Genomic DNA, 49,149 nt, shown 5'->3' with positions numbered 1-49,149 from the left:
TCTACCACTTTGGCATCCTGACCAGCGCCATGCATATGGCCTGGGTGCGGCAAGTGTGCGGCCGACTCAAGAGTGATTATCGCTACTCAAACCAAATCGTGTACAACAACTACCCCTGGCCCGCGCAGCCTGGCACCAAACAGCAGCAGGCGGTAGAGGCGGCGGCCCAGGCGGTGCTGGATGCCCGGGCGGCCTACCCGGGGGCCAGCCTGGCCGACCTGTACGACCCCCTGTGCATGCCCAAGCCGCTGCTGGATGCCCACCGCCGGCTGGACAAGGCGGTAGATGCCTGCTACCGCCCCCAGCCCTTTGCCACCGAGCTGGCCCGCCTGCAGTTTCTCTTCGAGCTGTACCGCCAGTATACCGAGCCCCTGCTGAAAGACCTGAAACCCCCAAAGCCCACCCGGGGCAGGAAAAGGAAAACCTAAGCACACACACCCGGTGCGCCGGGGCAGGAATCAGCCAGCCTACGCCTGCAGGGCCAGCAGGGCCTCTACATAGTCGCGCTGGTTGCTCAGGCGGGGCACCTTGTTCTGGCCCCCCAGCTTGCCGCGCTGCTTCATCCAGGCGTGGAAGGTGCCGGGGGGCACCACATGCACCAGGGGTAGCTGCAGGGCTATGTCTCTGTAGCGCTTGGCGGCGTAGTCGCTGTTCAGCTGCTGTAGCTCGGCATCCAGGGCGCTAACAAAGGCACCGAGGTTGCCGGGTGCCTGGGCAAACTCGATGACCCACTCGTGGCCGCCTTTGCCCGCATCGTTCTGGTAGATGGGGGCGGCGGTATACTCGGCCACCTCGGCATGGGTAAGGTGGCAGGCGCGGGCCAGGGCCTGGTCTGTATTGCCCACCACCACCTCCTCGCCAAAGGCGTTGATAAAGTGCTGGGTGCGCCCGCTGATGACCAGCTTGTAGGGGGCGGCGGCCTGGGTAAAGCGCACCGTGTCTCCTATCTCGTAGCGCCACAGGCCGCCCAGGGTGCTGATGAGCAGGGCGTAGTCTACGCCCGCTTGCACCTGCCACAGGGGCACCACCGCATCGGTGCCGGTGCGCCGAAACTCGTAGAAGATGCCACGGTGGGGTAGCAGGGCCAGGTCGTACACGTGGGGCTCGGTCTGTAGGGCAAAGAAGCCCTCGCTGGCGTTGTAGGTCTCCAGGTAGCGCATCTGTGGGTGGGGGATGAGCTGCCTGAACTGGCTGCGGTAGGGGGCGAAGCTTACGGCACCGTGGAAGAAGACCTCCAGGCCAGGCCAGATGGCGTGCAGGTCCCGCGTACCGGCCAGGGCCATTACCTTGTTCAGCAGTACCAGGGTCCAGGTGGGCACGCCTGCTATGCCGGTTATGTGCTGGCGCAGGGTCTCGTGGGCCATGGCCTCCAGCTTGGCTTCCCATTCGTGCATCAGGGCGGTGCGCTTGCTGGGGGCTCGCCCGCGCTCATACAGCCTGGGCATGTTCTCTATCAGTACGGCGCTCAGGTCTCCGTAGCGGGCGTGGGCGTTGTAGCGGCTTAGCTCGCTGCTGCCGCCTATACTCAGTATCTTGCCGGTGCTGATGCGGCTGGGGTGGGTGCCGGTATAGTTGTGCAGATAGACGGCCAGCATGTCCTTTCCGGCGGCGTAGTGGTTTTCGTGCAGGCTGCGGGGCGGTATGGGGATAAACTTGCTGATGGCATTGGTAGTGCCGCTGCTTTTGGCAAACCACCTTACCCGGCCGGGCCACAGCACATCGGGCTCACCCTTCAGCACCCGCTCGATGTAGGGATAAAAGGCCTCGTAGGTGTGAATGGGCACCTGGCGGGCAAAGTCGTCATAGCCGCTCAGGCGGCTATAGCCATGGGCCTGGCCCCACTTTGTCTTTCGGCCTTGGCGTATCAGGTCGGCCAGTATGCGCGCCTGGTGCTGGCGGGGGTGGTGCAGGGCATGCTGCAGGCCAGCATAGCGCCGCGTCAGATAAGCCTGTATGAAACGGTACATCATTTCGCGAAGATACTTTTTCTTACGGGACCCCCCCCGCTCTCTCTCCGGGTATCCCCCCCCCTGTAGCTGCTAGCTGGAGCGCAGCAGGCGGTGTGGCCCCCTGCATAGCGGGCTTACCTGCCCAGCTGGAAGTTCTCGCCCAGGTATACGCGGCGCACCTGCTCGTCATTGGCCAGGTCTTCGGCGGTGCCAGCCTTTAGCAGCTTACCCTCAAACTGTAGGTAGGCGCGGTCTACTATGTTCAGGGTTTCGTGCACGTTGTGGTCTGTTATCAGCACGCCTATGTTACGCTGTTTCAGCTCGGCCACTACGGTTTGTATTTCCTCTACGGCAATGGGGTCTACGCCGGCAAAGGGTTCGTCCAGCAGCATAAACTGGGGGTTAACAGCCAGGGCACGAGCTATCTCGGTGCGGCGGCGTTCGCCTCCGCTTAGCAGGCCACCCTTGTTTTTCCGCACGTGGGTCAGGCTCAGCTCCTCCAGTATCTGGTCTGTACGCTGCTGCACCTGCTGGCGGGTAAAGTCGCGCCGCATCTCCAGTATGGCTTTTACATTATCTTCCACACTTAGTTTTCTGAACACGCTGGCCTCTTGTGGCAGGTAGCCTATGCCCAGCTGTGCGCGCTTGTACATGGGCAGGTCGGTTATATCGCGCTCATCCAGGTAGATGTGTCCGGAGTTTGGGCGCACCAGCCCCACCACCATATAGAAGGTAGTGGTTTTGCCCGCCCCATTGGGCCCCAGCAGGCCCACGCAGCTGCCCTGCTCTACCTGTATGGATACTTCGTTGACCACGATGCGCTGGCCATACTTCTTTACCAGTTTCTCTGTACGTAGGATCATGGGTGCGGCGGGCGGCTAGTGTTTCAGGATGGTGAGGGTAGCCAGGCCCTGGCTGGTCTGCAGCTTGCACAGGTAAGGCCCTGCCGGCATGGGCTGCAGGGGCCAGCGCAGGCTCTGCACGCCGGCAGCCAGGGTGTAGGTTTGCTGCTGCACGGGCCGGCCCTGCATATCGTACAGGCCTACCTGCAGCGTGCCCGCCTGGGGCATCTGTAGCTGCAGGCTCAGGTAGTCGTCGCGCAGGGGGTTTGGGTAGGCCAGTGCCTGCAGCTGGGTGCGCTGGGTGGCAGCTGTGCGGCCCACGGGGGGGTCTGGCGGGGCGGGAAAGAAGGTACCCTCAATGAGGGAAACGCCCCCCTGTACGAGGTCCTGGTCTCGCGCCAGGATGTACACATAGCTGCTATCCAGCATAGCGGTGGCAAACTGCTTGCCCATGCGGGCAGCGGCTGCAGGCAGGCCCAGTAGTACCCACTCGGCGGTGCCAGCCTTCCGGCGCACCAGCTGCAGGTAGTCTTCGGTTCCACTGTTGTTGTACAGCAGCCAAGGGGTACCGTTGCTGTCCTCCCAGTAGGCCAGTGGCTCGCCCACGGTGCTGCCTGTTGCTTGTACAATGGTCTCGTCGGCCCAGCTCTGTGGGCCTGTGCGTTTGGAGAGGCGGATGCTGTTGTCAGAAAAATTCTGGTGTGCAATCGTGGGGCTGTTGCTCTGGCTGGCCACTATATCTGCATAGCGGCCCACTACCTGGGTTGCTGATTCATCGGCCACCTCGGGTGTCCAGGTGTTGGTGTCCTCCCTGCGTGCCCAGCGCAGGCGTCCATTGGTCCGGTCCCAGTAGGCTACCTGGGGTTTGCCCGTATTATCGATGGTGATGCTGGCAAATTCTCCGATCTGGTCTTGCTGGCTATTGGCAGTTCCATTCTGCACCACCTCCAGGGGCGATAGGCCAAAGCTGTTTCGGGCGCGGTACAGCAGGCGCTTGCCGGACACGTCGTTGAAGGCGAGGTAAACCGTATTGGCAGCGGCATCTGCCACCATGTCTGCCGCATCCGTGTCGGTGGTGTTGTATACCGTCTGGCTGGTCCAGGCCAGTCCGTCTGTACTACGCTGCAGGACAAGGCTGTAGTCCGCAAGGCGGATGTAGGACAGATAGAGTGCGCCGTCATTGACGCGGGCCAGGCGCAGGTGCGATACGCCCGTGCCACTCTCTATCTGCACGGGCGCCTGCCATACGCCCTCCACGCGGGTTCGGTAGAAGATGCGGCGCTGGTACCTATCCTCGTAGGCTATGTGCAGGATGGTATCCGTCTGGCTGGGCTGTGCCACCAGGGCTAGCTGCAGCCCATACTGGCGGCTCTCATTCAGGGTAGTCCAGGTCCAGCCCGCAGTCAGGTCTTGCGGGCGGCGGCCCAGCAGCAGGCGGGCATTGGCGGGGTCGGGCACCACGATCAGCAGGCTGTCTCCGGCCACCCGCAGGGGTGCACGCATATTGGCACCCGTAATATCGATCACATTTTCCTGGGTAAACGTGGTGCCGCCGTTGGTAGAGTAGCGCATTTCGTAGCGCCCTCGGCTTCGGTTTGCGTATACAAAGAAGAGCCGATCATTGCCCACAGAGGCAAAGGTGGTGTGGCTGCGGTAGTCGGTATCTACATTCCCGGCCTGCAGGGTAGTCTGGGTCATTGCCCCGGCAGGAGTACGGCGGGTGTAGATAATGGGATTAAAAACAAGGGGTGTAAATCCGAACAGGCCTGAGTTCCAGCCGTTCAGCTGGCTGGTGTGGGCCATAATGTGCAGGTTATTGTCGGGGGTGTAACCTACGCCAAAGCCCTCCCAGGTTACTTCGTTGATGGTCTGGCCACTATTTAGCGTGGGGGGGGGGCCGCCCAGGCCCACCCGATAACAACTGTCCAGCTTGATGATGTCCCATTCATCGGCCAGGTTTGTGCTGGTTTGTTGCCACATCCACATCTCCCCGTCGCAGGTAGCGGGGGTGATGGCAATGAAGCGGCCCGGCAGGTTCGGGTTGGCACGCAGCTCTACCCATTCGCCATGCCGTATCCCGGCATTGCACCAGCAGTTAAACAGCGGGATCTGGTTGTGGTAACGGGAGCGTACGAGCCGGAAAGGACGGTTTTGCCATACGCCCCCCACCTTGTAGGCGCGAAACAGCTTCATCACGGGGCTTGGGTTTCCGGCGTTGAAGAACTGGTTGCAATCCAGCAGAACCGGCGCACAAAAGTATCCGATCAGCGGCTCGCCCGTGGCGGATAGTACCAGGTCCAGGCTAGGCATCAGGTACCACTGGGTGAAACCCACAAGGGGGTTATAGGCTCCGCAGTTGCTGCTTTGTACGGGCTCATACTGCCAGGCACCCAGGGCATCCAGGTAGGTATAGCCCACATTGATCTCGTCCTGTGGGCTACGCACCAGGTAGGCTATGTGCGGGCGGCCCGCAGCATCCAGCGCTATGGCCGACCGTAGCCCCCCTGCTACATTCGAGTTCACCATCTGCCAGCTCACGGTGGCGGCACCCGGGGCCCGCACGCCGTACATCAGCCGGTCTCGCAGCCGGTCCCAATAGCAGATATGCAGGTTGCCCACGCCGTCCACCACGGCATCGGGGTGGTCTGCCCCCCGATAGTCGTCTTGCACAATCCGGCTGTGCTGCCACTGAATAAACTGCGCCTGAAGCGCAGAGGTACCGAGCAAGCAGAAGAAAATGAAAATACGAAGCATGTAGCGTAGTACTGAAACCATAACGCACAACTGCGGGCTGGTGGTGCCCCACGGGTAATTACACCCTGAAGATACAAAAAAGATGCACCCGGGCAGGGTACTTATGGAGCCGAATCAGGCCTCGGCTAGGCACTGGCCACACACAGCTATACATGTTCGGTCACGTAGGCCTTTAGCACCTCGGCCATCTCCACGCACAGATCCATGGCTGCGATGATATACTGCGGATGCTTGAGCCGATTGCCAAACTTTTCCCAGGCAAGTGGGCTATCCAGCCGCAGCCGTATGGTATCGCCCTCGGCCCGCAGGTCTACAAAGTGCCAGTTCTTTAGCTGATGGCGCAGCTCGGCACTTTCCAGCAGCAGGCGTGCCGCCTTTACATCCGCGCCATACAGGCTCACCCGGGGGTGTAGCGGGGTGGTATCCAGGGCCATCTTGGGCTGGGCGGGCATGCGCTGCCTGCGTTCCTCGGGCAGCAGCACACCGGTGGGCAGCCAGCTCAGGTCGTCCCAGATGGCTATGGCCGGATAGTTTGCGTTCGGCGACTTCAGCTCTACCACCAGCTTGGGGTTGAAGCTGCTCCAGCGCTTCTGGCTTTTGTCTACCGCCTGTCGGGCCTCGTCCTCCTGTCGGGTAGAGCCTATCCACAGGCGGCTGGTGGTCTCTATCAAATACCCCTTATACTTGCCCCGCACTCCGTCATCACCAGGCTTGGGCATGGTGTGGGTGCGCACCGCTATTCGCTCCAGCAGCTTTTCCTGCGCACCATAGTGCCTGCGCCGCTGCCTAAACACCACAAAGGAGATAATCAACAGCCCTATCAGGACAAGAAGCAAAAGCACGACAGTAGAATTTATCATAGTCTTTATCAGTTTTTGAGTTAGATAGCGAACAAAAATAGCAAATCCTATGATCTTGGAGCCTTTTAGTGGCGGATGGCCCTAGAAGCGGATCACCACCTTGCCCATAGTGTGGCCTGTATCCAGGTATTGAAAGGCCGCTCTGGCCTCGGCAAACGGAAAAACCTGATCGACAACGGGCTGTATGCGGTGCTGCTGCACAAAGTGGAGCATGCTCTGAAATTCATCGTCGCTGGCCATGGTGGAGCCCAGGATATTCAGCTGCTTCCAGAAGATTTTATGAAGATCCAGCCTGGTAGGCACGCCATTGGTAGCGCCATAAAACACGTAGCGGCCCCCGGGATTCAGCAGATTCAGCAGGGTGTTGATCTGGTCTCCGCCGGCAGAGTCTATGGCGAGGTGGAAGCCGTCGGCCTGCTCCCTCAGCTTCTGGTCCCAGGCGGGTTCCTTATAGCTGGCGCCTCCCTCGGCACCCAGTTCCAGGGCACGGATAATATTCTCGGGTTTGCCACTGGTAACCCACGCGCGTGCGCCTGCCGCTACCGCAAACTGTAGGGCAAACTGTGCTACGCCGCCCCCCACCCCGCTGATCAGCACATGCTGTCCGTCCTTCAGTGCCCCACGGCTAAACAGGGCGCGATAGGCTGTCATACCCCCCAGTGGCAGGGCGGCTGCCTGCTCAGGCCTCAGGTGGGCAGGGCGGCTGCTCAGGCGGTCTACAGGCACCACCAGGTACTCGGCCAGGGTGCCATCAGTGGGCATACCCAGTATGCGGTACTGCTTCATATCCTGGTGTCGTCCGCTGGGGCCCCAGTTTATGTTGGGGTTGATGATCACCTCCGCATCCAGCCAGTTCTTGTCTTCCTGGCTGCCCACGGCAGCCACGGTGCCGCAGCCATCCGAACCCAGGGCGCAGCCTGGCTGTATGGCCGCGTACTTACCCTGGGTAATGTATACGTCGCGGTGGTTGAGGGCGGCGGCCTGCATCCGTACGAGGGCATAGCCCTCCGGGGGGTCCTGCAGGCTGCGGTGCTCAAAGGCTAGTGAATAGTCGGGCTGCAAAACCAGGGCCTGGTAGGTAGTTGCCATGCTAAATTTTAAATGCGGGACGATGTGCGAGAATAGATGAAAGGATGTTTTCCTATTTACCAAGAACCTCGACCGAGCCAGGCACGGGCACACCCTGCTGATCTTTCACCACGCCCATCACCACGCGGCTCTGGATACGGCCCAGGTGGGGTACTTTGCTTATCTTCTCGTTCACCAGGCGCTGGTACTCGCTCATGTCGCGCACAAAAACCTTCAGCAGAAAGTCTGCATCGCCTGTTACGTGGTAACACTCCACAATCTCGGGGATCTTGCGTATCTCGGCCATAAATGCCTCAATATTGGCATCCTGATGAATATTCAGGCTGATCTCAACAATAATCATCACGTTCAGATTCAGCAGCTCCGGGTTTATCCTAGCGTGGTAGCTCTGTATGTAGCCGGCCTGCTCCAGCTTTTTCACGCGCTCCAGGGTGGGGGCAGGAGAAAGGCCAATCTCAGAGGAAAGAAGCACATTGGTAATGCGTCCCTGCTGCTGCAGGATACGCAGAATCTTGAGATCTATATTGTCCAGTTTCATGGATTCAACGATTTATATACATACAACCACAAACTTACGGGTTTTACAGAATAACATTTCTGTATTTCGACGAAAAAAATAAGATCCTTTCGAACCACCGGGGCGTTTGGTTTGACTTACATTCGTGTTCGGAGAAAATTAGGCATGACTAAAAAACGCTACTTTTGTAGCCTTGAAGTCTTTCCTTGCGTCCATACTGTTTCTATCGGGGCTGGCGCAGGCCCAGCACAGGGTGGTGGCCACCACCACCTTTCTAGCCGACATGGCCCGGCAGATAGCCGGCCCGCACCAGCCTGTGGGTAGCCTGCTGCCTGCCGGCACAGACCCCCACATCTATGAGCCTGTACCAGCCACCAGCCGACAGATAGTGGCTGCTGAGCTGATCCTGGTGAATGGCCTGACCCTGGAGGGCTGGCTACAAAAGCTGATAGACCAGAGTGGCACACAGGCACGTGTAGTAATCGTGAGCGAGGGCGTGGCCGCCATCCGTAGTGCAGATTATGCGGGCGCCAGCGACCCCCACGCCTGGATGGATCCGCGCAACGCAATACGGTATTGCCAAAACATACGCGATGCACTCAGCAGCTGGGATCCTGCGCATGCTGCAGCCTACGCGCGCAATTACGAGGCCTATGCCCAGCAGCTGCGCGAGCTGGACCAATGGATAGAAACCCAGATTGGACAGATACCGCGCCACCGCAGGGTGCTCATCACCAGCCACGATGCCTTCCGCTACTACGCCCGGCGCTATGGGCTGGCGGTATACCCGCTCATGGGCACCACCACCGAGGCCGAGGTGCAGGCTGCTGACATGCGTGCCCTGAGCCGGCTGATAGCCGAACGAGACGTAACGGCCGTATTCCCGGAGAGTACCATTAACCCCAAGCTGCTGGAGCAGCTGGCCCGCGAGCGACACATCCAGGTAGGCGATAAGCTGTATGGCGATAGCCTGAGCGAACCGGGTGGCCCAGCCGATAGCTACCTGAGCATGCTGCGCCACAATACTACAGCCGTCGTAAACGGCCTGACAGCACGGGATAGCGGCAAACAGACACCAGCCGCCGGGGTAGATGCCCCCATTACACCCTGGCTGCCCGCTGTGGCGGGCAGTATGCTGGCCATGGGCCTGCTGCTAGCCTGGCGCCTGCGGCTAGGCAAACAGCTGCTGCTACCCAGTACGTACGAGCTGAGCATACAGGGGCTGACAGTAAGCTACGTGGGCAAAACTGCCATCCGCAATGTACACCTGCAGCTGGCACCTGGCAAGGTGTATGGCCTGGTGGGGGCCAATGGTAGCGGCAAGAGCACCCTGATAAAGGCCATGCTCGGCCTGATAAAGCCAGATGCGGGCCAGGTACGACTAGCCGGGCAACCCATATCTTCCTTCCAGCGCCAGATTGCCTACATCCCGCAGAAAGAAGACATAGACTGGCAATACCCCGCCAACGTGCAAGACGTGGTGCGCATGGGCCGCTACCCCCACCTGAACCCACTACAGCGCATGAGGGGGGCAGACCATAGCCGGGTGCAGGCGGCCCTGGCGCAGGTGGAGCTGGGCGCACTGGCCCACCGGCAGATCAATGAAATAAGCGGCGGGCAGCAGCAGCGCACCTTCATTGCCCGTGCCCTGTGCCAGGATGCAGCGGTATATCTGCTAGACGAGCCCTTTGTGGGGGTGGATGCCGCCACCGAGCAGAAAATGCTGGAGCTCCTGCGGCAGCTAGCCCGGCAGGGCAAGCTCATCCTGATTGTGCACCACGACCTGGCCAAGGCGGCCACGTACTTCGACGAACTGGTGCTCTTCAACCAGCGTGTGGTGGCACAGGGCACCGCAGCCGACATGCTGACAACTGAAAACCTGCTGCACACCTTCGGGGGCAGCGGCATTTCCGCCCCAATAATCCAGGAAGAATAAACCATGAACCCGGACTGGAACCTGCTAACCGAGGGCTATGAGCAGCGGGCCCTACTAGCCAGCCTGCTGGTAGGCATCAGCTGTGGACTGCTGGGCTGCCTGATTGTGCTGCAAAACATGAGCCTGATAGGCGATGCGCTGAGCCATAGCATCCTGCCGGGGGTGGTGGCAGGCTATGTGGTGGTGGGGCACAGCCTATTTGCCCTCTTTGCCGGCTCGGTGGTGGCCGGTATGGTCAGCGCCATACTCATCACCCTGCTACAGCGCCACGCAGCAGCACGCAATGATGCCAGCATTGGCATCGTCTTCAGCTTCATGTTTGCCCTCGGCATCATCGGCATCTCCTGGCTCACCCAGCAGCAGGGGGTTCACATCGATATGAAGGACTTTCTCTTTGGCAATGTGCTGGGGGTAAGCAGGCAAGATCTCTGGCTCACGGGCCTCATAGCGGTCTACGTAGCTCTTAGCCTGCTGGTCTTCTACCGCTACTTCTTTGCCGTTACCTTTAGCCGGGTGGTGGCGCGCACCCAGGGCATCCGCACAGGCTGGGTGCACTACTATATGATGCTGCTGCTCAGCTTCAGTGTAGTGGCGGCCCTGCAGAGTGTGGGGGTTATCCTGGTAGTAGCCATGCTCGTTATACCTGCCAGCACGGCCCTACTGCTTAGCCGCCGCCTACCCCACATGCTGGCCTGGAGTGCCCTATTCGGTGCCCTAAGCGCTTGCATTGGCCTGATCGGGGCTATCCGGCTAAACTGGCCGCCAGGCCCTACCATGACGGTGTGTGCAGGCCTACTCTACCTGGCTGTATTGCTATTGGCCCCGCGCAGGAGGCGCATCTGGAGCCGGCTGGGCCACAGGCGTAGACGGACAAGCGACAAAAGCGACAAGGCCATCCATGACACGCATCCATGACGAACCTGACCCAACCCCCCCCTCGGCGTCTTGATTCACAATTTCTAACTTTGCCCTCCTTAATATAATCCTACACAAAACTCTAACACCCTCCATGACAAAAGGAATCATTCTGGCAGGCGGCAGTGGCACGCGCCTGCACCCCCTTACGCTGGTAATGAGCAAGCAGCTGATGCCCGTGTACGACAAGCCCATGATCTACTACCCGCTGAGCACCCTGATGCTGGCAGGGATCAGGGAGGTGCTAATCATCAGTACCCCACAGGATTTGCCCAGTTTTGAAAAATTGCTGGGGGATGGCAGCCACCTGGGAATGCGGCTCAGCTATGCAGCACAGCCCGAACCCAAGGGGCTGGCCCAGGCCTTTACCATTGGGGCCAATTTTATTGGTGACTCAGATGTGTGTTTGATTCTGGGCGACAACATCTTCTACGGCCAGGGCATGCACAGCCTGCTGGAAAGCTGCCGGCAGCCAAGGGGCGGAATTGTGTTTGCCTACCACGTACACGACCCCGAACGCTACGGCGTAGTGGAGTTTGATGCGGCGGGTACCGCCATCAGCATAGAGGAAAAGCCCCTGCAGCCCAAGAGCAACTATGCTGTGCCGGGGCTGTATTTCTACGACAACCGCGTGAAGGACTATGCCGCAAACCTGAAGCCGAGTGCGCGCGGCGAACTGGAGATAACCGACATCAACCGCATCTACCTGGAGCAGGGCGAGCTAGCCGTGCGCAAAATGCACCGGGGTACCGCCTGGCTAGATACCGGCACCCATGCCAGCCTGATGCAGGCAGGCCAGTTTGTGCAGATCATCGAAGAGCGGCAAGACCTGAAGATCGGTTGCATAGAAGAGGTAGCCTATCGGATGGGCTTTATAAGCGCCGATAAGCTGGAAGAACTGGCCAAACCCCTGATGAAGAGTGGCTATGGCCAATACCTGATGCAGGTGCTGCGGCTGCCCAACTAGCGGGCGTAAATTTTTCAGCGCCCTTAGCCCCCTCTATTGCCTGCTGGGGGGCTGAAGCCGTAGCGACAGGCCCAAATAGTAGTTTCGGGGGGCAGAGGGGAGGATGCCTGGCCCGGGGTACGAGCTGGCCCGACGGGTAAAATAGCGGGCATCCAGTGTGTTTTGCACCCCGGCCTCCAGGGTCAGGAACCGGAATGTATACCGGGCCGACACGTCGGCAACCTGGTAAGACGGAATTTCGCCTACAACTGCCGAAGCGGTAGAGACCGTATTGGTAGCATCCGTAAACTGCCTGCCCACCTGGCTATACTGAACAGCCAGGCTAAAGCCCGCATACGTGAGCGACAAACCAGTACGCACAGTTGTGCGGGGGGCAAACTCGATCTGGCGACCCTCCACACCCGGCAGATCCGAACGCAGGTAGGTGCCATCCAGCAGGGTGAGGCCCACATACCAGCTGAGCTGAAACCTGGACTTGGGCAGCAGGAAGTGTAGCAGCTCGGCCTCGGCAAAGCCCTCCAGCCCATGCGAAGCCGATGCGCCTACATTGGTGCGGTACTGCAGGGGCAGAAACAAGGGGGGTTGGTCGGCCCGCAGCACCTCGCCTATTCGGTTGGCGTAGTAGAGGTAGAAGAGGCTCACATCATAGATCAGCCATTCCCCTGCCTGGCCGCGCAGCCCCAGGTCTGCATTATAGCCCCGCTCGTCCTTCAGGTTCGGATCTATCTGCTGGTTTGGGTTCACAAGGCGGATGTCCGAAAAATTAATAGGCCGATAATTCTGCGTGAAGTTGGCATACAGCTCATGCCGGGGCCACAGCTGGTAGGCAGCACCCAGCCCTGCCAGCAGGATGGTGCGTTCGGTTTGGCGCCGGTCGTCTATACGCTGGGCGCTAATCAGGTTTCCGGCAAAGTCTTCCACACGCTGGATGTAGTAGCCATCCGAGCGCGTATTCAGGTACTCCAGGCGCAGGCCGGGGGTGAGGCTGAGGCGGCTGCCCACAAAGAAAACGGTCTCGGCAAAGAGCGAAAGGTTGTCGCTGGGATTCCGGTAATTGCTGTGCTCGTTTTCAGGCACATCCAGCAGGGCGAAATCCGCGTCCGAGTTGGCGGTGGCCAGGCCCTGTAGCTGGTGTGTGCGCCCACGATACAGCCGCGCACCCAGCAGGACGTGTGCCGTTACACTGTCTGTCAGCTGCAGCCGATGCAGCACGCGGGCTTCGCCCCCCACATTCCGATAGGTGTCGGAGATCAGGCTGCGGAGCCCGCCCAGGTCCAGCCTGTTTATCCGATCCAGGTTACCCAGGGCATCCCGTCCGGCTATTAGTCCAAAAGTCCGGACGTTTATGCGGGTACGATCCGACAGTTTGTAGTCATAGGTAGCAGCCAGCAGGTTCCAGTACACAGCGAACCAGTTCCTGCTCCGCAAGCTCTGGCCCGGGTCCGTGTCGAACTGCCGGTCGGTAAGGCCCCCAGGCTGCTGGGCTAGGTACTGCATATGGGTATAGTCCAGCTTCAGGCTACTGCGCTGCCCCAGGCGGGCGTGCAGCTGCAGGTAGGCCGTGTGCTGGGCAAAGTGGCTGTTGGGCCGCCAGTCGTCTCCGGTCTTCCGGTGCACATAGCTGTACAGGCTCAGCCGGGGGGCTAGCCGGGCCCCCATGCTCGCAAAGGTGTTCTGCAGATTCCAGCTGCCGGTTGTGTGGCTCAGCTGCACCCGGTAGGGCAGCTCAGTGGGTGCCTCCTTCAGCACAAAGTTGATCATCCCCCCAAACTGGGGGCCATACTGCAGCGAGGCGGCACCCCGCAGCACCTCTATCCGCTCCACCGCCTGCAGGGGGGGGGTATAGTAGCTCTCGGGGTAGCCCAGTGCATCGGCGCTAATGTCGTAGCCATTCTGCCGCAGATTGAAGGAAGCCAGGCGGTTGGGGTTCAGCCCGCGGGCACCTATGGCCAGCTGCACGCCGCCGCCATCGCTCTCCCATATATTCAGGCCTGGCACGCGGGCAAACACCTGGCGCGCATTGTTGGCAGCCAGGTTAGCCGTCAGGTTTTCGGGCAGGATCAGCTCGCTCTTTTTGCCCGCGTAGATGCCTACCCCCTCTATGGCTGGTAGCCGCTGGGTGCTGAAGGGCGACGGCTGCTGTGCTCGCACCTGCACAGCCCCTATGTACACCCCCTCGCTGGGCAGGATAAACTGGATGCTGGTGTCGGCCTGTAGCTCAAAGTCGGGGATACTCAGGGCCGGCCGGCCCTGGGCACTTAGCTCCAGCTGATACTGGCCAGCAGGCAGCAGGTGGCAGCTATCAGCCGCCAGCACGCGCTGTAGCTGGGGCAGGTATATACGCACCTGCTGCAGCGAGGCACCCAGCTCATCGGTAACCTGGAAGCATAGCCGAACTGTATTCGCACCCTGGGTCGGATTTTGCGCCTGGGCAGTGCCTAGCCAGGCACACAGGCCCAGCAGGAGCACCAGGCCCCCCTTGTGTGCAGCGGTTCTGGCGTTACCGTTCCGCATGGGGCAAAATCCAGTGTGTTTGTTCATCACTTACCTGGGCCAGGTCTACCGCCGGGTCTACCAGCAGTTGGCTGGGTTGGCCGTTCAGGGTAACGTACACCTCGGCCCGTACCTGCGGGCGCTGCATGCCCTGCTGCTGGTAGTGGGCGGCCAGCCAGTGGGCGTATTGCAGGATCATATCGGGCTGAAAGCTCATCTGCTTGACCTGGTGGTCATTCAGGAAATCTTCGTTTCGAACGGCCCCACGCCTGCCCTGGGGTCCATCCTGTACATAGAAGGTGGCAGTACCGGCCTTTTCCATCAGCATCACCCGCCAGCCAAAGCGGTAGCCCCGTTCGTGCCAGAAGCGATTGCCACCATACAGCAGGTAGCGCCAGGGGTACAGCAGCTGGAAGCCCACATATAGGCCCAGTACCAGCAGGGTGGCAGGGCGCAGCCAGCCCAGAGACGGGGCAGGGGGCGCGGGCGCAGCCCCAGGGTGCGGGGCACTACCCAGCAGCCGGGCCAGGCCTGCCTGCACGCGTGCGTGCCAGGCCGGAGAGAAGAACACCAGCACCAGGGCCGACATGACCAGCGGGAAAACCCCGATCTGGAACCAGTAGCCGGTGAGGGCATGAAAACCCAGTACGGCCAGGTAGGCCCAGGGGCGGGTACGCCGCAGGCACAGCCACAGGATGATGGTACAGTCGAACAGCATGCCTGCCCAGCTAAACACATAGGCTACCCAATCCTGGTGCAGCAGGGGGCCGATGAGGGGCGTATGATCTTGCGCGGGCAGCCACAGCCGCAGGGGCATGGCCTCCAGCAGCCAGTGGGGGGTTATCTTGGCCAGGCCGGCATAGGTATACACCACCGCCAGCTGAAACTGGAAGAGCAGAACACTCCAGCGAGGCACTGTAGCCCCACGCAGGCGCGGCCACCACCCGGCATCCAGCGAATGGCTGCGATGGGCGGGCACCCAGATCATCCAGAAGGCTACCAGGCTGACGAAGTAATAGTGATTCAGGTAATAGGTCTTGTCTATCAGCTCCACATAGCTGAAGGCCAGGAAGAAGACGACCGCGCTCAGCCGGTATAAGGCCCCCAGGATGATGCCGAGCGAAGCCAGGATCATCAAGCCATACAGCAGGTACAGGCCCGTCTGGCCGGTGTACTCCACCCACTCGAAGCCGCTGTAGCTAAACTTGAGCGCCGAGCTGCCATACTGGGCTTCCACCCAGCCCAGGGCCAGGAAGCGCAGGCTGCTGAAGAGGGTAAGCAGGCCAAAAAGCACCCGAAAGCTGACCAGCGGCGCGGCCGAAACAGGCCCAAAGAGCCAGGCCGACACATAGGCAGGGCTAAGCCTGCGCGCGGCCTCTGACCCCGCCTGGGGGCGTGCCGTAGACAGGGTGGGCATAAGGAATGAAGCCATGCGGGGTAAAAGGAAGGGCCAAAGAAGCTAGTCGCCGTCGCCGCTGGCAAAGGTGATACTGATGCCCAATAGCGAAGACAGATCACTCTTCAGGTAGCGCGTCAGCCTTTGCAGCTCTTCATAGGCCTGGTCTAGCTGGGGATTTTGGTCAATGATTTGCTGTGCAAGTGGGAGGTCGGCCGGTATGGGGTCCAGCTCCTGCTGCACAGCAGCCAGCTGCGCCAGGGTGGCGGCGGCCAGCTGGCCGCCGCCGTCTGTGGCCAGCACATATTCCTCAAAGCCGGGCCCTTCTGCACCGGTGGCACTGCGGCCGCGCCACAGCCGGTCTATCGCCGCAAAGTGGGCTTTGGCCAGCTCTAGCCCCTTGCCGCTGAAAAAGGCCTCCACACGGGTAGGCTCTTCGCTGGTCTGGCTCGCGCGTAGGCCCAGGGGTAGGCCCAGTTTGAAGTTCTTGAGCTGCTCAAAGTGGAAGACCATCTGATTGAACAACAGGGAGATAGAACTACCGGCATCGGTGCCGGTATTGGTCACAAAGGTATTGCGGTAGCTTGTGCTCCACTGCTGCCGCACCTCGGTAGCCAGGCTCTTCAGCTGGCCCGCCACGGCACTCAGGTACTGGCCACGCGCACTGCCAGGGCTATAGGCTGCCGCATCGTAGCGATAGAGCAGGTACTCAATGGCATACAGGCCACGGGTGTCGCGGTCAAAGTTGTTCAGGCTAAAATCTTGCGCACTGATGTAGGCCTCTACCTGCAGGGTGTCTACGGGAAAAGTGGCTATGCGCTCGCTCAGGGTACCGGTGGTGGTATTGGCGGGGCCAAAGTCGAAGGCACCCAGGGGCTGCCAGGCCAGGGCGGTTACCTCCCACTGCAGGCGGATGCGGGTCAGCCGGGCCTGGGTAGGGGCTGCCAGAAAGGCCGTTATGCTATCCTGTAGTGCAGTGGCCTGGCTCTCCAGCGCCTGGTAGCCCGGCAGGATAAACTGGTCGGCCACGTGGGTCAGCAGGGCCCCCCGGTCAAAGGGGCTATCAGCTGGCTTCTTATCGCTGTCGGAACTACAGCCTGCCAGCAGCAGGCCCGCTGTAAGGCATAGGGTAGCCGCACAGCGAGCCATGCGGCGGCGGTAAAAGGGCATCCTAGCGGCCATTGGCAGTTACGTCGTTGATTTTGAAGAGAGTGGGATCGGCAAAGCCGTAGGCAGTGGCAATAATCTGGATAGCAGCCTCCAGGTCAGCCAGCTCGCTGGGGCTATTCAGGCTGGTAGGGGTGTAGGGGTAGCTGGCGTTCATTTTGGTCATAATGTCGTCCAGCTGGGCATTGGTCAGCCTGCGCTGTGCAGCCGGCAGGGCCCGCAGGCCATACAGGAAGCCCACCCCCTCGGACCAGCTGTGCCAGGCGGCGGCCCGCTGCGGGTCTGTAGTGGCGGCGGCCAGGCCGCTGGCAGTACCATACAAATAGTTGATGACCGTAGCGGCCAGGGTAGCTTCCCAGTCGGTCTTGATGGCGGTGATGGCCGCTTGCAGGGCAGTGGCATTTCCGCTCGCGGCTGCAGCCCGGGCGTTCAGGAAGCTGGCCTTCAGGCGGGTATAAAAGCCGACATTGTCCCTGCGGGCTGCATAGCGGGCGGTAAAGTTATCGCTTCCGTTGTTGGGGAAGCTGGGATCGGCCCCATAGTATACAAAGGCCTTGTCTATGTCCGCTGCGCTTACCTCACCTACAAACAGCTGGGTAAGCACCCGGTAGTAGAGGGCAGCGCCAAAAGCACCTTTCTCTATCAGCTGCTCCGGCTCTACCCCGTATCTATCAAACAGATAGCCGCCTAGTGCGCCGCCAGTCCCGCTGGGGGCAGTGGCGGGGTTGTAGGTATTGCCTGCCGAAAGGGCCATACGGGCTATCCAGCTGCTCACACTGTCGGCAAAGGCCGGCTCGCTCAGGCTCTCCAGGCTGCTGGCTCCGGAGCCGGAGTAGAGCTGTACCAGCAGGGCCGAGTCCACCTCGGTGCCGCTCGTCCGGCCCTTCTGCATCTCGGTAACCAGCTGCTTGAGGTTGGCCGCCTGCTGGCGTTCGGTCTGGGTATTCGTCTCAAAGTCGGAAAAGGTGTAGGTGGACACCGGGGCAGGGGCTGCCGGCTTGTCGTCGTCATCGTCCCTGTTGCAGGCCGATAGAGCCAGCAGGGCCGACAAGGCCAGGAAGAGCGTTTTGTACTTCATCGATTTATGAGATTGGTGGAAAACAAACAGGTAATTTTATTTAGATTAAATCTAAACAGTATGCAAAATTGAAAGAAATCTGACAGGCACAAAATGACATTGCTCAGATTTTTGAGTGAATTCTTTCGTGCAGCACCCGGGCGGCCCTGGCAGCAGGCGGTGCCGCTAGGCACCGGCACGTGCTGCGGGGCGCCGCCACAGCCAGAAGCCCAGGGCGAGCGTAGCCAGCCACACGCCCAGCTCGATCCAGCTGGGGTCGGAGTTATAGCCCAGAAAAGTTTTGAGAAACGAGCCGATGCTGCCCTTATCGTGCAGGGCATGCACACAGGTTCCCCCCTTGCAGGTGTACCAGGAGCTGGCAGCCAGCTCGGGTGTCTCGGGCTGCTTGCTGGCTAGCACAAAAGCACGCGCGGGTTCCTCTATGCCCATGCCTTCCTCCATAAATTCCTCCAGCTCGTGCGTGCCATAGGCCATCATGCCGGCTGCCAGTATAATAAGGCTGAAGTTGGAGATGGTAAAAATGCGCTGCAGGGGCAGCCGCTTGGCTACGCCAAACAGCAGCCAGCCCAGGCCAAAAGCTAGCCCAAAACCCAGCAGGATGCCCAACCAGGAAAGGCCCTGCCCCTCGGAGCCTGCCGACAGGAAGAGCACGGCCTCCAGGCCCTCGCGTAGCACCGCTACAAAGGCGATACCAAACAGTACCCGCCAACCCAGGCTAGCCGCCAGCTGCTGGCGTATCTGCTGGGCGGGGTTGGCCAGGCGGCCCAGCCACACCACCACATAGAGCAGGATGCCCGCTGATGCGAAAAGGATGACTGCCTCCAGCAGGGGGGCAAAGCCCGTTTCCTCGAGGCTATCCTGGGCCTGTGCCAGGGCATAGCCCCCCAGCAGGCTGGCCACTGCAGCGGCCAGCGCGCCCAGCAGCACGTAGCGGTATCTGTGTAGGGCCTGCTCTCGGTACAGCACGGTGTACACAATGCCCAGGATGAGCACCACCTCAAAGGCCTCGCGGAATACAATCAGAAACTCCTTCATCGAATGATTTTTTAGCGTGACGAATCAGTCTGCCATTGTTCTTATTTAGACTGATCCTAAACAAGCGGCAAAGTTGCGGAATAGTTTTTACAAAAAACAGGAGATTAATCCTTGTTTTCCTCGGCAGGGCTAGTGGGCTGCTGGCCCCCGGCGGGTTGGGTCAGGCGCACGGGCTTCAGGTAGTTGGGGCTATAGCTGTGCAGGGGCACAAACTGCCGGGCCTGCCAGTGCTGCCAGGCCAGCTGGGCCATGCCGGCTGCACTGCTGAGCTGCTGCGGAAAGTACAGATCGCCGGGTCGCTGTAGCAGGTGCTGGCACTTGGCCAGGCCGTCGCCACAGTATAGGCGCGGGCCTGGGGGTAGCGTGTGGGGTACGGCCTCGTCTACCACCACGGCCGCCGGGGGGTATAGCACGCTCAGGTCTGCAGCATAGGCGGCCATATACACCTCCATACGGCGGGCATCCAGCATGGGCAGCAGGCAGGCACCCAGCTGCAGGGCCAGGGGCTGCAGGGGGGCAGCTACACTTAGCAGGCTATCCACCGCGATCAGGGGGATACCTAGTGCCAGGCAATAGCCCTTGGCGGCGCTCACGCCTATGCGCAGGCCCGTATAGCTGCCGGGGCCAGCACAGCAGGCCACGGCCTGTAGCTGCTGCAGGGGCAGTTGCAGGTCTGCCGTCAGCTGGCCCACCAGCTGGGTGAGCAGGCTGGCATGGCGCTGGGGCTGGTGTATGCGCAGCTCGCCCAGCAGTTGTGGGCCATCACTCAGGGCTACGGCGCACACCTCTGTGGCGGTCTCCAGGCTCAGGATCAGGGCCATACGGGTAGGATTGAGAAGCGGTGCAGGTGCGAAACAGGGCGCATGGGAAGAGGGGGCACGTTAGGCAGGCAAGGCCGACTGGGCTGTGTGCACACGGCGGCCCTTTACGGCATTAAGCGTCTGCTGATAGCGGAAGACAAAAGCCATAAGCAGGGTGCAAGCCAGGGCCCCAAAGCCGTGCCACAGGAAGTGGGTGCCCATGGGTAGCAGCTGGGCCAGGTCGTTGTCCAGTGCCCGGCTAAGCAGGGCAAGCAGAAAAGCACCCAGGGCCAGGCCCACCCAGCGCGCATGCCGCCAGCCGGTGCGGTAGAGCACCAGCAGGATGGGAACAAGCATGTACAGACCCATAAAGGTATAGCCCAGGGTGATGCCGTAGGCCTGGGGCAGCCCGGTCATATCTCTGGTAACCAGGTAGATAAGCCCCCGAATGGTGACAAACGCTACAAGGGTGATGAGGCCCACCAGCCAGGGCCGGTGGGTAAGCTGCAGCCAGAAGTAAACCGCCGCACCCAGGGTAAGGATGGCAATGGGCACCCAGTCCATTAGCAGCCAGAGGTCGTGGCTACGAAAGCCATGGTACACGGTGCCCCCTACGCCCCCTATGGCCAGGATGGGCAGGCTGCGCCACAGCAGGGCCTGCTGCTGGCGTACTGGTCTAAGCCGACGGTACCAATAGAGCACAACGAGCAAAAACACGGCTGCACTGGCCATATTGAAGGGCTCAAGAATGAAACGGTCCGGATTGGTTTCGGCATAGATAGGGCCGGAGTCGTTTATGCGTGCGCGTATCTCAGCCTCGGTATAGCGCAGCGTGGATAGGAGTGCGGGCAGCATGGTTCCAGAATCCTGATAAAAGGTGCGTGTGCTGCGAAGGTAAGCACCGCAGGGGTGCCACGCACAGCAAAACCCTGGATCGAGCCAAAATTTGGCGCATCTTTACAGCCCCCCGCTCAATAAGAAACCGGATGACCACGCCCTCGCTCAGCCTCAGCCGCCGCAGTATCTGGAAGCTTAGCTACCCGGTAATGGTGGCAGGCCTGAGCCAGAGCCTGCTGATGCTGACGGATACGGCCTTTCTGGGCAGGCTGGGCCAGGTGGAGCTAGCAGCCGGGGGTATGGCCAACCTGTGGTATTTTCTGCTGGTTATTGTCAGCCTGGGCCTGGGTAGCGGCCTACAGGTAATGGTGGGCCGGCGCCTGGGCGAGGGCAACCTGCAGGCCGTAGGCAGCGTGGTAAACCATGGCCTGCTGCTTAGCCTGTTTTTTTCGCTGCTCACTTTTGTCATCCTCTACTGGCTCATGCCCATCTTCCTGCAAGACTACCTGCAGAGCCGGGCCATCTATCTAAACACGGTAGCCTACCTGGATATCCGGGTGTGGGATCTGCCTATTGTGTTCTTCACTATCCTGATGCGCGGGTTCTATACGGGTGTGGGCCACAATCAGATTATCGTGTGGAGTACACTACTTACCGCTGTGTCCAACTTTGTGTTGAACTGGTTCCTGGTACTGGGCCTGGCAGGCTTCCCGGCCATGGGGGTGGCGGGTTCGGCACTAAGTACGGTGATTGCCCAGGCGCTGGGGGGGCTGCTGGTGCTGGTGCATGTGTACAGGGCGGGTTACGTGCAGCGCTATGGCCTCTTTCGGCGCGAGGCGTTGGACTCGGGGCTGCTGCGCCGCCTAATGGCCCTGAGTGGCCCCACTATGCTACAGTACCTGCTTAGCATGGGCGGCTTTCTGTACCTGGCCTACGAGATTGAAAAGCTGGGCGAAACCGCCCTGGCAGCCAGTGAGCTAGTAAAGACCGCCTACCTAACCCTCATGATCCCCAGCTGGGGTTTCCAGGCGGCGGCCAGCACGCTGGTAAGCTATGTAATAGGGGCAGGCCACCCGGCTGCCGTGGGCAGGCTGGCGTGGCGCATAGCCCTGCAGAGCCTGTGGGCGGCCCTAGGGCTAAGCCTCTTTCTCTTTGCCTTCCCCCGGCTTACCTTCCAGCTCTATACCAGCGACCCGGCCCTCATCCAGCAGGCCATTGGGCCCGGTTACATGGTGGGAATAGGGCTACTCTTGTTTTCAATAGGGGGTATTTACCTGAATGCCGTGATCGGCACCGGGGCTACACGCTTTGCCCTGGCTGCCGAGCTGGGTACCATTACGGCCTACTGCCTTACTATTTACCTGCTTAGGGTGTACAGCCCAGGGCTAATGGCCTACTGGAGTGCAGAACTGGCGTATATGGGTGGTATGGTGCTGACTACCTGGCTGTACCTGCGCAGCAAGCGCTGGATGCGGCTTCGGGCGGCCGTTTAGCTATCCATATACCACCACCGTTCACGTCTATCGGGCTGCACCCGGCACCACAGGCACGTGAATATCCACCCGTATCAGGTCGTCCACTTTGCCCCCGGGTGTACCTATGCCAAAGTCGTTCCGATTGACAACCATGTAACCCTTGAAAGCAGGAGAACCCTGGCTATCAGCCTGAAAATCAAAGACAATAGGAATCTCTCTTTTAACCCCATGCAGGTCTAGCGTGCCGTTCAGCACATAGCCCTCCTTGTGTTTTTCCACCTGGCTGCCCCGGTAGGTAATGGTGGGGTAGGCCTCGGCGTTCAGCCAGTTTTGGCCTGTCGCATGCTTGTTCATCAGCCCGTTGTACAAGTCTACGGAGTCCGCCCGCAGTTCCACCTCAAACTGCGCATCGGCCAGAATGCCTGGCGCAAAGCGGATGCGGCCCTGTAGGCCCCGCAGTTCCCCCTCCTTGGGAAACTTGCTCTGCGCATCGGCCCCGCGAAAGCTAATGCGCACAGCTGCTGTCTGTATCTCATAGGTCTGGCTAGCCAGATAGTGAAAACCGGCAAAAACAAGCAGCCCCCCCAGCAGGAGGCAGGCGGTGAGTGTACGAGCGAGGGGGCGCAAGAGATGCTTCATTTTACGCGTAATTACGGTGGAGCAAGTTCAAGCACGCAAAGCGCAAAAGAGTTCCCACAGAATGCTGGAGCTACGACCATGGGGAGATCTGCACTGGCTCCCAACCGGCAAGCCGGGCATGCCTGCCCGAATTATTCCTATATTTGCACGCTTTTGGCAAAAAGGCCGAGAAGCGCTCGATCAAGCGAAGACGTACGTTTTTTTACAATTTTCATACAATGGCGGTAGTAGACCTGGTAATGCCCAAAATGGGCGAGAGCATTATGGAGGCCACCATCATCAGCTGGAGCAAGGGCATAGGTGACAAGGTGGAGGAAGAGGAAACGGTGCTGGAGATAGCCACGGACAAGGTGGACAGCGAGGTGCCGAGCCCCGTAGAGGGCCGGCTGGTAGAAACGCTGTATAAGGACGGAGATGTGGTGGCCGTGGGCACCGTAATAGCCCGTATAGAGACAGAGGCTGCAGCGAGTAAGCCCGCCCCGGCTACACCCACCGCCGGAGTGGCCAGCCAGGAAAACGCAAGTAGCCGAGCTGCGGTAACGCAACTGGTGGCACACACCACCGCCAGCCCTGTAGCACAGGTAGCCCTGGCCAGCACCCAGGAGGGACGGTTCTACAGCCCGCTGGTGATGAGCATAGCCCGAGAGGAAGGCATAGACCAGGCAGAGCTGAGCCGCGTACCCGGCACCGGCCGCGAAAACCGTGTTACCAAGAAAGACATACTAGCCTGGGTGGCCCAGCGCGGTAGCCAGCCTGCGGCCCAGGCTGTGGCTACACCGCCTACACGCACCAACGGACAGGCACCCGCAGCCACCGGCGGCGGCTACAGCATACAGCAGAAGCCCGTGAGCATAAACGGGGAGTACGAGATCATAGAGATGGACCGCATGCGCAAGATGATTGCGGAAAACATGGTGTACTCCAAGCACATCAGCCCCCACGTTACCAGCTTTGTGGAGGCAGATGTAACGAACCTGGTAAACTGGCGCGAGCGGAACAAGGGGGCTTTCGAGAAGAAGTATGGTACCAAAATTACCTACACACCCATCTTTCTGGAAGCCGTAGCGAAGGCGCTGCGCGACTACCCGATGGTAAACATTGCCGTAGATGGTGATAAGATCCTGGTGCGCAAGGACATCAACCTGGGTATGGCAGCAGCCCTGCCCAGTGGCAACCTGATCGTGCCCGTAATCCGGAACGCAGACCGGCTGAACCTGCAGGGCCTGTCGGCAGCGGTGAATGACCTGACCACCCGGGCCCGGAGCAACAAGCTGAAGCCGGATGAACTGGCTGATGGCACGTATTCCGTGTCCAACGTGGGCACTTTCGGAAATGTAATGGGCACCCCCATTATCCCCCAGCCCCAGTGTGCCATCTTGGCTGTGGGGGCCATACGCAAGAAGCCGGCAGTACTGGAAACAGAGGCCGGAGATGTAATCGCCATAAGGCATATGATGTTCCTGAGCCACAGCTATGACCACCGGGTGATAGATGGCTCGCTGGGCGGTGCCTTTGTACGCCGGGTGGCCGACTATCTGGAGGCATTTGACCCCAAGCGGGAAGTGTAACGGAGCAGCAGAAAACAAGATACCAAAAGGGGGCCCTTGTGCAGGGCCCCCTTTTTTGTGCGCCTGCCAGTAAAAGCGGGGTATGCGCGGGCACGAAAACTGTAGGCATATCGCCAGATTAAGGCACGCGTACCACAAGAGGTATCGCCACAAAAAAGCCCTGTAGCGGTGCTACAGGGCCTACTTTCTCCTTTAGGCCGGGTAGAGATCCCGGGTTCGGATCAGCGGCTTAGTACTTACCTTTCAGGCGTACGGCCTCTGCCACCCGATTTACGGCTACCAGATAGGCGGCCAGGCGCATACCCACCTTCTTGCTACGGCTCATCTCGAACACGCTGTCGAAGGCATCCTTGATGATCTTGTCGGCACGGTCGTTCACCTCATCCTCGGTATAGTAGTGTCCGCGGCGGTTCTGTACCCACTCGAAGTAGGAAACCGTTACCCCACCTGCATTGGCCACAATGTCTGGCACGATCATGATGTTCTTTTCCTGCAGAACAGCATCCGCATCGGCGCTCACCGGGCCGTTAGCACCTTCCACGATCAGCTTGGCCTTAATGCTGGCGGCATTGGTGGTGGTAATTACGTTCTCGATGGCGCAGGGTGCCAGCACGTCTACGTCCAGCTCCAGCAGCTCCTCGTTGCTGATGCGCTCTACGTCCTTGCCATACTCACCTATCCAGCTGTCTATGGTGGTGGCGGTCAGGTCGTGCTTGGCAAAGATCTGGTTCAGGTCGAATCCTTTCTTGTTGTAGTAGGCACCCTTATGGTCGGATATAGCCACTACTTTCAGTCCCTTCTCATGCAGCAGCAGGGCTGCATAGCTCCCCACGTTGCCAAATCCCTGTACGGCTACAGTGGATTTTTTGGGGTCCATCTTCAGTTTCTCCAGGGCCTGCATGCAGGTGGTCATCACACTACGGCCCGTGGCAGCTGTGCGCCCCTTGCTACCGCCCAGGCTCAGGGGCTTGCCGGTTACTACAGCGGGGATGTAGTTGTTGTTGTTCATGCGGGCATACTCGTCCACAATCCAGGCCATCACATTGGGGTCTGTACCCATGTCCGGTGCCGGGATGTCCAGGTCGGGGCCAAATACCTCGCTCATGGCAGCTGTGTAGGCACGCGTCAGGCGCTCCTTCTCGTCCACACTCATGCTACGGCTATCACACTTTATGCCACCCTTACCGCCACCGTAGGGGATGTTTACCACGGCACACTTCCAGCTCATCCAGGCAGCCAGGGCTTTCACCTCATCCTGGTGCACCTCCATGGCATAGCGAATGCCACCCTTGCTGGGGCCCATGGCTGTGGAATGGATAACCCGATAGCCCTCAAACACCTTGGTAGTGCCATCGTCCATCACAACAGGCAGGCTCACCTGTACAATTTTCTCGGGCGAAGCCAGAATGGCACGCTCCCGATCGCTCAACTTAAGGATGTCTGCCGCTGCATTGAAGCGAGCCAGCATGGACTCATAGGGATTGCTAAAGTCAATCTTCCCTACCTTGGGCGCTGATTTCTCCAGGGTTTTAGTACCCTCCTCCTTCTTTTTCGCACTCATATTTCAAATACGCGTAATGGTTTCACTCTAAAAACACCACTGGCCAGGAATGCAGGCCAATAAGCACGCAATTTATTAAAATGTAATGGTTCTAGCGTGCGGGCAACAAAAAATCCGTGATTTACTACTGCGCCCACCCGCGACCCTGCACACCCTGCACGAATACGTTATTGCGAGTAAGGCCTGCTTCCTATCTTTGGCTTGATATTCTGTTTGCCTATTTCTACCATGATTATCGACAGCCGCTACATACGCACCCTTTCCATCGTGATCCCTGCCTACAATGAGGGGCCCACCATCCACCTGATTCTGGACCGCATCAAGGCCGTGGAACTAGGCTGGGGCCTGCAGAAAGAGGTGATCCTGGTGAACGACTGTAGCCGCGACAACACAGAAGAGGCGGTGCGTGCCTACCAGGCACAAAACCCCGATCTACCCATTAGCTACTACAAGCATGCGGTAAACCAGGGGAAAGGGGCAGCGCTACACACGGGCATCCGCCAGGCGCAGGGCCAGCTGGTGCTGATACAGGATGCCGACCTGGAGTATGACCCCAGGGAGTATAACAAGCTGTTAAAACCCATCATGGAGGGGAGCGCGGATGTGGTATACGGCAGCCGCTTTATGGGCGGAAACCCACACCGGATCCTGTTCTTTTGGCACAGCATCGGCAACCGGATGCTCACTTTTGCCTCGAACATGTTTACCAACCTGAACCTGACCGACATGGAAACCTGCTACAAGCTATTCCGTGCCGAGGTGATACAGGCACTGCCGCTCAGGGAGAAGCGCTTCGGCTTTGAGCCCGAGGTAACTGCCCGGGTGGCACGGGTGCAGGGCATCCGTATCTACGAGGTAGGCATTAGCTACTATGGCCGCACCTATGAGGAGGGGAAGAAAATAGGGATGAAAGATGCCTTCCGGGCGCTATACTGCATCATCCGGTACAACCTCTTTGCCCGCCATGTGCGCCACGTGCCCGCCTTTCAGGCTCGGCTTCGGCCAGAAGCGGTACCGCCGGTGGCGTAGGCATCGGCCCAGCTGTGGTTAGCGGGGTATCTGGGCACACAGGTAGTTAATTGGCTTGCCCTCGGCCCGCCAGCGCTCCTCAAAAGGCGTGGGGATACCCGTCAGCTCGTCCAGTAGATCAGAGCGGTAGAGGTCGCGCGTGCTGGCCTGTAGCCTGTAGCCCGCGTCTGCCAGGGTCTGTAGCGAGTAGTCGAAAAGCGGCGCGTCGTCGGTCTTGAAGTGCAAGTGGGCACCCGGCCGCGCCACCTGCCGGTATAGGGCGAGAAAGTAGGGCGAGGTAAGCCGGCGCGGTGCATGCCGCTCCTTGGGGAAGGGGTCGGGGAAAGTGATCCAGATACCAGCCACGGACTGCGGCGGCAGGATGCGGTCCAGGATGTAGATGTCTGTCCACACAAAAGCCAGGTTGCGCAGGCCCGAATCCAGGGCCCGCTGCGCCCCCATGTACAGGCGTTCCCGCTTGGTGTCCAGCGCCAGCACATTGCGCTCCGGGCGTAGCCGGGCCAGCTCTACCGAAAAATACGCCTTGCCCGCAGCTAGCTCCAGCCACAGGGGCTGCTCCGCCTGAGCAAAGTACGATCCCCAGTCCTGGTTCAGTGGCTCGGCAATGCAGTTGGGCAACCGGGCAAAATCTTCAAATCGGACTCGCTTCTTGCGCATGGGATCGGGGCGCAAAACAAACCATTTTTTGCCTATCTGCTGTAAAATACAGAGATTTGCGCAACCTTACCTATGCCCCTATACCCCTAAAAAGAAAAAAACACATGTCTTATCTTTTCACCTCCGAATCTGTATCCGAGGGACACCCGGATAAAGTGGCCGACCAAATCTCCGATGCCATCCTGGATGCCATGCTTACCCAGGATGCCCACAGCCGTGTGGCCTGCGAAACTTTTGTAACCACAGGCCTGGTGGTAGTAGGCGGAGAAATCTCCACCCGCGCGAATGTGGACATACAGAAGATCGTGCGAAAAACGATCGAAGAGATAGGCTATACCAAGGGCGAGTACATGTTCGACTCGCATAGCTGCGGCGTACTGAATGCCATACACGAGCAGAGCCCCGACATAGCCCGAGGCGTAAATGAGGCCGAAAACCTGAACAAGGACCAGGGAGCGGGCGACCAGGGCATGATGTTTGGCTACGCCACCAACGAAACCCCCGAGTATATGCCCATGGCTCTGGCCTTCAGCCACCGCCTGGTGCACGAGCTGGCCAAGATCCGCAAGGAAGGCAAGCTGATGCCCTACCTGCGCCCCGATGCCAAAAGCCAGGTGAGCATCCAGTACTCGGATGAAGGGAAGCCCGAGCGCGTAGAGGCCATTGTGATCAGTACCCAGCACGATGAGTTTGCCGCCGATGCAGAAATGCACAAGAAGATAACTGAAGACGTACGCAACATCCTCATCCCACGCGTAATACCCGCCGAGCTGATAGATAGCAACACCAAGTTTCACATCAACCCGACCGGCAAATTTGTAATCGGCGGCCCACACGGCGATGCCGGGCTGACCGGGCGCAAGATCATTGTAGACACCTACGGCGGCAAGGGTGCCCACGGCGGCGGTGCCTTCAGCGGAAAAGACCCCAGCAAGGTAGACCGCAGCGCCGCCTATGCCACCCGCCATATTGCTAAAAACCTGGTGGCAGCAGGTGTGGCCGACGAGATCCTGGTGCAGGTGGCCTACGCCATTGGCGTAGCCCAGCCGGTGTCCATCAACGTAAACACCTACGGCACCGGTAAGGTGAGCCTGACCGACGGACAAATAGCCGAAAAAGTGCGCGAACTCTTCGACATGCGCCCAAAAGCCATCGTAGAGCGCCTGCAGCTGCTGAACCCCATCTACCGCAACTCTGCGGCCTACGGCCACATGGGCCGCATGTGCCAAGAGGTGGAAGTGGAGATGAATACGGTAGAGATACAGGAGCAGGGCGGAAAGCGCAGCGAAACCTTCACCAAAGCACGCAAGAAAGTGAAGCTCTTCCCCTGGGAAGAGCTGGACTATGTGGAGAAAATCCGCGTAGCCTTTGGGCTGCTGGAGAAAGCCCTGTAGCACGCGGGCAATCCAGTCTTGATATAACAAGGGCCTCCTCATACGGGAGGCCCTTTGCGTTCCAGGAACAGGGGTGGGTGGTGATTGCCCGACTTTTTTCGGATTTTAGCACAAAACTTAGGTTCCGCATGAATTTCTCCAGGCACTTTGTACCCCTGATAGCTACAGTAGCCCTGCTGCTGGCCCTGTGGGCAGCTATCCAGCTATGGCAGCTGCGGCACCACCTGGACCAGCAGACCGAAGCCCTGCTGGAGCCGGAGGTGGAGCTGGCTGTATACATGCAGCAGCTGCACCACTATGCACAGAAACTGCACTGGAGCGGAACGGCGGGCAATCAGCAGCTGGCATCCTTCTACCTGCACGAGCTGGAGGAAACCGAGGAGAAGGTGCTGGAAGCCGAGCTGATGGAAGACGGGCAAAACATCAGCCAGCTGATGCGCCAGCACCTGAGCCCCACCCTAAAGCAAATGCGGCTTGTGGTAGCGCAGAAGGACCTGCCCGACTTTGCCCGCCACTACCAGGCCCTGCTCACCGGCTGCAACAGCTGCCACCGCGCAGCCAAACACGATTTTATCCAGGTGCAGGTGCCCACGCGCGAGGCCTTCAGTGGCCAGGTGTTTGAGTAGGACGCGAAGGGGCAGAGGTGTGTGTGCCAGCGGCACCCGGCCAACGCACGTATACCTGCAGATCACCCGTTTGATACACCAGCCGGAAGACAGGGGGAATTAGCGCCAGCGGCTCATCCCGAGAGACGATAAGCGTGCGGGCCTGGGTGTAGGCCACCTGGGGCCAGCTGCGCTGGGGCAGCAGGCCTGGCAGCTCCTCCAGTTTCAGCAGGTGGTAGTACGCGTCTGAGCTGAAATAGGGGGCCGGATACTGCGCATGGCGCTGGAGGAATAGCTGTGCCTCGTAGGGCTCCGGGTAACTGCGCCGAAACAGCTGCGGAAAGCGATAAAGCTGCCAGGAGGCCCAAAGCAGCGCCAGGAGCAAGACTAGGTGGGCAAAAACCGGCGGGCCAAGCCGCCCGAGCCGGTGTAGCACAAAGGCCCCAATGAGGGCCGAGAACCACAGCTGATAAAGCAAGATGCGCTCAAAGGGCAGCAGGCCCAGGAGGGCAAAGAGCGGAAACCAAAGCTGCAGCTGCAGCGCGGCCAGCAGCATAATGGGGTGCCCGGCGTAGCGTAGCCCCAGGCCTGCCAGCAGTAGGCCCAGCAGATAGCTGTAGGGGCCCAGCTCCACAAACTGCTGCCACACCGCCGGCACCTGGCCTGCCAGCGCGAGCAGCGAGAAAGCCGCCTGCTGATCTACCAGCGTGCCGGTGCCCAGCAGGCCGCCCAGGCCATTGAACGCAAAGAGCGGAAGATAGTACGCGCAGCCCAGCAGGGCCAGGGCCCCCATGCTGCGCAGCCACGGCGCAGGCGCGGCCACAGCCCGGGCCACCAGCACGCCCCAGGCTACATAGAAGCCCGCCAGCGGAAAGACCGCCGTGGGCAGGGTCACCAGGGCCACCGTGCACCAGCCCAAAAAAGCCCCGTGCTGCCGCACCACATGCCCTGCTGGTAGGCCACGGGCTACAAGCTGCTGCCAGTGGCCTGTGGCCAGCACCAGGGCCAGCAGCTGTAGGCCGTAGCCCCGGGCCAGGATGCCGTAAAAGGTGAGCAGTGGGGCAGCAGCCAGCACCAGTAGGGCCAGCAGGGCAGCGGGTGTGCCCCACCAGCGGCGTAGCTGCCGCACACCCACCCACAGCAGGGCCAGGCCCAGCAGCGTGGGCAGCAGCCGTAGGCCCAGGCCTGCGGTCAGGCTATTCAGGGCATTGAAGAGGGGGTGATTATTGGTGCCTGCGTAGTAGAAAAGAGCCACATGGGGGCCATGGGCACTGAAGTTCAAATAGCTGTATGCTTCGTCGTAGGTGATAGGCAGGGTGTAGGCCCAGTAGATCCGCAGGGCCGAAACCCCCACAAAGCCCAGGGTAACTACATCCAGCGGGGGCCAGACCAGGCGGAGGCTTGCCCAGCCAGGGCGGTAGCGGCCGTAGAGCCAGGCCAGGGCGGCCCAAGCCAGAGCCGCACCCAGCAGAAGGAGCCGGATCTCGACCATACGAGCCGGAGCCCAGTAGTGTGCCAGCAGCTGCTGCACAGTGGGGCCAGGGTGCAGGGCATAGGCCAGGGCGGGCACCACCCAGGCTGGCAGCAGGGCCAAGGCCAGCCAAAACAGCGAGCCCCCCCAGAGCCCCCAGCCGCAGGCGCGCCCCATAGAGAAGTAGCTAGCCCGTGGCACCCGCTACCGCCTGCTTCAGGATTGGACTCAGGGCACTGCTGATCTTACCGGCCGTTATGCCCTCTTCGCCCAGGCTTTGGGCCAGGGCATCGCCCGCCCGGGCGTGCAGGTATACGGCCATGGTGGCGGCCTTCAGGGCATTGTAGCCCTGGCTCATCAGCCCGGCTATGGCACCGGCCAGCACGTCGCCCGCGCCGGCTGTGGCCATACCGGCATTACCGGCCGTGCATAGGTAGGTGGTCCCATTGGGGGCGGCCACCAGGGTATGGCTGCCCTTTAGCACCACAATTACCTTTCGCAGCTGGGCCAGCTTGATGGCGTGCTCAAAGCGGCGGGCCTGTACTTCCTCGGTAGAAACACCCAGCAGGCGTGCCATCTCGCCCGGGTGGGGGGTAAGGACGAAGAACGCCTTATCGCCCTGCAGGTCGGCAATTATCTTCCACAGGTCGGGCTCCCCGCCCAGGATGTTCAGCGCATCGGCATCCAGCACGGTAGGCAGCCGGAGGTGCGGAAGCGCCTCGCGCATAAAGTCTACCGTGTCCGTATTGTGCCCCAGGCCAGGGCCCAGCAGCAGGGCCGATTTATCCTCCAGGTAGCTGGCAAACACCTCTCCGGCGGTTCCATTCAGGTGATGCACCTGGTCGGTACCGTAGGGGATGGACATGTGCTCCATACCCGCACGGTGAAAGGCGGTGGTGATGCTGCCGGGCAAGAAGGCGGTTACCAGTCCGGCCCCTATCTCCAGGGCCGCCTGTGCACTCAGGCCTATAGCCCCTGCCTTCCCCTTGCTACCCCCTGCCAGCAGCACATGCCCATAAGTGCCCTTGTGGGTGTTTTCGCTGCGGGGCCTATACCACTCCTGGATAAGCCCGTCGTTCATCAGGCGGCACTTGATACCCAGCCGATCCAGCACAGAGGGGTAGATCTCCAGGTCTAGCACGTGTATCTGCCCGCAGTAGTTGGCCGCAGGCATTACGTAGTGGCATATCTTGGGCAGGGCCAGGGCATAGGTGTGGGCGCAGCGCAGGGGTTCATTTAGCAGCGCGCCCGTATCGCCCAGCAGGCCCGAGGGTACGTCCAGGGCCACCACCGGGTGGTGTTCATTTTCGGTGCGAAGGAAGTCGATTAGCCCGGATATAGGCTCCGTTAGTGCCTGGCGTATGCCCGTGCCCAGCAGGGCATCCACCACCACAGCGGGGACTTCGTCCTTCAGCCAGGCTTCCAGCTCAGGCTTCAGGTCGTCTGTGTAGTAGGTGTGGCCGATGCCTGCCCGCTCCAGGATGCGGAACTGCGTGGCGGCATCGCCCTCGTACTGGGTGCCTGTGCGTGTGTACACCACCCACACTTCCCGCTGCGCATGATGCAGGTGGCGTGCCGTTACAAAGCCATCGCCCCCATTATTGCCTGGCCCGCATAGCAGCAGGAAGCGCTGTGCTGCCGGGTAGTCTGCCAGCAGGTGCTCGGCGGCCTTTCGGCCCGCTGTTTCCATCAGCAGCAGGCCCGGATAGGCGTACTCCTCCATCATGATCCGGTCTATTTCCCGGATCTGTGCGTTGTTGGTTACCAGCATAATCAGGGCTGGAAGTTACACAATTCCCGCCATCTGGCCGGTGTAGGGGGGGCTACGGCCCGTTCCTAGCGGCCTTGCTGTCGTGCTTCCAGCTTGCCTATGCGCAGGCCTTCCATGGTCAGTACGCGGAAGCGCCAGTCGGCTAGCTGAAAGGTGTCGCCCGGGTTGGGTATGTCTCTCAGTTGCTCCAGGGCATAGCCGTTTATGGTGTCGGCGTAGGTGTCTTCAAACTCAATGTCCAGGGCCCGCTCCAGGTCTACCAGGCTTACCAGGCCGTCTATTACATAGCCATGCTCTGTCTGCTGGATGGCTGCCGTTTCGCTGTCAAATTCATCCTGTATTTCGCCCACCAGTTCTTCCAGGATGTCTTCCATGGTAACAATGCCGCTGGTGCCACCATACTCATCCACCACAATGGCCATGTGGTTTCGGTTTTCGCGCAGCTCGAAGAGCACGCGCTGGGCCAGCATATTTTCTGGCACAAACACGGGGCTACGCATCATCTCTGTCAGCTGCTGTGGGGCCTGTGTCTTTACAATCGCCAGGGCAACATCCTTTACATGCACCACGCCCAGTATCTTGTCCAGGCTACCTGCTATCAGGGGGGCACGGCTGCGGCCTGCCTCCATAAAGAGGTCGAAAACCTCGCGGAGGTCCGGGGTCTTCTCGGGGTCGATATAGAACACGCGGTTGTGTGGCACCATCACCTCGCGCACCGTCAGCTCGGGGAAGATGAATACGTTGCTCAGCATCTCGCCCTGGCTCTCGGTAAGCACGCCCTGGCGGGTAGACTCGGCGGTTATTTCCTCCAGCTCCTCGGCAGAGATGGTGAGGGTATGCCCGCCACCCACGTTTTTAACGCCCATGGTACGCAGCAGCAGGTTGCTGGCCCCATTCAGCAGGACCAGGAAGGGGTAAAACACAAAGTAGCACAGCCGCATGGGGATGGCCACAAAGAGGCTGGTGGCCACCGGGCGGGCCAGGGCCAGGCTCTTGGGCGCAATCTCGCCGATGACAATGTGCAAGAAACTGATGAGGATAAAGCCCACAATGAGGGCCGAATTATGCAACACCACGGGGTCGTGCACGTTCATCCACTGGAAGAAGGGTATTAGCAGCTGGGCAATGGCGGGCTCGCCCACCCAGCCCAGGCCCAGGCTAGCCAGGGTGATGCCCAGCTGGGTAGCACTCAGGTAGGGGTCTATGTGGCGGATAATGTGCCCGGCCACACCGGCATTTCGGTTCCCCTCCTTGATGAGGCCCGCCAGCTGGGTGGCGCGCACCTTCACCAGGGCAAACTCTGCGGCTACAAAGAAGGCGTTGAGCAGCAGCAGCAGCAGGGCTACCAACATCATCATGGCCTGCCTGTATCAGGGTTCGGGGGCGTACAACTATAGGGGTCGCTCATAGGCGGTCCTTCAGGGGTTTCAGCAGCTGCCAGGCCAGTTTCTTTTGGTCTATCTGGGCCAGCATCTGCTGTAGGCCGGGCAGGGCAATGCATTGCTTGTGGGGCACAGGGGGTGCAGTTGGGTGGCCGAAAATAAGGACTATTTCTGTAGGCGCGGCGGCCAGGCTCATTTCCGTAGGGAGATCTTGCTTTAGTACAGCCTGCCTGGGGGCTAGGCCCAGGGCGGCTAGCAGGTCTATCAGCAGCTGGCGCTCGGCGGGGGCCAGGGGCTGGGTGGGCAGTACCAGGCTAATGCGGGTATCTGCGGGCTGCGCCCAGGCAGCCGGGGCTGGGGGGCTCTCAGCCGGGGGCAGGGCAGAAGGCTCTGGTGCATACTCGGCAGCTGGCGGGGTGGGTGTAGTGGCCTCTGGCGCTGCCGTGGCTGCCACCTGCCCGGGCAATGCGTGTAGCCGCCACAGACGGGGGCCGTACAGCAGCTGTATGTCTCGGTGGCCTAGTTCCATAGTTCGCGCTCCATTTTGTCGCGTATTTCCTCGCCAATAGCCAGGCAGGCGCTGGCCGCCGGGCTGGGTGCGCTGAGCACATGCACCGCGTTTAGGTGGGTTTCCCAGGCAAAGTCTTCTACCATCTGGCCATCCGGCCCCAGGGCCATGGCCCGCACGCCCGATCGGCCTGGGGTTAGGTCCTCCATCGTCAGGCTGGGGATGAGCCGCTGCAGCTGGCGCAGAAAGCGGCGCTTGCTGAAGGCACGGCGATACTCGGCCAGGCCAAAGCGCCAGTGCCGGGCAAATAGAGCCCAGGTGCCGCGGTAGCTCAGGGCATCCAGGGTATCGCGGGCATCAAAGTCCGTCTTGCCATATCCTTCGCGCTTGAACACGAAAACGGCATTGGGCCCGCACTCTACACCCCCCAGCGCCATGCGTGTAAAGTGCACACCCAGGAAGGGGAAGGCCGGGTTGGGCACGGGGTAGATCAGGTGCTTTACCTTGTGCAGGCCCTGGGGGGTTAGGTCATAGTAGTCGCCGCGAAAGCCTACAATGCGCGTTCGGGGCTGCAGGCCATCCAGGCGTGCCAGGCGGTCGGCCTGCAGGCCGGCGCAGCCAATCAGCCAGCGTGCCCGCAGCGTGCCCTGGGGCGTCTGGATGAGGGAGAGGTCGCCGCTGCGCTGCAGGCCCACCACTTCCTGGTCTTTCAGCACCGTGCTCCGGGGGTTCAGGCGGCACAGCTCGGCGGCCAAGGCCTCGCACATACCCGGAAAGTCTACAATGCCCTCGTAGGGCACCTCTACCGCCTGCAGGCCCTGGCAGTAGGGCTCGCGGGCGCGTATCTCCTGTGCATCCAGCAGGCGTATGTCTGTCAGTCCATTCTCCTGGCCGGTAGCATATATCTTGTGCAGGCGGGGCAGTTCTTCCTCCTCCGTCGCCACGATGATCTTTCCACAGATGTCGTAGGCCACCCCGTGCTGCGCGCAGAAGTCGATGAGCTGAGTGCGGCCCCGCACGCTCAGCTGGGCCTTGTAGCTGCCGGGCTTGTAGTAGGTTCCGGCATGGATAACCCCGCTGTTGTGCCCAGTTTGATGGGCCGATACACGCGGCTCCTTGTCTAGCACAGCTATCTTCAGCTCGGGCCAGGCCCGCTGGAACTGATAGGCGGTAGCCAGGCCCACCGCTCCGGCGCCCACAACGGCCAGGTCGTAGATCATGCGGCAAAGATACCGTAAAGATGGCAGGGCCACCAAGCCAGCCGATCATAAAGTGCGGCGATACTGAGCCAAAGCCGCTGTATCTTCGCGCATGGCAATGATCCGGTTACGCGCTATCCTGTGTGCCGCCCTCCTGCTGGCTGGCTGTGTGCTGGGCCTGGCAGCCTGCGAGGGGGGAGCTAGACAAGAAAGAAGCCCCCTGCCGAAAAAGGATGGGACAACAGCCCCGGCAGACGGAGCTGTGCCAGACAGCCTGGTGCCGGGCCAGCCCCTGCCCCCCTATGTGCCCCCGGCAGAGTACGGCGAGAAAGATCCGGATGTGGCGGTGTAAATGGGCTAGGGCCGCGCTTCGTTCAGGATTCTAAGTATCTCGGCCACTTGCTTCTCCAGTTGTTCAATACGCTGGGCTTGGGTTTGGGCCTGCACATCCTGCACGGGTGGAGGCGTGGATGGAAGGGAGGATGGCACGGGAGCGGATGAGCCATAGGGTACCGGCGACTCTTCCACCTGCCACACCCCACCCCCGGGGGCTACGGGCCAGAAAGGCAGACCCCGGCCATGCAGCAAGAAGTCTGCCGAACAGCCGCAGCGGGCACCCAGGGCCTGTAGCACCTCGATTGTGAGCGCCCTGCGCCCCTGCTCAATGTACGCCAGGTAGGTGCGCGAAAAACCCGTAAGCTCTGCCAGCTGCGCCTGGCTTAGCCCCAGCTGCCTGCGGCACTGCCCCAGGCGCTGGCCAATCGCCAACCACGAATCCTCGATTTTTGTACTCAAAATTTCGCGTTATTGTTTTCGATTTCTCCTTTTTTCTTTACTTTTGAAAACAAAATCTGTCTTTAGCCTCATTCATGAGTACAACAGACCTATTCTGCTCCAGAACAAATACTTACGAAGATACGAACACCATGATCCAATACTACCAGTACAATAGCCCCTACACCTCGCGCCAGTATTGCCTGCTGAATGCCTATGAGTGCGTGTGTGTGCAGCTGCACGATGGGCCACACGCCACCCACTACCGGGCAGAGTTTATTGTAGACTCGGTGCTGGTACAGCGTATACAGCAGGACGAGCGCTATAAGGGCTCTACCCGGGCTGCCTTTGAGCAGCTGCGCCAGGAGGTACTGCTCAGGCTAAACGCCATCTGAAAAGCGCTTGGCAGGCCAGCCCGCAAAAAGAAAATCCGGATGCATACACCATCCGGGCACAGTATGGCACAGAGGTTGCGGGCAGAAATACCGACCTTTGCCCCCCTATGCTGCTGCCACCTGTATATCCCCGTGCAAGGCACACCCGCGCCATACGGCGCAGCCTGGCCCTGCACGGGCTGTGGGTGCTGGCGGTGCTACAGCTTTTATCCGGCAGCCGGGCGCAGCCCTATACCCTGGCCGGGCGTGTGCAAGATGCCGAAACCCTGGAGCCGCTCGCCTTTGCCATCATCAAGACACTACCCAACGAGGCCGGAAACAGCACGGATGTAGACGGCTACTTCACACTCCGCCTGCCCAGCCTGCCAGATGCGGTAGTGTTCAGCTACCTGGGCTACCGGTCGGATACGCTATACGCGCCATTTCCCACTGATACGGTGTTCCTCCGCCTGCAGCCCGAGAGCCTGGAGCTGGAGGCCATACAGGTACAAGCCGGGCCAAACCCCGCCCTACGCATTGTGGAGCAGGCCATAGGGCACCGAAACAAGCACCACCCACGGCTGATGCCCGCCTTTAACTACGACAGCTATACCAAGATCAACATCCGGCCCGGCCCCCAGATGCGGCTAAGCCGCCAGGGGGATAGCCTGATGCAGCTCAGCGACCTGCTGGTGTGGGAGACCGCCACCGAGCGGCACTTCATCTACCCAAACCGCGACTACGAGAAGATAACAGGCAGCCAGGTGAGCGGCCTGAAGGGCATAGCCATCCCCCTCTCTCCTACGGAGATACAAGACATCAGTTTCTACACCGACTGGGTGCGCATTCTGGACCGGCCCTACATCAGCCCCCTGGCCTTTTCGGGCCTGCGGCGCTATCAATACCGGCTGGCAGACACCCTGTACGACGGGCCAGACACCCTGTATGTCATCCACTACCAGCCCACACAGGCCGCCACAGCCGGGCTGGAGGGAGAGATGCGTATTCATACGGACGGATACGCCCTACAGTCTATAACCGCCCGGGGCGAGGTGGAGCAGGACGTGCCCACCCTGGTAGCCTTCGAGCTTAGGCAGCAGCACGAGCGTATACAGGGGCGCTGGTTCCCCCAGCAGCTGCACACCGAGCTGCTGTTTGTGCTAAACAAGCGGGAGAACGACCCCAGCAAGTACTTTCAGCTACAGGCCCGTACCTACCTCTCGCACATCCGGTTCGAGCCCGATACAAGCCTGGACTATGAGGCCATATCACTGGAGCTGGAGTCTGAAGCAGGCCGGCGCAACCCACAATACTGGCAGCAGCGCCGCCGCGAGCCCCTGGCTACCAAAGACAGCACCACCTACCAGACCATAGACAGCCTGCTGAGCCGAACCCCCGTGACCTGGGTGGTGCGCCAGATAGACGCCCTGCGCCTGGGCTACATGGCCTTCGGGCCGCTGTACCTAGACCTGCGGCGGGTGTATACACTAAACCGGGTAGAAGACAGCCGCTTCGGCCTGGGCCTGCTGACCAACGAAGCCTGGAGCCCCGCCTATACCCTGGAGGCCTGGGCCGGCTATGGCACGGGCGATACCCGCTGGAAGTATGGCGGCGGCCTACAGCTGCACCCGTTTACAGACCCGCGCTTCCGCCTTGCCTACCACTATGACAACGACCTGATTGTAACAGGTGGCAACTACCTGATGCTGCCCGAGCGGCGGGTGCTGCATGAGCGGCCCCATGTATACCGCAGCAGCCGTATGCTGTTTATGTCCGTGATGGACTACGTCAAGCGGCACCAGCTAGCCCTGCACTTTCTCAGCCTGCGCAACGTGAGTCATCGCATTGGGCTAATGCAGGAGGAGCTACAGCCCGCCTACACCTATCGGTACAAGGAACAGAACCGATTCCGGTTTAGCGAGGTCCAGCTGGAGATCCGCTGGGCACCCGGCGAGCGATTCCGAAAGGAGGGGCGCAAGCGCATCAGCCTGGGCACACACTGGCCGGTGCTACAGGGGCGCTACATACAGGGGCTGGCTGGCGTGCTGGGCAGCAGCCTGGGGTACCTGAAGCTGGAGGCTACCCTAAGCCAGCAGCTACCCCTGAGCGGATGGCTACGGATGGACTACCAGCTGAATGCAGGCAGCCTGCAGGGCGAGCTGCCCTACCCCAAGCTGTACCACTACCACGCCAACGGCGAGCCCAACTTTATTGCCGAGGGCTATGCCTTCAACACCATGTTTTTCAACGACTTTGTGGCCGACCACTACGCCACAGGCCACCTGCACCTGCACCTGCTGAACCGCGTATTTCCGGGCCGGCGCTACAACCCCGATGCGCGGCTGGTGTACAACACGGGCTGGGGCCTGCTGCGCTCCTGCCCCGGGCAGCCCACGGGCCTGGCAGCTGTGGTGCCCGAGCTGGGCTTTCACGAAGCCGGTATTGCGCTGATCAACCTGCTGCCACGCCCCCTGCTAAAGCTGGCACCCACCCTGCAGTTTCTGGGCTTTGGCCTATACCTGCGCCTGGGGCCCTATGCACGGCCCAGCCTGGGCGAAAACCTGGCACCCAAAATAGAGTACCGCATCAAGTTTTAGCCCATACCAATCGAAAAAAAAAACGCCCTCGGCTCTGTGAAGTATTGATGAAAACAGGAGCCGAGCGCAGCCGGAGGTAGGGTATTCTCTATCTTCGGCCATGTACCCTGCCATCCGCCTGTTTCTGCTGCTGCTGCTGGGCTGCCTGTACACAAGTGCCTGGGGCCAGAACACCATCCGGGGCACGGTGTTCGACGAGGAAGGACAACCTGTAGCAGGTGCCGCCGTACTGATCGTGGAGCAGCAGCGCGGCACCTATACGAACACCGAGGGTATTTTTTCCATCGATAAGCTGCCCAATGGCAGCTTCACCCTACAGGTGCTGTTTTTCGGCTACGATACCCTACAGCAGTCTCTTACGCTCGCCAATGGCGAAATCCGCACAAGCTCACTCTACCTAACCCCCTACTCGCTGGAGAGCATAGAGGTACAGGCCGGGCAGAAAATAGACCGCAACAGGCCAGATATCGGGCTGGTAAGGATTGAGGCCAAGGACATACAGCGCCTGCCCTCGCTGGGTCTGCCAGACCTAAGCCAGTACCTGCAGGTGGTGCCCGGGGTGGTCTTTACCGGCGACCAGGGCGGGCAGCTGTACATTCGGGGGGGCACACCAGTGCAGAACCTGGCCCTGCTAGACGGAAACCAGATCTACAACCCCTTTCACAGCCTTGGGCTTTTCAGCGTATTCGACACCGAGGTGCTGCAAGACGTACAAGTATACTCGGCCGGCTTTCCGGCGCGCTATGGCGGCCGTATCAGTAGCGTAATGGATATCAGCACCCGGTCGGGCAGCTTCCGGCAGCACAAGGCCAAGCTCAACCTGAACAGCATCAGCAGTGGCCTACTGGTGGAGGGGCCTATTGGGGGCCGCAGGGCCGGGCAAGGTGGCTTGGGCACCGTGAGCTACCTGCTCTCTGCCCGAACACTCTACCTGGACCGTGTGTCGCAGGCAGGCCAGCCCTATCGCTATACCAACGATACCATCGGGCTACCCTTCAGCTTTCTCGATCTGTACGGCAAGCTAACCCTGGGCAATGGGGCCAACCGGCTCAGCCTATCCGGCTTCCGGCAGCAAGATCAGGTGGACTACAACTTCCCTACCTCCTACCGCTGGTATAGCCAGGGCGGGGGGGCGGAGTTTCAGGTGCTGCCCAACCAGACCAACCTGATCCTGAGTGGCAGCGTAGGCGTAAGCAACTACAACAGTGAGCAGAAAGAGGCCGAGGCGCGCCTGGCACGTACCAGCAGCATAGGGGGCTTCAATAGCCGGCTGAATTTTTCCTACATCCTCAATACTGTCAACCAGTTTGACATGGGCCTGCAGCTGCAGGGCTTCCGAACCGAGTTTGCCTACACCAATGAGCTGGACCTGTCGGTAGAAAGCCAGGACAACAATACCGAGTTTGCCTATTACGCCACCTACCGGCAGGTATTTCGCACAAAACGCACAGGCGCCAATGGCGAAACGGAGTACTTTTCTCGCTTTGTGCTAGAGCCTGGCCTGCGCCTGCACTACTATAACGACCACAGCTACCTCTCCATAGAGCCACGCCTGAGCAGCAAGCTAAACTTTGAGGGCTTCAGCCTGCAGGGCAGCTGGGGGCTGTTTACGCAAAACATTGTCTCCACCACCTCCGACCTGGATGTGGTGGCGCTTTTCCAGGGCTATGCATCGGCCCCCCCGGCGCGGGCCAACGGGGTGCTGAATACGCCCCTGCAGGCCGCCACACACTACCTGCTGGGCCTGGAGCTGGACTTTATCCGAAATACCAGCCTGAAGCTGGAGGGCTGGTACAAGGACTTTCGCCAGGTGACCAACCTGAACCGGCGGCGCTTTTTTCCCGAAGATCCCGCCTGGATTACCGAGGTGGGCGAAGCCTACGGGGCCGACCTGAGCGTGCGCTACCAGCCCAAGGGAGGCCTGTACCTGTACGCTACATACGGCTGGGCCTACAATGAGCGAGACGACTTTAGCCAAACCTATAACCCCGTGTGGGACCGGCGGCACACCTTCAACCTGGTGGCCAGCTACACCCGGGGCAACGTGGCCAACCGCGTAGGCAGCAAGATACTGGGTAAGCGCTGGGAGTTTTCGGCACGCTGCACGGGCGGTTCGGGCTTCCCCTTTACCCAGACACAGGGGGCCTATGAGGAGCTAAACTTCCTGAATAATGGCAGCCAAAGCAACGTGGCCAACCAGAACGGCAGGCTGGGCGTAGTACTAGCCGACGACCTGAATGGTGCACGCCTACCCGACTACCTGCGCTTCGACCTCTCGGTCAAGCGGCGTTTCCGGGTGGGGGCGGCTAGCCTGCTGGAGCTAAACGCCAATGCGTTAAATGTGCTGGACCGGGACAATATCTTCTATTTCGACCGGGTGCGCTACGTGCGGGTAGACCAGCTCCCTTTTATCCCCACCCTGGGCGTATCGCTCAGTATCTAGCCCAGAGAGTGTTATGGGGTAGGCACCCCTTGGCTGGCTATCCGCCGGTAGGCGGGTGCGGCGGGCTGCGTGCTGTGCAGGCTGCTAAAGCGTCGGATTACTTCGCGTGTGTCCATAAAGGCCGGACGAGCAATCACAGAAAACTCATCGGCAAAGAGGCGCAGCTGGGTGTGGCCCTTGCGTATCCATATAGTGCGGGCCTGGGGCTGCCGGTCATACACCTTGCGTGGGTTGATCTGCACGTGGTAAACCGGGTTTCGCATCGGCACACAGACGGAGAGCCTGGTAACCGGGTCGATGGTTTCGACCTGGGTGCGCACGGCGGTAATGCGGCCGTAGTAGCCGTTCACCTGCACACAGGTGCCTATGGGCAGCACCTCTGTGCCGGGCCGGGTGGGGGTATAGGGGGTGTTCATGGTTTCGGGGGATTTTTTTTTGTGGAGATAGATAGCGGCTAGGCTGCGGCATACGTACGCGGGCCACGGCTGCGGATGCAGTCGGACAAAGACTTGATCTGTATGGAAGCGGTATAGTAGGTGTAGGCACGCAGGTACTGCAGGATGCTGCTGCGCTCGTGGTCGGTAATGCGGGGATTGAGTGCCATGCTCTGTAGGGTCTCCAGCTGGCGCGCACTGGCGGGCCTATTTTGCTCGGCCTTCAGCAGCTCGGCCCTGCGGGCCTGCAGCTGCTGCTGCACGGCGCGGTCTTGCCTTAGCGGGCCGGGCAGCTGCTGCACATACCGGTTTAGCTGGTATAGCGTACGCTGCTGGCGCAGGGCAGCCAGGGTTTCGCGCACCTGGGCCTGTGGCTCGGGCTGTGGGTGCGGCCGCTGCTGGCTAAGGGGGCCCTGGTAGCCCAGCTCCTCCTTGGTGACCAGGCCGCTGATCCGGAAGGCGCGTTTCAGGGCCATGGCCTCAGCCACCTTGCGAATCATGGCAGAGGGGTACTGCGTCCAGGCATAATTGCCCGGACGGTGGTATTCCTCATAGGGCGCGTAGGTAATGACCGGCGGATAGCCCGCCCTTTCGCAGCGGGCCCATGCCCCCAGGATGCGGCCCCTGTGGGTGCCGTAGCGGTGCTCTATGCGGTAGTTATCGGCATCGATGCAGAAGTGGTCGCCCTCGCGCACCTCAAAGGCCAGGAGGCCGCGAAAGTCGGCATGCGCCTGGGCAATCTTCAGGTAGCCGTCTCGGCCCGTCATCAGCAGGGCCTGGCTGCCCGCATAGCTCAGGCTGCCGTCTGCCTGCCGCACGTACTGCCACTGGCCATTCACCTGCTCCATGGCAGGTTTCTTAATGAAGTAGATCTCATTCTTCAGGGGGTTCAGCCCGTAGGTGTCGGCCAGGTAGAAGAGCTGCTGTAGCTCGGCTACTGTGGCACCCTGGGCCACCGTCTCGCGGATGAGTGCCCGCTCGGCCTCGCTCAGCTTTGCCGAAACCCCGCTATTTAGCATGCTAATACCATTGTGCATAACAAGCTCGTTTTCAACGCTATTTTGCTTGACTTCCATTGCTTTTATGTCTTTATTTGTACAAATATATTAGCAATGCTAATTAAAGTCAAGTAAAGCTCAGAAAAATATTAGCATGACAAATCAATCTGCAAACGAAAGACTGAAGTACCTGCTGCAGCAGCTAGCCCTCACGCAAAAGGAATTTGCTGATCGCCTGGGCATCAGCCAGGGTGCCATCAGCCAGCTGATCAGCGGGCGAACCGCCCTCAGTTTCGACACGCTGCAAAAGATAGGCGAGCAGTACCGCGTAAACCTGAACTGGCTGGTAAGCGGCCAGGGCGAAGCCTTTGCCAGGCAGGCCGTGCAGCAGGCCACGGGGAGCAGCACGGGCCCCATACTGGCCGTAACTGTAGATGCGCAAAGCGAGCCCAACATTGTGCTGGTGCCCGTAAAAGCACAGGCGGGCTACGTGGCCAACCGGCTGGAGCCTACCTATCTGCAGGAGCTACCCGCCTTTAGCCTACCCATGGATCGATTCCGGCAGGGTACCTATCGGGGCTTTGAGGTGGCAGGCGACAGCATGGAACCCGGCCTGTTCCAGGGCGACTTGCTGATCTGCAGCTACGTAGAAGAGCTGAAGTGGCTGCGAGACATGCACCTGTATGTATTTGTTACCCCGGGCGATGTGCTGGTAAAGCGGGTGCGCAACCGGCTGCGTGCTGAGAACCGACTGGAGCTGCTAAGCGACAACACCTTCTACCCACCCATCCCGCTGGGGCCAGAGGAGGTGGTAGAGGCCTGGCAAGTATACGCCCGCCTTACGCTGCACTTCCCCTCGCCAGCGGGCACCATGCAGGATGCGCGACAAAGTAGCTGGCCTGCATAGGGCCACGCATGCGCACGGCCACTGCTGTGCCCATGGTTGTGAGCAGTAGTTGTGCAAGGTCGATACCACCCAGGTGGCGAAGGTAGGCCTGCTATTGGCTCACTACTTACCAATATGGTTTATTGATTGTGCGCCAGGTGCTAGGCTCTACGCTGCCATCCTGCCTATGCTGGCTGTGGTGGTTGCTTACCACATGATTTTGCTCGCCATACAGCAGACAGCAGCTCCTGTGGGTCTACCTACTGGACAGGAACCTGCCGGGCTACCCAGAGATAAGGCAGCAGGCTGCCAATTTGGTGGGTATAACTCTGGACCAAGAGGAGCTACCAGCGGCCAGATTTAGAGCCAGCTTAAGATGCGAACACCCAAGCTCTCGAGCAGGTATTTTAGCCAAACGATGCCCAAAAATGGCGTAACGATAAACGTGAGCCAATTGTAGGCCCAGGCAGCCGAGAAGTCTAGGTGCAGCAAATGCATGGTAGCACGTGTAAGACCGCAAGCGTAGCACTCTACATTAAATAATGCGCGAGAAACGCATATAGATTGTCCGCTATCAAAATAATCAGCTGGCAATATCAGTAAGATAACCGGCCCCGCAATAAGGCCTAAAAATAAAAGCCAAGCTCTTTTCGAGCTTGGCCACGATAATCGATTTGTGGTAAGCAAAATGCTACAGTGTTTTTTTGTAGGATCCGCCCTTGGGCTTCAGACTACCTGTAGCAATGCGGATGAGGTCAATAAGAGCCCAAATACCGCAACCACCCAGTGTAAGCAGCTGAACAATGCCCTGCCAGGTGTAACCCAGATAGAAGCGGTGGATACCCAATACTCCAGCTACAATCACGAGAATCAGTGCCACAATCTGATTGTCTCCTGCCGTTGTGGCTGCCTTGTCCGCCAGCTCTTTTAGCTGACTAACCTTCCCGGGATCGGCCTGCAGTTTCTCTACCTGCTTGGCCGCTTTTTTCATAACCAGTTTCTCTTTTAGGCTGGCATTTTTGTAGGCTTCGGTTTCCTTGAGCTGCTTCTTAATGCTTTTTTCTTCCGTAACTTGCTCTTGCACCGGATCTATCTTGGATACCTCGGGCTGGTCGGTCGATTCAACCTTATAGGCTTCCTTCTTGCCAACTACTCCGTCCTCAGGAAAGGTATAAGCAGAAAAAAGGACTGAAACGAAAAGAAACATTGCTGGTACCAGCAGCGATTTAGAACGGTAGCTTGAAATTTTCATGGTTTGAGAAATTAGGGTGAGTTTTAATGGATAGGGATATGGTTTTTTGCCTTGCGCAAATTAATCCGCCGACAAAATTATAAATATAACTAGTTGTCATATATTTGGAATAAAAATGGAATAACATGATTGGAGATAAGATTCGTAAAGCGAGAGAAAGCAAAGGGATGAGCCAAGAGCAACTTGGGTTTCATATTGGCCTTTCGCAGTCCGCAGTGAACAAGCTGGAAAATGGACGACTGCGAGCCAACCCCAAGCGCATTGTAAAAATTTCGGAGGTGCTGGAACTTGATCCAGCAAACCTACTACAGGGCGAGGATGGATACTTCGTAACGATTATCCAGCATTCGCAAGGCCAGAGCCAACACGCACAATCTCCGTATAACACACAGGAGCTAACACAAGCGCTAATCAGAAGCAAGGACCAAGAAATTGCCTCACTCAGGGGGGTGATGGAAGACTATAGACAGCTACTGATGCTACTAGCTGAAAAGTTGAAGACTCCCTAGGTCTGGCCCGCACTGCCTGTCTGGTACACACAGAGTATACCGCACTAGCATGCCTTTCTCCCCCTGGCAAGCCCTGCAGGGTTAGGCGACTTGCCGCCTGCTCATAGAACGCAATGCAGACACCTGCCGGTTTGCGCATATTAAAACGACAAACGCCTCCAGTATCCGTTTTATACGATTTTCAGAGCCTCTCAAAAAGGATCGCAAGCTTCCGCACATCGGCCTATCCATCACGCCATGGCCTCCAGCTGCCTGATGGCTGTGTAGGCCATCAGGCCGGTGCTGAGCTTCAGGGCCTCCTCATCTACATTGAAGCGGGCTGTGTGCAGGGGGTGGGTTATGCCCTGCGCCTCGTTCATCGTACCCAGGCGGTAGAAGCAGCCGGGCACCTGCTGGGTGTAGAAGGCAAAGTCCTCGCTGGCCATCCACAGGTCCAGGTCCAGCACATTCTCTGCACCCACATAGTCTATCAGGTCTTGCCGTACGCGCTCGGTTAGTGCCGGGTCATTGTACAGCACGGGGTAGCCCCGCTCTATGTTCAGCTCCAGGCGGCCGCCGCTCCCCTCCACTACGCCCCGGGCAATGTCGGCTATCAGCTGGTGCGCACGCGTGCGCCAGCCTTCGTCGAAGGTGCGAAAGGTGCCCTGCAGCTCTATTTTTTCTGGTATGATGTTGGTAGCTCCATCGGCTATTACGCGGCCAATAGTGAGCACCGAGGGCATGCGTGGGTCGGCCCGGCGGGCCACCACCTGCTGCAGGGCCGTTATCAGCTGGGCAGCAATCACCACGGGGTCGATGGTGGTGTGGGGCTGCGCCCCGTGGCCCCCCTTGCCCCACACAGTCAGGTGCAGCTCGTCGCTGCTAGCCATGTACCGGCCCGGGCGGATCCCCACCTTGCCTGTGGGGATAATGGGCATAACGTGCTGGCCCACTATGTGCTGCACGTCGGGCTGCAGCACGCCCTCCTGCACCATCACGCTGGCACCACCGGGGTTTCGCTCCTCGCTGGGCTGAAAAATCAGCCGGATAGTGCCGGGCAGCTGGTCTCGCATGACCCACAGCAGGCGGGCAGTGCCCAGCAGGCTGCTGGTGTGCGCATCGTGCCCACAGGCATGCATCCGCCCTGGGTGCAGGCTCTTGTAGTCCAGCTCATTCAGCTCCTGTATGGGCAGTGCGTCCATATCCGCTCGCAGGGCCAGGGTTTTGCCGGGCCTGCCGCCTACTATGGTGGCCACTACGCCGGTTTGGGCCACACCCGCCACATAGGGGATGCCCAGGGCGGCTAGCTCCTGCTGCACACGGGCGGCGGTCTGGTGTTCTTCAAAGGCCAGCTCCGGGTGCTGGTGCAGCCAGCGGCGGCAGGCCACTACCTCGGGCCAGATGGCCTCGGCTTGTTGCTTCAGGGTTTCTACAAGAGACATACCCAAAGATACAGCACGAACCGGATACTAAGGCGGCACTACTGGGGTAGATAGGGGCCGATTGTCTATCTTTGCTGTATATGCGATTCTTCCGTTTTTCTACTTCCGCTTTTCTGCTTGTGCTTTTTATGCTGATTGTAGGTGCCCCTGCAGGCCTGCTAGGGCAAAACCTAGCCCTGCCGAGCAAGGCAGAGGTGCAGGCTGGCACACGGGCCTTGCCGGCAGATGTGGGCACGGCACTCTGTGCCCGCAGGTGGAAGGAGGTGGCCAACTGGGACAAGCGGGGCCAGGGGGGCGACTTTGACTACGACCTGCTGAGCGAAAACCCCGAGTACTCCAGCCTGCTGATCGACTTTCGGCCCGACGGCAGCTACATCCGCTACCCCTGCGAGCCTAGGGGCACCGTGCCCACCGGCCCGGGCGAAACAGGCCGCTGGGAGGTAGTAGAAAAAGACTGGCTGGTGATGGTAGACGACCAGGGCGGAGACCGAAACAAAAACCATCTGCTGCGTGTGGATACCCAGCGGCTGGTATTCGACCTCATGGACCGCTACCGCACCTACTTTATCGCCCTACCCAAGCCCTAACCGCCTATGCGCCTTGTCCGATGGATCTGCCTGGTGGGGCTGGCGGGGCTAGCAGCAGCCCAACCCTGTGGCCTAAAACAAGCGCTAAAGCCCTGGCAACAGAACGCCCTGGCCGCCCAGGATCAGCAGCTGCGCATAGCCCTGGCCACCCAGGATAGTGGCAGCATCCGGCAGCTGTACCAGGCGCGGCGGCTGGTGCTGGGTACCGAGGCGGGCTTCCCGGCCCTGGCAGTGCAGGGCGCACCGCTAGGCCCACCCGCACCGTGGCTAAGCCAGGAGCAGGTGCTGGCTCTGCTAAACCATACCCTGGAGGACCAGGCCGACATCTTTGACCACCTGGACCTGATGGCAAGGGGCTACCTGCCCGGTAGCCAGGGTACAGCGGGCCAGCCCAACCTAAGCCCGGTGGCAGCAGGAGAATACGCCCTGGCCCTGCTGCAAACTGCCAACCTACTGACCGATGAAAAACAAAAAGTACGCTACCTGGATCTGGGGCTGAAAACCCTGGATCAGCTGGAGCAGCTGGCCGAAAGCAGGGGCACCTTTCCCTACCCGCAGCTGGAGGGGCAGCGCCAGCTACAGATCCCGCCGGTGCTACAGCGCTACTATGCCTACCTCCCCGGCGACAGCCTGCGCCTGCCAGCAGCACGGCCCTGGCAGTGGGAGCCCGACCCGCTGGGGCAAGACCTGTACGCAAATGGGCGGCTGTGTGGCGTGTATGTGCAGGCCTATGCCGAAACCAACTATGATGCCTATAAGCAGACCGCTACCCAGCTGGCCACCTGGCTGCTGGCGCATCCGCCGGTGGTAGCTGCCCGCTACAATGCCGACCTGATCTATGGCCTGGCCTATGCCTACTCCCTGCAGCAGGACGAGCGCTACCTGCAGCGCGCACTGGCCGTATGCAGGCAGGGGCTACTGCCCGCCCAGCTGGCCCATGGGGTGTGGATGGACAGCCTGGATGCGCAGCCACAGGCCCA

The 49,149-nt window shown here is 60.1% G+C and carries 43 protein-coding genes (1 of these 43 cut by a window edge); 17 read left to right on the top strand and 26 right to left on the bottom strand.

Features of this window, described 5'->3' with window-relative positions; genetic code table 11:
- Positions 1-428: class I SAM-dependent DNA methyltransferase (locus tag LW884_05210; GenBank protein MCE3007736.1), on the top strand; the 428-nt coding region annotated here is incomplete at its 5' end.
- 39 nt (positions 429-467) lie between these two features.
- Here the strand turns inward: LW884_05210 and LW884_05205 are convergent.
- The 6 genes from LW884_05205 to LW884_05180 form a co-directional block, all read right to left on the bottom strand.
- On the bottom strand, positions 468-1,970 hold the full coding sequence (locus LW884_05205) for a GH3 auxin-responsive promoter family protein (protein ID MCE3007735.1): 1,503 nt from the start codon (positions 1,968-1,970) through the stop codon (positions 468-470).
- Positions 1,971-2,083: 113 nt separating this feature from the next.
- A complete protein-coding gene (lptB, locus tag LW884_05200; protein ID MCE3007734.1) occupies positions 2,084-2,812 on the bottom strand; it encodes an LPS export ABC transporter ATP-binding protein in 729 nt (242 codons plus the stop codon).
- A gap of 15 nt (positions 2,813-2,827) precedes the next feature.
- Positions 2,828-5,566 (bottom strand): T9SS type A sorting domain-containing protein, encoded by a 2,739-nt coding sequence (locus tag LW884_05195; protein ID MCE3007733.1) that lies wholly within the window; start codon positions 5,564-5,566, stop codon positions 2,828-2,830.
- A 125-nt stretch (positions 5,567-5,691) separates the two neighbouring features.
- Positions 5,692-6,387 (bottom strand): hypothetical protein, encoded by a 696-nt coding sequence (locus LW884_05190; GenBank protein MCE3007732.1) that lies wholly within the window; start codon positions 6,385-6,387, stop codon positions 5,692-5,694.
- Positions 6,388-6,486: 99 nt separating this feature from the next.
- Positions 6,487-7,494 (bottom strand): zinc-binding dehydrogenase, encoded by a 1,008-nt coding sequence (locus LW884_05185; GenBank protein MCE3007731.1) that lies wholly within the window; start codon positions 7,492-7,494, stop codon positions 6,487-6,489.
- A 52-nt stretch (positions 7,495-7,546) separates the two neighbouring features.
- Positions 7,547-8,032: an Lrp/AsnC family transcriptional regulator gene (locus LW884_05180; protein ID MCE3007730.1), complete on the bottom strand. Its 486-nt coding sequence runs from the start codon at positions 8,030-8,032 to the stop codon at positions 7,547-7,549.
- Positions 8,033-8,204: 172 nt separating this feature from the next.
- Between LW884_05180 and LW884_05175 the strand changes: the two genes are divergently transcribed.
- The 3 genes from LW884_05175 (at position 8,205) to rfbA (ending at position 11,829) form a co-directional block, all read left to right on the top strand.
- Complete coding sequence (locus tag LW884_05175; GenBank protein MCE3007729.1) at positions 8,205-9,947, top strand: zinc ABC transporter substrate-binding protein; 1,743 nt, start codon at positions 8,205-8,207, stop codon at positions 9,945-9,947.
- A gap of 3 nt (positions 9,948-9,950) precedes the next feature.
- Positions 9,951-10,862, top strand: a complete 912-nt coding sequence (locus LW884_05170; protein ID MCE3007728.1) for a metal ABC transporter permease — start codon at positions 9,951-9,953, stop codon at positions 10,860-10,862.
- A gap of 94 nt (positions 10,863-10,956) precedes the next feature.
- Entirely contained in the window at positions 10,957-11,829 is an 873-nt protein-coding gene (rfbA, locus tag LW884_05165; GenBank protein MCE3007727.1) for a glucose-1-phosphate thymidylyltransferase RfbA, read from the top strand.
- Between the two features lie 33 nt (positions 11,830-11,862).
- On the opposite strand, the gene LW884_05160 is transcribed toward rfbA, so the two are convergent.
- The 7 genes from LW884_05160 to LW884_05130 all read right to left on the bottom strand — a co-directional run bounded on the left by LW884_05160 (position 11,863) and on the right by LW884_05130 (position 20,653).
- Complete coding sequence (locus LW884_05160) at positions 11,863-14,343, bottom strand: TonB-dependent receptor (GenBank protein ID MCE3007726.1); 2,481 nt, start codon at positions 14,341-14,343, stop codon at positions 11,863-11,865.
- Positions 14,330-15,754, bottom strand: coding sequence for an HTTM domain-containing protein (locus LW884_05155; protein MCE3007725.1), 1,425 nt, complete (start codon positions 15,752-15,754; stop codon positions 14,330-14,332). The genes LW884_05160 and LW884_05155 overlap by 14 nt, the downstream gene beginning before the upstream one ends.
- 27 nt (positions 15,755-15,781) lie before the next feature.
- Positions 15,782-16,867: an imelysin family protein gene (locus LW884_05150; protein MCE3007724.1), complete on the bottom strand. Its 1,086-nt coding sequence runs from the start codon at positions 16,865-16,867 to the stop codon at positions 15,782-15,784.
- A gap of 22 nt (positions 16,868-16,889) precedes the next feature.
- Positions 16,890-17,963 carry a DUF4856 domain-containing protein gene (locus tag LW884_05145; protein MCE3007723.1) on the bottom strand — a complete coding sequence of 358 codons (1,074 nt, stop codon included), beginning with the start codon at positions 17,961-17,963 and terminating at the stop codon, positions 16,890-16,892.
- A 165-nt stretch (positions 17,964-18,128) separates the two neighbouring features.
- On the bottom strand, positions 18,129-18,998 hold the full coding sequence (locus tag LW884_05140; GenBank protein MCE3007722.1) for an FTR1 family protein: 870 nt from the start codon (positions 18,996-18,998) through the stop codon (positions 18,129-18,131).
- A gap of 104 nt (positions 18,999-19,102) precedes the next feature.
- The gene (gene tsaB / locus LW884_05135; protein MCE3007721.1) at positions 19,103-19,819 is read right to left on the bottom strand and encodes a tRNA (adenosine(37)-N6)-threonylcarbamoyltransferase complex dimerization subunit type 1 TsaB; all 717 of its coding nucleotides are present in this window, start codon (positions 19,817-19,819) and stop codon (positions 19,103-19,105) included.
- A gap of 60 nt (positions 19,820-19,879) precedes the next feature.
- Entirely contained in the window at positions 19,880-20,653 is a 774-nt protein-coding gene (locus tag LW884_05130) for a hypothetical protein (GenBank protein ID MCE3007720.1), read from the bottom strand.
- Positions 20,654-20,784: 131 nt separating this feature from the next.
- On the opposite strand from LW884_05130, the gene LW884_05125 reads away from it, so the two are divergent.
- Positions 20,785-22,128, top strand: a complete 1,344-nt coding sequence (locus LW884_05125; GenBank protein MCE3007719.1) for an MATE family efflux transporter — start codon at positions 20,785-20,787, stop codon at positions 22,126-22,128.
- Between the two features lie 27 nt (positions 22,129-22,155).
- Here LW884_05125 and LW884_05120 read toward each other — a convergent pair whose 3' ends face one another.
- Complete coding sequence (locus LW884_05120) at positions 22,156-22,749, bottom strand: YceI family protein (protein MCE3007718.1); 594 nt, start codon at positions 22,747-22,749, stop codon at positions 22,156-22,158.
- 218 nt (positions 22,750-22,967) lie between these two features.
- On the opposite strand from LW884_05120, the gene LW884_05115 reads away from it, so the two are divergent.
- Positions 22,968-24,317, top strand: a complete 1,350-nt coding sequence (locus tag LW884_05115) for a 2-oxo acid dehydrogenase subunit E2 (GenBank protein MCE3007717.1) — start codon at positions 22,968-22,970, stop codon at positions 24,315-24,317.
- Positions 24,318-24,546: 229 nt separating this feature from the next.
- On the opposite strand, the gene LW884_05110 is transcribed toward LW884_05115, so the two are convergent.
- Positions 24,547-25,785 carry a Glu/Leu/Phe/Val dehydrogenase gene (locus LW884_05110; protein ID MCE3007716.1) on the bottom strand — a complete coding sequence of 413 codons (1,239 nt, stop codon included), beginning with the start codon at positions 25,783-25,785 and terminating at the stop codon, positions 24,547-24,549.
- Between the two features lie 321 nt (positions 25,786-26,106).
- On the opposite strand from LW884_05110, the gene LW884_05105 reads away from it, so the two are divergent.
- Positions 26,107-26,907 (top strand): glycosyltransferase family 2 protein, encoded by an 801-nt coding sequence (locus LW884_05105; protein ID MCE3007715.1) that lies wholly within the window; start codon positions 26,107-26,109, stop codon positions 26,905-26,907.
- Positions 26,908-26,925: 18 nt separating this feature from the next.
- Here LW884_05105 and trmB read toward each other — a convergent pair whose 3' ends face one another.
- Positions 26,926-27,564 carry a tRNA (guanosine(46)-N7)-methyltransferase TrmB gene (trmB, locus tag LW884_05100; protein MCE3007714.1) on the bottom strand — a complete coding sequence of 213 codons (639 nt, stop codon included), beginning with the start codon at positions 27,562-27,564 and terminating at the stop codon, positions 26,926-26,928.
- Between the two features lie 104 nt (positions 27,565-27,668).
- Between trmB and metK the strand changes: the two genes are divergently transcribed.
- Positions 27,669-28,958, top strand: coding sequence for a methionine adenosyltransferase (metK, locus tag LW884_05095; GenBank protein ID MCE3007713.1), 1,290 nt, complete (start codon positions 27,669-27,671; stop codon positions 28,956-28,958).
- Between the two features lie 128 nt (positions 28,959-29,086).
- The gene (locus tag LW884_05090; GenBank protein MCE3007712.1) at positions 29,087-29,584 is read left to right on the top strand and encodes a hypothetical protein; all 498 of its coding nucleotides are present in this window, start codon (positions 29,087-29,089) and stop codon (positions 29,582-29,584) included.
- On the opposite strand, the gene LW884_05085 is transcribed toward LW884_05090, so the two are convergent.
- From LW884_05085 to lhgO, 5 genes are all read right to left on the bottom strand, one after another.
- Positions 29,562-31,211: a hypothetical protein gene (locus LW884_05085; protein MCE3007711.1), complete on the bottom strand. Its 1,650-nt coding sequence runs from the start codon at positions 31,209-31,211 to the stop codon at positions 29,562-29,564. The two genes, LW884_05090 and LW884_05085, sit on opposite strands and share 23 nt — an antisense overlap.
- Before the next feature lie 10 nt (positions 31,212-31,221).
- The gene (locus LW884_05080; GenBank protein ID MCE3007710.1) at positions 31,222-32,805 is read right to left on the bottom strand and encodes an NAD(P)H-hydrate dehydratase; all 1,584 of its coding nucleotides are present in this window, start codon (positions 32,803-32,805) and stop codon (positions 31,222-31,224) included.
- Positions 32,806-32,870: 65 nt separating this feature from the next.
- Positions 32,871-34,163 carry a hemolysin family protein gene (locus tag LW884_05075; GenBank protein ID MCE3007709.1) on the bottom strand — a complete coding sequence of 431 codons (1,293 nt, stop codon included), beginning with the start codon at positions 34,161-34,163 and terminating at the stop codon, positions 32,871-32,873.
- A gap of 46 nt (positions 34,164-34,209) precedes the next feature.
- Positions 34,210-34,716, bottom strand: coding sequence for a hypothetical protein (locus LW884_05070; GenBank protein MCE3007708.1), 507 nt, complete (start codon positions 34,714-34,716; stop codon positions 34,210-34,212).
- Complete coding sequence (lhgO, locus tag LW884_05065; protein MCE3007707.1) at positions 34,707-35,915, bottom strand: L-2-hydroxyglutarate oxidase; 1,209 nt, start codon at positions 35,913-35,915, stop codon at positions 34,707-34,709. The genes LW884_05070 and lhgO overlap by 10 nt, the downstream gene beginning before the upstream one ends.
- 91 nt (positions 35,916-36,006) lie before the next feature.
- On the opposite strand from lhgO, the gene LW884_05060 reads away from it, so the two are divergent.
- Entirely contained in the window at positions 36,007-36,246 is a 240-nt protein-coding gene (locus LW884_05060) for a hypothetical protein (GenBank protein MCE3007706.1), read from the top strand.
- A 5-nt stretch (positions 36,247-36,251) separates the two neighbouring features.
- Here LW884_05060 and LW884_05055 read toward each other — a convergent pair whose 3' ends face one another.
- On the bottom strand, positions 36,252-36,689 hold the full coding sequence (locus LW884_05055; GenBank protein ID MCE3007705.1) for a helix-turn-helix domain-containing protein: 438 nt from the start codon (positions 36,687-36,689) through the stop codon (positions 36,252-36,254).
- Positions 36,690-36,763: 74 nt separating this feature from the next.
- Between LW884_05055 and LW884_05050 the strand changes: the two genes are divergently transcribed.
- The 3 genes from LW884_05050 (at position 36,764) to LW884_05040 (ending at position 42,082) form a co-directional block, all read left to right on the top strand.
- Complete coding sequence (locus LW884_05050) at positions 36,764-37,063, top strand: hypothetical protein (GenBank protein ID MCE3007704.1); 300 nt, start codon at positions 36,764-36,766, stop codon at positions 37,061-37,063.
- Positions 37,064-37,170: 107 nt separating this feature from the next.
- On the top strand, positions 37,171-39,639 hold the full coding sequence (locus LW884_05045) for a DUF5686 and carboxypeptidase regulatory-like domain-containing protein (protein ID MCE3007703.1): 2,469 nt from the start codon (positions 37,171-37,173) through the stop codon (positions 39,637-39,639).
- 100 nt (positions 39,640-39,739) lie between these two features.
- A complete protein-coding gene (locus tag LW884_05040) occupies positions 39,740-42,082 on the top strand; it encodes a TonB-dependent receptor (protein MCE3007702.1) in 2,343 nt (780 codons plus the stop codon).
- 11 nt (positions 42,083-42,093) lie between these two features.
- Here the strand turns inward: LW884_05040 and LW884_05035 are convergent, their stop codons facing one another.
- Positions 42,094-42,498: a hypothetical protein gene (locus LW884_05035; protein ID MCE3007701.1), complete on the bottom strand. Its 405-nt coding sequence runs from the start codon at positions 42,496-42,498 to the stop codon at positions 42,094-42,096.
- A 38-nt stretch (positions 42,499-42,536) separates the two neighbouring features.
- Entirely contained in the window at positions 42,537-43,553 is a 1,017-nt protein-coding gene (locus tag LW884_05030) for a recombinase RecT (GenBank protein ID MCE3007700.1), read from the bottom strand.
- A 115-nt stretch (positions 43,554-43,668) separates the two neighbouring features.
- Between LW884_05030 and LW884_05025 the strand changes: the two genes are divergently transcribed.
- Positions 43,669-44,421: a helix-turn-helix domain-containing protein gene (locus LW884_05025; protein ID MCE3007699.1), complete on the top strand. Its 753-nt coding sequence runs from the start codon at positions 43,669-43,671 to the stop codon at positions 44,419-44,421.
- A gap of 670 nt (positions 44,422-45,091) precedes the next feature.
- On the opposite strand, the gene LW884_05020 is transcribed toward LW884_05025, so the two are convergent.
- Complete coding sequence (locus LW884_05020) at positions 45,092-45,652, bottom strand: TM2 domain-containing protein (protein MCE3007698.1); 561 nt, start codon at positions 45,650-45,652, stop codon at positions 45,092-45,094.
- A gap of 125 nt (positions 45,653-45,777) precedes the next feature.
- Here LW884_05020 and LW884_05015 point away from each other — a divergent pair, with 125 nt between their 5' ends.
- Positions 45,778-46,161: a helix-turn-helix domain-containing protein gene (locus LW884_05015; protein MCE3007697.1), complete on the top strand. Its 384-nt coding sequence runs from the start codon at positions 45,778-45,780 to the stop codon at positions 46,159-46,161.
- 230 nt (positions 46,162-46,391) lie between these two features.
- Here LW884_05015 and LW884_05010 read toward each other — a convergent pair whose 3' ends face one another.
- Positions 46,392-47,582 carry an amidohydrolase gene (locus LW884_05010; GenBank protein MCE3007696.1) on the bottom strand — a complete coding sequence of 397 codons (1,191 nt, stop codon included), beginning with the start codon at positions 47,580-47,582 and terminating at the stop codon, positions 46,392-46,394.
- Between the two features lie 80 nt (positions 47,583-47,662).
- On the opposite strand from LW884_05010, the gene LW884_05005 reads away from it, so the two are divergent.
- Positions 47,663-48,169 (top strand): hypothetical protein, encoded by a 507-nt coding sequence (locus LW884_05005; protein MCE3007695.1) that lies wholly within the window; start codon positions 47,663-47,665, stop codon positions 48,167-48,169.
- 6 nt (positions 48,170-48,175) lie between these two features.
- A protein-coding gene (locus LW884_05000) for a hypothetical protein (GenBank protein ID MCE3007694.1) crosses the window boundary here: on the top strand, positions 48,176-49,149 show its 5' portion. 595 nt of this gene lie beyond the right edge of the window; only the first 974 of its 1,569 coding nucleotides appear in the window; its start codon is at positions 48,176-48,178; the stop codon falls past the right edge of the window.

The sequence above is a fragment of the Bacteroidota bacterium genome (assembly GCA_021300195.1).
Lineage (GTDB): Bacteria > Bacteroidota > Bacteroidia > J057 > JAJTIE01 > JAJTIE01.
This window is presented reverse-complemented; position numbering and strand designations above follow the sequence as displayed.

Bases quoted from the DNA above. Each gene is read 5' to 3' on its own strand.
- LW884_05205 (MCE3007735.1), bottom strand. From the start codon at position 1,970: ATGATGTACCGTTTCATACAGGCTTATCTGACGCGGCGCTATGCTGGC.
- lptB (MCE3007734.1), bottom strand. From the start codon at position 2,812: ATGATCCTACGTACAGAGAAACTGGTAAAGAAGTATGGCCAGCGCATC.
- LW884_05195 (MCE3007733.1), bottom strand. From the start codon at position 5,566: ATGGTTTCAGTACTACGCTACATGCTTCGTATTTTCATTTTCTTCTGC.
- LW884_05185 (MCE3007731.1), bottom strand. From the start codon at position 7,494: ATGGCAACTACCTACCAGGCCCTGGTTTTGCAGCCCGACTATTCACTA.
- LW884_05180 (MCE3007730.1), bottom strand. From the start codon at position 8,032: ATGAAACTGGACAATATAGATCTCAAGATTCTGCGTATCCTGCAGCAG.
- LW884_05170 (MCE3007728.1), top strand. From the start codon at position 9,951: ATGAACCCGGACTGGAACCTGCTAACCGAGGGCTATGAGCAGCGGGCC.
- rfbA (MCE3007727.1), top strand. From the start codon at position 10,957: ATGACAAAAGGAATCATTCTGGCAGGCGGCAGTGGCACGCGCCTGCAC.
- LW884_05160 (MCE3007726.1), bottom strand. From the start codon at position 14,343: ATGCGGAACGGTAACGCCAGAACCGCTGCACACAAGGGGGGCCTGGTG.
- LW884_05155 (MCE3007725.1), bottom strand. From the start codon at position 15,754: ATGGCTTCATTCCTTATGCCCACCCTGTCTACGGCACGCCCCCAGGCG.
- LW884_05150 (MCE3007724.1), bottom strand. From the start codon at position 16,867: ATGGCTCGCTGTGCGGCTACCCTATGCCTTACAGCGGGCCTGCTGCTG.
- LW884_05145 (MCE3007723.1), bottom strand. From the start codon at position 17,963: ATGAAGTACAAAACGCTCTTCCTGGCCTTGTCGGCCCTGCTGGCTCTA.
- LW884_05140 (MCE3007722.1), bottom strand. From the start codon at position 18,998: ATGAAGGAGTTTCTGATTGTATTCCGCGAGGCCTTTGAGGTGGTGCTC.
- tsaB (MCE3007721.1), bottom strand. From the start codon at position 19,819: ATGGCCCTGATCCTGAGCCTGGAGACCGCCACAGAGGTGTGCGCCGTA.
- LW884_05130 (MCE3007720.1), bottom strand. From the start codon at position 20,653: ATGCTGCCCGCACTCCTATCCACGCTGCGCTATACCGAGGCTGAGATA.
- LW884_05125 (MCE3007719.1), top strand. From the start codon at position 20,785: ATGACCACGCCCTCGCTCAGCCTCAGCCGCCGCAGTATCTGGAAGCTT.
- LW884_05120 (MCE3007718.1), bottom strand. From the start codon at position 22,749: ATGAAGCATCTCTTGCGCCCCCTCGCTCGTACACTCACCGCCTGCCTC.
- LW884_05115 (MCE3007717.1), top strand. From the start codon at position 22,968: ATGGCGGTAGTAGACCTGGTAATGCCCAAAATGGGCGAGAGCATTATG.
- LW884_05110 (MCE3007716.1), bottom strand. From the start codon at position 25,785: ATGCTGGCTCGCTTCAATGCAGCGGCAGACATCCTTAAGTTGAGCGAT.
- LW884_05105 (MCE3007715.1), top strand. From the start codon at position 26,107: ATGATTATCGACAGCCGCTACATACGCACCCTTTCCATCGTGATCCCT.
- trmB (MCE3007714.1), bottom strand. From the start codon at position 27,564: ATGCGCAAGAAGCGAGTCCGATTTGAAGATTTTGCCCGGTTGCCCAAC.
- metK (MCE3007713.1), top strand. From the start codon at position 27,669: ATGTCTTATCTTTTCACCTCCGAATCTGTATCCGAGGGACACCCGGAT.
- LW884_05090 (MCE3007712.1), top strand. From the start codon at position 29,087: ATGAATTTCTCCAGGCACTTTGTACCCCTGATAGCTACAGTAGCCCTG.
- LW884_05085 (MCE3007711.1), bottom strand. From the start codon at position 31,211: ATGGGGCGCGCCTGCGGCTGGGGGCTCTGGGGGGGCTCGCTGTTTTGG.
- LW884_05080 (MCE3007710.1), bottom strand. From the start codon at position 32,805: ATGCTGGTAACCAACAACGCACAGATCCGGGAAATAGACCGGATCATG.
- LW884_05075 (MCE3007709.1), bottom strand. From the start codon at position 34,163: ATGATGATGTTGGTAGCCCTGCTGCTGCTGCTGCTCAACGCCTTCTTT.
- LW884_05070 (MCE3007708.1), bottom strand. From the start codon at position 34,716: ATGGAACTAGGCCACCGAGACATACAGCTGCTGTACGGCCCCCGTCTG.
- lhgO (MCE3007707.1), bottom strand. From the start codon at position 35,915: ATGATCTACGACCTGGCCGTTGTGGGCGCCGGAGCGGTGGGCCTGGCT.
- LW884_05060 (MCE3007706.1), top strand. From the start codon at position 36,007: ATGGCAATGATCCGGTTACGCGCTATCCTGTGTGCCGCCCTCCTGCTG.
- LW884_05050 (MCE3007704.1), top strand. From the start codon at position 36,764: ATGAGTACAACAGACCTATTCTGCTCCAGAACAAATACTTACGAAGAT.
- LW884_05045 (MCE3007703.1), top strand. From the start codon at position 37,171: ATGCTGCTGCCACCTGTATATCCCCGTGCAAGGCACACCCGCGCCATA.
- LW884_05040 (MCE3007702.1), top strand. From the start codon at position 39,740: ATGTACCCTGCCATCCGCCTGTTTCTGCTGCTGCTGCTGGGCTGCCTG.
- LW884_05035 (MCE3007701.1), bottom strand. From the start codon at position 42,498: ATGAACACCCCCTATACCCCCACCCGGCCCGGCACAGAGGTGCTGCCC.
- LW884_05030 (MCE3007700.1), bottom strand. From the start codon at position 43,553: ATGCACAATGGTATTAGCATGCTAAATAGCGGGGTTTCGGCAAAGCTG.
- LW884_05025 (MCE3007699.1), top strand. From the start codon at position 43,669: ATGACAAATCAATCTGCAAACGAAAGACTGAAGTACCTGCTGCAGCAG.
- LW884_05020 (MCE3007698.1), bottom strand. From the start codon at position 45,652: ATGAAAATTTCAAGCTACCGTTCTAAATCGCTGCTGGTACCAGCAATG.
- LW884_05015 (MCE3007697.1), top strand. From the start codon at position 45,778: ATGATTGGAGATAAGATTCGTAAAGCGAGAGAAAGCAAAGGGATGAGC.
- LW884_05010 (MCE3007696.1), bottom strand. From the start codon at position 47,582: ATGTCTCTTGTAGAAACCCTGAAGCAACAAGCCGAGGCCATCTGGCCC.
- LW884_05005 (MCE3007695.1), top strand. From the start codon at position 47,663: ATGCGATTCTTCCGTTTTTCTACTTCCGCTTTTCTGCTTGTGCTTTTT.